The sequence below is a fragment of the Dactylosporangium sp. NPDC051484 genome (assembly GCF_040689395.1).
In the GTDB taxonomy this organism is placed as follows: Bacteria; Actinomycetota; Actinomycetes; order Mycobacteriales; family Micromonosporaceae; genus Dactylosporangium.
In genome coordinates, this window is sequence record NZ_JBFAZX010000001.1 from 479758 (window position 1) to 535424 (window position 55667).

The following is a 55667-nucleotide window of genomic DNA, read 5'->3' on the forward strand; positions in this document are numbered from 1 at the left end:
TGCGCGGCCGCCGCAAGGTCCGCGAGGGCCTCGTGGTCAGCGACAAGATGAACAAGACCGTCGTCGTGGCGGTCGAGGACCAGGTCAAGCACCCGCTGTACGGCAAGGTCATGCGCCGCACCAACAAGCTGAAGGCGCACGACGAGCAGAACGCGTGTGGCATCGGCGACCGGGTGCTGCTTATGGAGACCCGTCCCCTGTCGGCGACCAAGCGCTGGCGGGTCGTGGAGATCCTCGAAAAGGCCAAGTAAGGCCGTCGTTCCGCCAAGCTCGGCGCCGGGTCGCCGACGATCCGTGCGATCCGGCGCCGAGAACTGGCAGACATTAGGAGACAAGCGTGATTCAGCAGGAGTCGCGGCTGCGCGTCGCCGACAACACGGGTGCCCGGGAGATCTTGTGCATCCGTGTGCTCGGTGGCTCCGGCCGCCGCTATGCAGGCATCGGTGACATCATCGTGGCCACGGTGAAGGACGCCATCCCGGGCGCCGGCGTGAAGAAGGGCGACGTGGTCAAGGCCGTCGTCGTCCGGACCAACAAGGAGCGGCGCCGGCCGGACGGGTCGTACATCCGCTTCGACGAGAACGCCGCCGTGATCATCAAGGACGGCGGTGACCCTCGCGGTACCCGCATCTTCGGCCCGGTCGGGCGTGAGCTCCGGGACAAGCGTTTCATGAAGATCATCTCGCTCGCGCCGGAGGTGTTGTAGCCATGAAGGTGAAGAAGGGCGACACCGTCCTCGTCATCGCCGGCAAGGACAAGGGGCAGCGCGGCAAGGTGCTGACCGCCCTCCCGCGCGAGGACAAGGTCATCGTCGAGGGCGTCAACCGGGTCAAGAAGCACACCCGCATTCGCACCACCCAGCGGGGCTCGAAGACCGGCGGCATCGTGACGCAGGAAGCCCCGATCCACATCTCCAACGTGATGGTGATCGACTCGGACGGCCAGGCCACTCGGGTCGGTTCCCGCGAGGACGAGAACGGCGTGAAGGCCCGCGTGTCCCGCCGCAGCGGTAAGGAACTGTGATGACGACCGTCCAGAAGGTGAACCCGCGCCTCAAGCAGCGCTACCGTGATGAGATCGCCGGTGCGATGCAGGAGCGGTTCAAGTACGCCAACGTCATGCAGATCCCGGGTGTGGTGAAGGTCGTCGTCAACATGGGCGTCGGCGAGGCGGCCCGTGACTCGAAGCTCATCGACGGCGCGGTCCGCGACCTGGCCACGATCACCGGTCAGAAGCCGCAGGTCCGCCGGGCGACCAAGTCGATCGCACAGTTCAAGCTGCGCGAGGGCATGCCGATCGGTGCCAAGGTCACGCTGCGCAACGACCGCATGTGGGAGTTCCTGGACCGGTTGCTGTCCATCGCGCTGCCGCGTATCCGCGACTTCCGCGGCCTCGACGGGCGCAAGCTCGACGGCAACGGCAACTACACGTTCGGTCTCACCGAGCAGTCGGTGTTCCACGAGATCGACCAGGACCGCATCGACCGGCCGCGAGGGATGGACATCACCGTGGTCACCACCGCCCGCACGGACGAGGAAGGTCGTGCGCTGCTCAAGCTGCTCGGCTTCCCCTTCCGTGAGAACTAGGGAGAACTGACCAATGGCGAAGAAGGCTCTCGTCCTCAAGGCCGCCGCGAAGCCCAAGTTCGCGGTCCGCGCGTACACCCGCTGCCAGCGCTGCGGCCGGCCCAAGGCCGTCTACCGCAAGTTCGGTCTGTGCCGTGTGTGCATCCGCGAGATGGCGCACCGTGGCGAACTGCCCGGCGTTTCCAAGGCTTCCTGGTAATCCTCCTTCGCCGTAGGCCCACCGGATCGGTGCGGAACCGCGGCGAGAAAGGCTGACAAACCCATGACCATGACCGACCCGATCGCAGACATGCTGACCCGTCTGCGCAACGCCAACCAGGCGTACCACGACCGGGTGTCGATGCCATATTCGAAGATCAAGGCGAACATCGCCGAGGTGCTCAAGTCCGAGGGCTACGTGTCCACGTGGCAGGTTCAGGAGCCGGAGGACGGCAAGGTCGGCAAGACCCTCATCGTCGACCTCAAGTACGGCCAGAACCGCGAGCGCAGCCTCGCCGGCATCCGCCGCGTGTCGAAGCCCGGCCTCCGCGTTTACGCGAAGTCGGTGGACATGCCGCGCGTGCTTGGTGGTCTCGGTGTGGCCATCATCTCGACGTCCCAGGGTCTGCTGACCGACAAGCAGGCCCGCAAGCGAGGGGTGGGCGGGGAAGTCCTCGCCTACGTCTGGTAAGGGAAGGCATCACATGTCTCGAATCGGACGTAAGCCGATCACGGTGCCCGCGGGCGTCGAAATCAAGATCGACGGCCCGGTTATCACCGTTAAGGGCCCCAAGGGTGAGCTTTCTCACACCCTTGCCGAGCCGATCTCGCTGGAGCGGGCTGAGGACGGCACGTACAACGTCGTCCGCCCGAACGACGAGCGGAAGGCCAAGGAGCTGCACGGCCTGTCGCGCACGCTGATCGCCAACATGGTGCTCGGGGTGACGGAGGGCTACCGCAAGAGCCTGGAGATCGCAGGCACCGGTTACCGCGTCGCGGCCAAGGGCAGCGACCTCGAGTTCGCACTCGGGTTCTCTCACCCTGTTGTGGTGACGCCGCCGCCCGGCATCACCTTCACGGTCGAGAAGCCGACGGTGTTCCACATCGCCGGCATCGACAAGCAGCAGGTCGGCGAGGTCGCCGCCAACATCCGCAAGATTCGCCCGCCGGAGCCGTACAAGGGCAAGGGCGTGCGGTACCAGGGCGAGGTCATCCGCCGCAAGGCCGGAAAGGCTGGTAAGAAATGAGCGCCACGCTGCTCAAGCGCCGCAACTCCGGCGGCGTTGCCGCCGCGCGCCGCACGGGGCGTGCTCGCCGGCACTTCCGTATTCGCAAGCACGTCGGTGGCACCGCCGAGCGTCCCCGCCTGGTGGTCACCCGCTCGCTGCGCAACATCAGCGCGCAGATCGTCGACGACCTCAAGGGCCACACGCTGGCCTCGGCCTCGACGCTCGACGCGACCATCCGTGGTACCGATGGCGACAAGAAGGCGCAGGCCCGCAAGGTGGGCGCCCTCCTCGCCGATCGGGCCAAGGCCGCGGGTGTGGGCAAGGTCGTCTTCGATCGTGGTGGCAACAGGTACGCCGGCCGCATCGCGGCCCTGGCGGACGCCGCCCGCGAAGCCGGACTCGAGTTCTGAGAAGGAGAAACGTTCATGCCTGGTCCTCAGCGCAGGGGCGGCGGGTCCGGTAACACCCAAGAAGGTGGTGGCGGCCGTCGCGAGAACCGTCGCGAGGGTGGCGGCCGCGGCAACGCGCCCGCCGAGAAGACCCCGCACCTCGAGCGGGTCGTTTCGATCAACCGCGTCGCCAAGGTCGTGAAGGGTGGTCGTCGCTTCAGCTTCACCGCCCTGGTCATCGTCGGTGACGGCGACGGCACCGTCGGCGTCGGCTACGGGAAGGCCAAGGAGGTGCCCGCGGCGATCGCCAAGGGCGTCGAGGAGGCCAAGAAGCACTTCTTCAAGGTTCCGCGGCTCGCGGCCTCGATCCCGCACCCGGTGATCGGCGAGGACGCGGCCGGCGTGGTGCTGCTCAAGCCGGCCTCCGCCGGTACGGGCGTCATCGCCGGCGGTCCGGTCCGCGCGGTCCTGGAGTGCGCGGGCATCCACGACGTGCTCTCCAAGAGCCTCGGCTCCTCCAACGCGATCAACATCGTCCACGCGACGGTGGCGGCGCTGAAGAAGCTCGAGTCGCCGGAGGCGGTGGCTGCGCGCCGCGGCCTGCCGGTCGAGGATGTCGCGCCGGCCGCGATGCTGGCCGCTCGTGCCGGGGTGGGTGCTTAGCCATGGCTCGTCTGAAGGTCACCCAGATCCGGTCCGAGATCGGCTCGAAGCAGAACCAGCGGGACACGCTGCGTTCCCTCGGGCTGAAGCGGATTCGCGATGTGGTCGTCAAGGAGGACCGCCCGGAGATCCGCGGCATGATCCACACCGTGACGCACCTGGTCACCGTGGAAGAGGTGGAGTAATCCGATGACGATCAAGCTGCACCACCTGCGGCCCGCCCCGGGCGCCAAGACCGAGAAGACCCGCGTGGGTCGCGGTGAGGGCTCCAAGGGCAAGACCGCTGGTCGTGGTACCAAGGGCTCCAAGGCCCGCAAGAACATCTCGGCGGCGTTCGAGGGTGGGCAGATGCCCCTCCACATGCGCCTGCCGAAGCTCAAGGGCTTCCGCAACCGCAACCGCATCGAGTTCCAGGTGGTGAACCTGGCGCGCCTCGCGGAACTCTTCCCGCAGGGCGGCGAGGTCGGCGTGGCCGACCTGGTCGAGGCTGGCGCCGTCCGCAAGGGCGAGCTCGTCAAGGTCCTCGGCGACGGGGAGCTCGGCGGCGTGAAGCTGCAGGTCAGCGCGCACAAGTTCAGCGCGTCGGCCAAGGAGAAGATCGAGGCGGCCGGCGGCTCTGTGACGCCGCTTGGCGGCGAAACGGCATAGAGCGCTATCGTGGCGTCCACCGAACCGGTGGGCGCCACGCGGCGCCTCAAAAGCCGGGCGTGATGTGCCCCGGACATCCTGTTAGAGTCCGTTGCGCAGAACACGTTCGACTCATACGTTCGACAGTGTCATCAGCACCACCAGGACCCCACCTCGTCGGCCGAACGACCGGCCGCCTTGCGCAGGAGGATGAAGTTGCTCTCCGCCTTTGCCAGTGCGTTCCGTACGCCTGACCTGCGCAAGAAAATTCTTTTCACGTTGCTCGTGATCGGCATCTACCGGCTGGGCGCCACACTACCCAGCCCCGGCGTGTCGTACGGCAACGTGCAGAAGTGCCTCAACATCGTCGAGAACAGCAAGGACAACCAGGTCTTCACCCTGTTGAACCTGTTCTCCGGCGGGGCACTGCTCCAGCTGTCGGTGTTCGCGCTGGGCATCATGCCCTACATCACCGCGAGCATCATCCTGCAGCTGCTGACGGTGGTGATCCCGCGCCTGGAGCAGCTCCGCAAGGAGGGGCAGTCCGGCCAGGCGAAGATCACGCAGTACACGCGCTACCTGACCCTCGGCCTCGGCATCCTGCAGGCCTCGGCGTTCGTCGCCCTGGCGCGGTCCGGCCAGCTCTTCGGCGGCGCGTGCGACCAGTCGCAGTTCCCGATCATCCCGGACACCCACAAGGTCCCGATGTGGCTGACGCTCACCGTGCTGGTCATCACGATGACCGCCGGCACCGGCGTCGTCATGTGGCTCGGCGAGCTTGTCACCGACCGCGGCGTGGGCAACGGCATGTCGGTCCTGATCTTCACCTCGATCGCGGCCCGGCTGCCGCTTGAGGGCATCCAGATCTGGCAGGACAACAAGACCACGTTCTTCGTGATCGTCGGCCTCGCCGTCGTGGTCATCGCCTTCGTCGTGTTCCTCGAGCAGGCCCAGCGGCGCATCCCGGTCCAATACGCGAAGCGCATGATCGGCCGGCGTATGTACGGTGGCACCTCGACCTACATCCCGCTGAAGGTCAACCAGGCGGGTGTCATCCCGGTCATCTTCGCCTCGTCGCTGCTCTACCTGCCGACGCTGGTCACCCAGTTCGCCGGCTCCGACACGACGAACAAGACCGTCCTGTGGATCAACCGCAACATCGTGCCGCAGAACAGCGCCTGGCACATCGCGATCTACTTCCTGCTGATCATCTTCTTCACGTACTTCTACGTGTCCATCACGTTCAACCCGACCGAGGTTGCGGACAACATGCGGAAGTACGGCGGCTTCGTGCCCGGCATCCGTCCGGGCAAGCCGACGGCCGAGTATCTGAACTTCATCCTCAGCCGCATCACCCTCCCCGGCGCGCTGTATCTGGGCATCATCTCGATCCTGCCCAACCTGCTCATCGGGATTGTGGGTAATGGGCAGGCTCTGCAGAACTTCCCGTTCGGTGGCACCGCAGTACTCATTATTGTTGGTGTGGGCCTCGAGACGGTGAAGCAGATCGAGAGCCAGCTGATGCAGCGCAACTACGAAGGGTTCCTCCGGTAGTGAGGCTGGTGCTGGTAGGTCCCCCCGGGGCGGGCAAGGGGACCCAGGCTGAGTACATCGCCGCGCACCTTGCCGTGCCCAAAATCTCCACGGGCGACATCTTCCGGGCGAACGTCGGGCAGGGCACTCCGCTCGGCATCGAGGCCAAGCGGTACATGGACGCCGGGCAGCTGGTGCCGGACGAGGTCACCATCAACATGGTGTCCGACCGGCTCGCCGAGGGCGACGCGCTCGACGGCTTCCTGCTTGACGGCTTCCCTCGCACGGTGCCGCAGGCCAACGCGCTGGACAAGCTGTTGGCCGACCTCGGCACCGGCCTGGACATCGTTCTCGAGCTGGTCGTCGAGAACGAAGAGGTCATCCGCCGGCTCTCGGGCCGGCGGACCTGCCGTGGCTGCGGCAAGATCTGGCATGTCGAGTTCGACGCGCCCACGCACGAGGGTGTCTGCGACCGGTGCGGTGGCGAGCTGTTCCAGCGTGACGACGACAAGGCCGAGACGATCGCCGAGCGTCTGAAGGTGTATGCCCGCGACACGTCGCCGCTGGTCGACTACTACGGCGCGCAGGGCAAGCTGGTTGGCATCGACGCCACGGGTCCCGTCGAGGACGTCACCGTGCGCGCGATCGACGCTCTCCGTTCGTACGGCGGCTGAAAGCGCGGCAGGTAAGTTTCATGGCCCACCAGGTCGAGATCGAACTCAAGACCCCGGAACAGATCGGCCTCATGCGCCGCGCTGGGCTCGTCGTCGCCGACGCGCTGGAGCGGATGCGGGCCGCGGTCGCGCCCGGGGTCTCGACCGCGCAGCTGGACCGTATCGCCGAGGAGACGATCCGGGCCGCGGGCGCCGTGCCGTCGTTCAAGGGCTACCACGGCTACCCGGCCTCGATCTGCTCGTCGGTCAACGACCAGGTCGTACACGCGATCCCCAGCCCCCGCCAGGTGCTGCGCGAGGGGGACGTGATCTCCATCGACTGCGGCGCCGACCTCGACGGCTGGCACGGCGACGCGGCGATCACCGTCCCGGTCGGCGAGGTCCATGCGGACCTGCGCCGGCTCATACGGGTCGCCGAGGACGCGATGTGGGCCGGGATCGCCGCGGGGGCCCGCGGGGCGCGCTCGGGCCGGGGGCGGCTGACCGACATCTCGTTCGCCATCCAGTCCTCGATCCGCAAGGCGGGCCGGTATGGCATCGTCGAGGGCTACGGCGGCCACGGCATCGGCACCGCCATGCACCAGGACCCGTTCGTGCAGAACTCCGGCCGGCCGGGCAAGGGCCCGATGCTGCGGCCCGGCATGGCGCTCGCGATCGAGCCGATGATCACCCGCGGCAAGCCGAAGGTCGCCGAGCTCGACGACGGCTGGACCGTGGTGACCGTCGACGGATCGGTCGCCGCGCACGTGGAGCACACGATGGCCTTCTGCGACGACGGCGTCTGGGTGCTCACGGCCCGTGACGGTGGCCGGGCTCGCCTGGGGGATCTCATCACCGCCCGCGAACCCGTACCGGCGACCGAGTAAGGGAAAGACCGGGGTGGAGCTCCCTGCGGGCACGGTGGGATGCTGTGTGCGGAGAGCGAAGGGGGAACGGTGGCGGAGCGGCGAAAAGACCTGCGTGCGGCCGACGTGGACCGGCAGTTCGTAGCGGAGCGCCTGAAGGCGGCGCTCGACGAGGGCCGGTTGTCGCTCGGCGAATACGATGATCGCCTCAAGGAGACGTACGCGGCGCGCACCTACGGCGATCTGGACCTCATCCTCAAGGACCTGCCCGGCTTCCACCCGGTCGCCGGCTCCCAGCTCGACCCGGTCGTGCCGGCTGGAGACGACCCGGACGAGCGGCCCGGCCGCCCCGAAGGCCGCCACCCGAGGTGGCTGATCGGCGTCTGGAGCGCCTGGCTCGTCGCCGTCTCGGTCAACGTGGTGATCTGGGCCCTTGTCAGCATCAGCGACCGCGAGCTCGCGACCTTCTGGCCGATGTGGGTCGCCGGCCCCTGGGGCGCCGTTCTGCTCGCTGCCACCTTCTTGGTGAAGGTGCTGGGCAACAACCCGGACAATCAAAAGCGCTACCGTGACAGTTAGACACCCCCGATTTGGTGCGCTGCCTTCCCACGCGTAGACTTGTCCATTGGCGCAAAGCGTCCACTCCGGCATGCCTCCACGCGCTTCTAGTGGCATGATCGGAGCCGCGGCTGGCTCGAGGACTTCGGCACTGCTCAACGGCACCGCCGATGGCCTCGTGAAACGGATGCGAGCGTCGACCACACGACCCGATGTCAGGTAGCGGAGGACATGCCGAAGAAAGACGGGGCCATCGAGATCGAGGGCCGAGTGATCGAGCCTCTCCCGAATGCGATGTTCCGGGTTGAGCTCGCCAATGGCCACAAGGTCTTGGCGCACATCAGCGGCAAGATGCGGCAGCACTACATCCGCATCCTGCCCGAGGACCGTGTTGTCGTGGAGCTCTCGCCCTACGACCTCACTCGCGGGCGCATCGTCTACCGCTACAAGTGATCGGTGTCGGTACCCAGGTAACGGTCGGGTTCTGTCGTGCCCGTTCGCAGTAGCGCGCACGCAGCGAGAGTTAGGCGAACCGTGAAGGTCAAGCCGAGCGTCAAACGGATCTGCAACAACTGCCGGATCATCCGGCGGCATGGCCGGGTCATGGTCATCTGCAGCACTGACCCGCGCCACAAGCAGCGCCAGGGCTGAGTCCCGGGCGCTGCTGGATCCCGCAGCAGCACATTTGCACTTGCCCGCTCCAGCCCCGGGCGACCGCTGTCACGGCGGCGTTCGTGGGCTGAACCCCCGGTCGGAGGCCGGGGCCCGTCTGTGGGCAGACGGGAGCGGAGCGGGCACAGACCTCCGCACACACGAGGAGCACGCCCACTTATGGCACGTCTCGTTGGTGTCGATCTCCCGCGCGAGAAGCGCGCCGAGATCGCACTCACCTACATCTACGGCATCGGGCGTACCCGCGCCGTCGAGACCCTGGCCGCCACTGGCATCGACCCGAACAAGCGGGCCCGGGACCTGACCGATGAAGAGGTCGTGCAGCTGCGCGACTACATCGAGGCCAACTACAAGGTTGAGGGCGACCTGCGCCGCGAGGTCGCCGCGGACATCCGCCGCAAGGTTGAGATCGGCTGCTACGAGGGCATCCGGCACCGTAAGGGCCTGCCCGTGCGCGGTCAGCGCACCCGGACCAACGCGCGCACCCGCAAGGGGCCGAAGCGCACGGTCGCCGGCAAGAAGAAGCCGGGCAAGAAGTAACAGCCGGTTCGAGATCAGAAACGTATCTAGGAGCGCATAGAGAATGCCGCCGAAGGCTCGCGCCGGCGCGACCGCTGTCAAGAAGGTCCGGCGCAAGGAACGCAAGAACGTCGCCCACGGGCAGGCGCACATCAAGAGCACGTTCAACAACACCATCGTGTCGATCACCGACCCGACAGGTGCTGTCATCTCCTGGGCGTCCGCCGGCCAGGTGGGCTTCAAGGGCTCGCGCAAGTCGACCCCGTTCGCCGCGCAGCTGGCCGCCGAGGCCGCCGCGCGCCGCGCGATGGAGCACGGCATGCGCAAGGTCGACGTCTTCGTGAAGGGCCCCGGCTCCGGCCGGGAGACCGCGATCCGCTCGCTGACGGCCGTTGGCCTGGAGGTCGGGCAGATCTCTGACGTCACGCCGCAGCCGCACAACGGTTGCCGTCCGCCGAAGCGCCGCCGGGTCTAAGGGAAGAGACGAAGAGAACATGGCTCGTTATACAGGTGCCGACTGCCGTCGTTGCCGTCGCGAGAAGATGAAGCTGTTCCTGAAGGGCAGCAAGTGCGACGGGCCGAAGTGCCCGTTCGAGTCGCGCCCCTTCCCGCCCGGCCAGCACGGCCGTGGGCGTCCGAAGGAGACCGAGTACCTCCTGCAGCTGCGCGAGAAGCAGAAGGCCCGCCGCATCTACGGCGTGCTGGAGCGGCAGTTCGCCGGCTACTACGAGGAGGCTGTGGCCAAGCCGGGCAAGACCGGTGAGGAGCTGCTGAGGATCCTCGAGTCGCGGCTGGACAACGTCGTGTACCGCGCTGGCCTCGCGTCGTCGCGCGACATGGCCCGCCAGCTGGTCAAGCACGGCCACATCGTGGTCAACGGCCGCAAGGTCGACATCCCGTCGTACCGCGTGCGCGAGCACGACATCGTGCAGGTGCGCGAGAAGTCGCGGGAGCTCACCCCGTTCCAGATCGCGCAGGGCCTCGCGGGCAGCAAGACCGTCCCCGCGTGGCTGGAGTTCATCCCGAGCGAGTTCAAGGTCCTGGTGCACAGCCTGCCCGCGCGGCAGGTCATCGACACCCAGGTCCAGGAGCAGCTCATCGTCGAGCTCTACAGCAAGTAGCACCATCGTCGGCGCCCGGTCTGGGTCGATCTTCGCGAAGCGTCGTCGAGCCAGACTGGGCGTAGGGGCCTGACGGCCCCGCCGAAGCGGAGCGCGTCAAATAGCGGGCGCGCAACGAACTGGAGGAACAGAACGTGCTCATCTCCCAGCGGCCCAGCCTCGCCGAAGAGTCGATCAGCGAGGTCCGGTCCAAGTTCACCATCGAACCGCTCGAGCCGGGCTTCGGGTACACGCTCGGCAACTCGCTGCGGCGCACCCTGCTGAGCTCCATCCCGGGCGCGGCGGTGACCAGCATCAAGATCGACGGCGTGCTGCACGAGTTCACCACGATCCCCGGCGTCAAGGAGGACGTGGTCGAGCTCGTCATGAACATCAAGGAGCTGTGCGTCAGCTCCGAGCACGACGAGCCGGTCTCGATGTACCTGCGCAAGCAGGGCCCGGGCGACGTCACGGCGGGCGACATCCAGCCGCCGACCGGCGTCTCCGTGCACAACCCCGACCTCAAGCTGGCGACCCTCAACGGCAAGGGCCGGCTCGACATGGAGCTCACCGTCGAGCGCGGCCGCGGCTACGTGACCGCCAACCAGAACAAGCAGCAGGGTCAGGAGATCGGGCGTATCCCGGTCGACTCGATCTACTCGCCGGTGCTCAAGGTGACCTACCGCGTCGAGGCGACCCGCGTCGAGCAGCGGACCGACTTCGACCGGCTCATCATCGACGTCGAGACCAAGGCGTCGCTGACCCCGCGCACCGCGCTGGCCTCGGCCGGCTCGACGCTGGTGGAGCTGTTCGGCCTGGCGCGGGAGCTGGACGCCGACGCTGAGGGCATCGACATCGGCCCGTCGCCGCAGGACGCGCAGCTGGCCGCCGATCTGGCGCTGCCGATCGAGGAGCTGGACCTGACCGTCCGCTCCTACAACTGCCTCAAGCGTGAGGGCATCAACTCCGTCGGTGAGCTGATCAGCCGCACGGAAGCCGACCTCCTCGATATAAGGAATTTCGGTCAGAAGTCGATCGACGAGGTCAAGATGAAGCTCGCCGGGATGGGCCTGGGTCTCAAGGACTCCGCGCCGACGTTCGACCCGGCCCACGTCGTGGACTCCTTCGCCGAGGTGGACTACGACGCCGACGACTACCGCGAGACCGAGCAGCTTTAAAAACGTCGGCAGCTGCATCATCAGCCGCTGTATTAGAGGAGTCCCAACAATGCCCACGCCCACCAGAGGTCCCCGCCTCGGCGGCAGCCCCGCGCATGAGCGGCTGATGCTGGCGAACCTTGCCACGTCGCTGTTCAAGCACGGTCGCATCACGACCACCGAGACGAAGGCCAAGCGGCTGCGCCCGCTCGCCGAGCAGCTCATCACCAAGGCCAAGCGCGGCGACCTGCACGCGCGCCGTCAAGCGCTCTCCGTGGTGCGGGACAAGGACGTGGTGTTCGCGCTGTTCGACCAGATCGCGCCGCGGTTCAGCAACCGTCAGGGTGGCTACACCCGGATCGTGAAGACGGGCCCGCGCAAGGGCGACGCCGCCCCGATGGCGATCATCGAGCTGGTCGAGGAGCTCGAGGTGGCCGCGCCGAAGGCGCCGCGCGCGGCCGATCGTAAGGCCGCGAAGGCGGACTCGATCGCGGTGCTCGCCGGCGACGAAGCGGAGGCGACCCCGGTCGCCGCCGCCGAGGCCGCGGGCGAGGACGCCGCCGAGGCCAAGGCCGCCGACCAGGCGGACGCGGCGAAGGACGAAGAGACCAAGGCCTGATCACCGGTCGAGGTCCGTCGGCCCGGCACCCTTTCATGGGTGCCGGGCTTTCCTTTGGGAGTTTGTACCGCATGAGCGTGCGCATCCGGCTGGACGTCTCCTACGACGGCACCGACTTCTCGGGCTGGGCCCTGCAGCCGGGCCGCCGGACGGTGGCCGGCGAGCTGCTGGCGGTCCTGGAGCGCCTCTTCGGCACGGTCGAGGGCCTGACCGTCGCCGGCCGCACGGACGCTGGCGTGCATGCCACCGGCCAGGTCTGCCACGCCGACGTGCCGCAGGAGCGCTGGGCGACCCTTGAGCCGGCACTCATCCGCAAGCTGGCCGGCCTCCTCCCGCTCGACGTCCGCGTCTTGGCGGCCCGCGCCGTCCCCGCCGAGTTCGACGCGCGCTTCTCGGCCCTGTCGCGCCGCTACGAGTACCGCGTCACGGACGCCCCGCACGGCGCCGCCCCGCTGCGCCGCCGCGACACCCTGGCCTGGCCCCGTCCGCTCGACCTGGAACGGCTCAACGCCGCCGCCGAAGGACTCGTCGGCGAGCACGACTTCGCAGCCTTCTGCCGCCGCAAGGAGCACGCGAGCACGATCCGCGCCGTGACCCGCATGGACTGGCGCCGTGACCCGGACGGCATGCTGGTGGCCACCGTCGAGGCGGACGCGTTCTGCTGGTCGATGGTCCGCAGCCTGGTGGGCGCCCAACTGGTCGCGGGCGACGGCCGCCGCGCGCCGGACTGGCCGGCGACCCTGCTGACGCGCAGCGTCCGCGCGGACGAGGTGATGGTGGCCCCCGCCCACGGCCTGACCCTGGTCGAGGTGACCTACCCGTCCTCGGCCGAGTCGTTCCGCGAGCGCGCCGACCAGACCCGCCGCCGCCGCGACCTCTAGGTGCGCGTGCCGGCCGGCCCGGGGTGTGTCAGTTCGGCGGCTGGGAAGCCGGTAGCGACGCCGCCGGGGTGGCCTCTGGCTGGATGACCGCGCGGTTCTCGATGATGCCGTTGTCCAGGTACGTCTCGACGATGTCGAACGTGATCTGTTTCGGGTACTGGTCGTCCTGGGCGAAGTTCTTGCCGTCGACGCGGGCGATCACGCAGTACGTGATGAAGTGCCCCTTGAAGTTCCAGCCCAGCTGCGTCGGCGCGCGGACGAGGGCGTCCGTGCCGGTGCCCACACCCACGCTCATACCGGCGAAGCGGCCCTTCTGGGCGTCGACGATGGGCCTGATGTCGTCGAAGGTCTGGGCGGCCACCTTCTCGGTGCTCAGATTGAAGATCCCGGCCGTGATCAGATACTCCCCGGTCGGCGACTTCATCGTCGCGCGCACGACCTCGCTGCAGCCCCCGTTGGCCAGAAGCTTCGCCAGCTCTTCGGTCGCGGCCACCTTGCAGTCGTTGGACGCCTTCGTCGCCAGGATGACATACGGCTGTTCGTCCGGCGCGGCCACGATGTTGTTGCTCGGGAACACCTCGGCCTCGGTCAGCGGCTTCGGGTCGACGTCGCGGCTGCTGATGTCACGCTTCTTCGGCCCGGTCGTCGCGCTGGACTTCGCCGAGTCCGGCCCGTTCTTCTCGTCCTTGAGGATGAACCAGGTGCCCATCGCGCAGGCGCCCAGCACCACGAGGACGGCCACGACACTGAGCAGTGCCACCCAGCGGTGCGGCCGCGGGCCGGTGCCGGCCGGGTCGACCGCCGCACGCGCCGGCGGCCCGCCGGAGCGCCCGTGGCCGCCGTCGCGATCATCACGGTCGAATCGGTCGGGGTGCCCGGATCCACCGCCTGGCGGCTCGCGCAGCGCGCGGCGGGTGCCGCCGGAGCTGTAATCGCCGGAGTGCTCCCCGCTGCCGCGCCGCCCGTCGCCGCGCCCGCGGGCGGCGGACGGATCGTCATACGGGTTGTAGGCGGGGACCGCGTCGTCGAGCGCGCGGCGCTGGCGCGGCGGCTCGTCCAGGGCCGGTGGGCGGCGCGGGGCCGCCTCGCGCCGGCGTGCGCCGCTGTCCTCGCCGGGGCGGAACATGGTCGTCTCGCCCGCATACGGCGCGGCGCGCCCGGTCTCGTCGCCGTGGACCCGCCCGGGGGCACCCTCGTCATTGGCGCCGAGGTGCTGACGGCGTGCGCCGCTGTCCTCGCCGGGGCGGAACATCGTGGTCTCGCCCGCATACGCGCTGCCGCGGCCCGTGGGGCCGGGCTCGCCGCCGAACTCGTCGCGCCGGGTGCCGGCCTTGTCGCGGTCGGCGCCGAAGGCCGGGGAGTCGAAGCCGTTGCCGGTGCGGGGTTCGTCGGGCGCGGCACGGCGCCGCCCGCCGAGGTCACCCGTGCGGCCGCCGGCGTCGCCGGTCCCGGATGCGAGATCGCCGGTGCGGGGTCCGGATTCGCCGCTGTCGTCGCGGCGACGGCGGCCCGCGGGCTCGTCCGCGCCGCGTCCGCCCGTGGCGTCGCCGGTGAAGGCGGCGGGCTGGTCGTCCTCCGCCGCGCGCCTGGATCGCCGGCCGTCGCCGCTCGTCGGGGGCGAGTCCGGGCGCATGTTCGGGAAGATCGGCACGAGCGGCGGGGGCTCGGTCGGCGCCTCCGCCGAGGTGAGCTCGGCGAGCGACTTGATGATCGGCGTCAGCTGCGGACCGTGATCGTAGGACTCCGACGGGCCACGCGCCGCCTCCTCGCGCGCGCGGCGGCGGCCGCGGGACTCGGCGGCCGGCGGCTCACCGATGGCTTGGCCGGGCGGGGGGCTCGCCGGAGGCGTGGCGCGCCCATACGCGCCGGGAGGCTCGGCGGCCGGTGGCACGGCGGTGGTTTGGCCGGGCGGGGGGCTGGCCGGGAGTGTGGCGCGCCCAAACGTGCCGGCGGGCGAATCGTCGGCGGCGCGTCGGCGGCCGGCCGGGGCGGCCTCCGGTGCGGACCAGCCGTCGAGGTTGGGCCGGGCCGGCGGCGGGGCGGGCGGCAGGGCCGAGGGGCCGAAGACACCGCTGGGGGAGTCGTCGTGGGAGCTCCAGCCGCCGCGCGGGGGCGCCCCGGGTGCGCGGGACTCGCCGCTGCCCTCGTAGCCGCCCGGGCGCTCGGGCGCCCGAGGCCGCTCGATCGCCGTGGTCCGATCGGCCGCACCGGGGCGCTCCAGTGGCCCGGGACGATCGAAGGAGCCGGACCGTTCCAACGGCCCAGGGTGCTCGAAGGATTCCGAGCGTTCCGGCGGGCCGGGGCGGTCGAACGAGCCGGGCGGAGGGCCGGGGCGATCGAAGGGCGCCGGCTCGGGCGGAGGAGCCGCGAACGGATCGGGTTCGCCCCGTCCGCCGCCCCGCAGGCCCGCGAGCCAGTTGTCGGCTTCGTCCGCCTCATCCTGGCGGAACGAGTCGGAACGCCGCTTTCGGCGCGGCTCGTCCCGAGAAGTCATGTCGCACAGGGTAGCCGACTGCGCCAGTCGGTGGCGTGCCGGCGAGGTCTCGCACACTCCGAAGGCGTGGCCGCGCGAACGCCCGGTCACCGAGGCGAGGACAATGCGTTGCGAGCCGCGCAGAGGGAGGACATCTTGGCGGGCGAGCACTATTTCTCGGCCGATCCGGCGGTCGTGCACGAGCGGCACGAGGTCGTGTTCGAGGCCGTTGACCAGGAGTTTCGGCTGACCTCGGCGTCCGGGGTGTTTTCGTGGAGCCGGCTCGACCCGGGCACCGCGGTGCTGCTGTCGCAGGCGCCACCGCCCGACCCCGCCACGGTGGGGGCGCTGCTGGACCTGGGCTGCGGATACGGGCCGATCGCCGCCGTGCTGGCCGCCGCCGCGCCGGGGGCCACCGTGTATGCGATCGATGTGAATCAGCGCGCCCTCGACCTGGTCCGCGAGAACGCGGCGGCGCTCGGGGCGGCCGACCGGATCGTCGCGGCCCTCCCCGACGAGGTGCCGGAGACTGTCGGGTTCACGCAGATCTGGTCCAACCCGCCGATCCGCATCGGCAAGCCGGAACTGCACGCTCTGCTACTGCGCTGGCTGCCTCGGCTGCTGCCCGGCGGCACGGCGTGGCTGGTCGTGGCCAAGAACCTGGGTGGCGACTCGCTGCAGCGCTGGCTCGGCGAGCAGGGTTTCGCGGCCGAGCGGTATGCCAGCCACAAGGGGTTCCGGGTGCTGCGCGTGGAAAAATCGCTTCCATGATCAGCCGCTGCCGCTGAAGCTCTTCAACGTGGGATATGTGGACGTCGCAGGGGTCGGGCACACGCTGCCGGACGGCCGTGAGCTCTTCTGCGAGGTGTCGTTCCGGGTCGGCGAGGGCGCGAAGGTGGCGCTCGTCGGGCCGAACGGCGCCGGCAAGACGACCCTGCTGAAGATGGTCGCCGGCGACCTGCCGGTGCGTACGGGCTCGGTCGCGCGCTCGGGCGGGCTCGGCGTGATGCGCCAGTTCATCGGCATGATCGGCGACGACCGCACGCTGTACGACCTGGCGCTGCAACTCGCGCCACCGCGACTGGGCGAGGTGGGCCAGCGGATGGCCACCGCCGAGCGCGCCATGCACGAGGCCACCGGGGCCGCCGCGGAGAAGGCTCAGCTGCGCTACGCCAACGCCCTCGCGGCGTGGGGCGAGGCCGGCGGGTACGACGCCGAGGTGCTCTTCGACACCGCCAGCGTCGCCGCGCTGGGGCTGACCTGGGACGACACCCGGGACCGGCCGGTGCGCACGCTCTCCGGCGGCCAGCAGAAACGCTTCGCGCTCGAGTTGTTGCTGCGCGGTGAGGACGAGGTGCTCCTGCTCGACGAGCCCGACAACTTCCTCGACGTGCCCGGCAAGCGTTGGCTGGAGGAGCGGCTGCGCGAGTCGCCCAAGAGCGTCCTGTACGTCTCCCACGACCGGGAACTGCTGGCCCAGTCGGCCGATCGCGTGGTGGCGGTCGAGGGCGGCTCCGCGTGGGTGCATCCCGGCGGCTTCGCCTCCTGGCACGAGGCCCGCAGCGCGCGGCACGAGCGGCTGGACGAGCTGCGCCGGCGCTGGGACGAGGAGCACGAGAAGATCAAAAACCTGGTCCTGATGTACCGCACGAAGGCCGCCTTCAACGACGGGCTCGCCTCCCGCCTGCAGGCGGCGCAGACCCGGCTACGCAAGTTCGAGGAGGCCGGCCCGCCACCGGCGCCCCCGAAGGAGCAGGACATCCGGATGCGCCTGTCCGGCGGCCGCACGGCCAAGCGCGCGATCATGTGCGAGCAGCTCGAGCTCGACGGCCTGACCTATCCGTTCGATCTGGAGGTCTGGTACGGCGACCGCGTCGCGGTCCTGGGCGGCAACGGCACCGGCAAGTCACACTTTCTGCGGCTGCTGGCCCGCGGCGGCACCGACCCCGACGGCCCGCAGATCGGTGCGCAGCTCGCACCGGTCGCCCACGGCGGGCAGGTGCGCCTCGGCGCGCGGGTCCGGCCGGGGCACTTCTCCCAGACGCACGACCGCCCCGAGCTCATGGACCGCACCCTCGCCGAGATCCTCTGGCGCGGCGACGACTGGCGCGACGGGCTGCCCCGCCCGCAGGCGATGCCGGCGCTGTCGCGATACGAGCTGGCGGGCCAGGCCGACCAGCGCTTCGGCACCCTGTCCGGCGGCCAGCAGGCCCGGTTCCTGGTCCTGCTGCTGGAGCTGTCCGGCGCGACGCTGCTGCTGCTCGACGAGCCGACCGACAACCTTGACCTGGCCAGTGCCGAGGCCCTGGAGGAAGGGCTGCGGCGCTTCGACGGGACCGTGGTCGCGGTGACGCACGACCGGTGGTTCAGCCGCTCGTTCGACCGATACGTGCTGTTCCGCGCCGACGGCGAGGTGGTCGAGGTGCCCGAGCCGGTGTGGGAGGGGCGCGGCTGACGAACCGGTTGCGCGGTGTCGCGCGAAACGGCGCTGAGCGGCGGGCCGCCGCCGTTTGGTGGATGATGCAATCCATGGATGAGAAGACATTGATCCACCAGATCTCGGCCCTGGTCGACGAGGAGCACAAGCTGCGCACCCAGCTACAGGCTGGCAAGATCGCCGAGCAGGAGGAGCACGACCGGCTGCGCGGGATCGAGGAGCAGCTAGACCAGCTCTGGGACCTGCTGCGCCGCCGGCGCGCGGCGAAGCTGCAGGGCCTCTCGCCGGACGAGGTCGAGGCACACTCGATCGACGAGGTCGAGCACTACCTGCAGTAGGGCGCCTCAGTCGACCCGCAGGCGGTAGCCCCGCTTCACGACCGTCTGCACGAACGCCGAGCCGCCCAGCGCCGCCCGCAGCCGGGCCACCGCCATCTCCACGGCGTGCTCGTCCGCACCTCTGGGCAGCTCCCGTAGCAGGGCCGCGCGCGACAGCACGCGGCCGGGCGAGGCCGCCAGGGCGCGCAGGACGGCCATCGGGCCGGGGGCCAGTGGCTTGAGCGTGCCGTCGATGATCGCGGCGTGGCCGCGCAGGGTGACGGCCGCGCCCGCGACGTGCAGGGTGGGGGAGCGCTTCGGCAGCTCGTCGACGAGGATGCGCACGAGCGCGCCGAGCCGGGCCCGCGCGGGCGCCGCGACCGGCACGCCGAGGCGCTGCAGCGGGGCCGCGGTGACCGGGCCGACGCAAGCGGCCAGGACGTCGGTGCGCAGCGCCTCGAGCACGTCCGGGGCCTCCGACGCGGCGACCCGCAGCAGCGAGCCGACCGCGGGCGCGGAGGTGAACGTCACCGAGTCGACGAGGCGCGAGCAGATCAGATCCACGAGGCGGCGCAGGGGCGCGGGGTCGACCGGCGGCGCCCAGCGGTACACGGGAATCTCCACGACGATCGCGCCGGCGTCGCGCAGCGCGGACGTGAGCTCGGGGTGCGGCTCGCCGTGCATCTGCACGGCGATCCGGCGGCCCGCGATCCCGCCGGGCAGAGCGCTGGACAGCAGGTGATCCAGGACCTCGTCGCAGCCCTCGGCGTCCGGGGACCAGGACTCGATCATGCCGGCCGCCCGGACCGCGCCCTTGGCCTTGGAACCCCTCGCGATCAGGTAGGCCTGGTCGAGCCGCGCCCGCAGCGCCTCGCCGAGGCCCCAGCCCTCGGCGGCCTCGATCCAGCCGCGCAGGCCGATGCCGGTGGTGGCGATGACGATGTCCGGCGCCATGTCGACGCAGGACACCGTGGCCGCCTTGAGCTCGGTGTCGTCGGCGACCGGGACGATGCGCAGGGCCGGGGCGAGCACGACGCGTGCGCCCCGCCGCTCCAGTAGGGCACCCAGCTCGTCGCGGCGGCGGTCGGCGGTCACCGCCACCGTGAAGCCCGCCAGGGGAAGATCCTCGCCCGACGCCGGGCGTGCCTCCAGGGTGCTGCCCGCGCTCACGTCGGCTCTCCGCCCGTGACGGCCGCCAACTGCGCCACGGCGACCTCGATCATGCCGTCGCTGACGCGGACCGGGTAGACCGGCACGCGCACGCCCGGCTCGTCCAGGCACTCCCCGGTGGCCAGGTCGTACACCTGCTTGTGCATCGGCGACGCGACGACCGGGGCGTCCCCGCGGCTGCCCACGATGCCGCGCGAGAGCACCGCGGCGCCGCTGAGCGGGTCGAGGTTGCCGATCGCGTGCAGGCTGCCGTCGAAGGTCCGAAAGAGCGCCACCTGCACCCCGTCGATCAGTGCGGCCACGCCGCGTTCCGGCTCCAGACGCAGGTACGGGCAGACGGCGATCCACTTCATGAGTGCGCTCCTAGGACTCCAGGCACGGGCTGTCCACGTTCGGATACGAAGGAGATCGTCGGGTCCGGTGTGCCGGGCGCGTTCACGAACGACACGAACCGCGCCAGCCGCTCCGGGTCCTTGACCGTCGCCCGCCACTCGTCGATGTACGACGAAACGTGGTGGGCCATCATGACGTCGAGCTCGGCGGCGATGCCGAGGGAGTCCTCGACGATCACCGCGCGCAGGTAGTCCAGGCCGCCCTCCATGCCCTCGATCCATGCCGCGGTGCGCTGGAGCCGGTCGGCGGTGCGGATGTAGAACATCAGGAACCGGTCGACGACGCGGATGAGTTCCTCGGTGGAGAGGTCCGCGGCCAGCAGGTCGGCGTGGCGCGGGCGAAAGCCGCCGTTGCCGCCGACGTAGAGGTTCCAGCCGTTCTCGGTGGCGATGATGCCGAAGTCCTTGCTGCGGGCCTCGGCGCATTCGCGGGCGCAGCCGGACACCGCGGACTTGATCTTGTGGGGTGCGCGGAGGCCGCGGTAGCGCAGCTCGAGCTCGATCGCGAGCCCGACCGAGTCCTGCATGCCGTACCGGCACCAGGTCGACCCGACGCAGGACTTCACGGTGCGCAGCGCCTTGCCGTAGGCGTGACCGGACTCGAACCCGGCCGCGACCAGGCGGTTCCAGATCGCCGGCAGTTGCTCCACGCGCGCGCCCAGCAGATCGATGCGCTGCCCGCCGGTGATCTTCGTGTAGAGGTCGAAGTCCCGGGCGACCTCGCCGATCACGATCAGCTTCTCCGGCGTGATCTCGCCGCCGGGGACGCGCGGAACCACCGAGTAGGTGCCGTTGCGCTGGATGTTGGCCAGGAAGTGGTCGTTGGTGTCCTGCAGTGAGGCCTGCTCGCCGTCCAGGACGTAGTCGTTGTGCAGCGACGCCAGGATCGAGGCCACCGTCGGCTTGCAGACGTCGCAGCCCCGGCCCTGCCCGTGCTCGTCAATGAGCTGTGAGAACGTGCGGATCTCGCGGATGCGGACGATGTCGAACAGCTCGGCGCGGGAGTACTCGAAGTGCTCGCACAGCGCCTTGCTCGCGGCCACGCCCTGTTGCTTGAGGATCTGCTTGAGCAGCGGCACGCACGAGCCGCAACTGGTGCCGGCCCGGGTGCACTCCTTGAGCGCGCCGACGTCGGCGCAGCCGTCCGCGATCGCGGCGACCACCTGGCCCTGGGTGACCGCGTTGCAGCTGCAGACCTGCGCCTCGTCCGGCAGCGCGACGTCGCCGGGCGCGTCGCCGGCCAGCAGGGTCAGCGGGTGGCCGGGCAGCGGGCCGCCGACGCTCGCCCGCAGCGTCGGGTAGGCGCTCGCGTCGCCGACCAGGATGCCGCCGAGCAGGGTCTGGGCGTCGTCGGAGAGCACCAGCTTGGCGTAGCGGCCGTTGGCCGGGTCGAGGTACACGATGTCGAGCAGGTCGTCGCGCGGCGTTGTCGTTTCGGGCGCTATGCCGAAGCTCGCCACGTCGATGCCGAGGAGCTTGAGCTTCGTGGACGTGTCCGCGCCGGGGAACTCGGCGGCCCCGCCGACGAGCCGGTCGGCCACCACCTCCGCCATCGCGTAGCCCGGCGCGACGAGGCCGTAGCAGCGCCCGCCGATCTCGGCGCACTCGCCGATCGCGTAGATCGCCGGGTCCTCGGTCCGGCAGCCGGTGTCGACGACCACCCCGCCGCGCGCCCCCGTCGCGAGCCCCATCGAGCGGGCCAGTTCGTCGCGCGGCCGGATGCCCGCGGCCACCACCACGAGGTCGGCCGGGACGTGCGCGCCGTCGGACAGGGTCAGGCCGAGCCGCCCGCCCGGGGCCGTCCGGCGGATCGCGGTGGTGCCGGCGCCGAGGTGCACGCGCACGCCGAGGTCCTCCACGTAGCGGCGCAGAACGGCGCCGCCGGCCTCGTCCACCTGAACGGGCATCAGCCGCGGCGCGAACTCGATCACGTGTGTGCGCAGGCCCAGCAGGCGCAGCGCGTTGGCCGCCTCCAGGCCGAGCAGGCCGCCGCCGATGACCGCGCCGACCTCCCTGCCCTTGGCGTGGTCGCGGATCGCTTCAAGATCGTCGAGGGTGCGGTAGACGAAGACCCCGTTCTGCTCGACGCCGCTGATCGGGGGCACGAACGCCGACGAGCCGGTGGCCAGGACCAGCACGTCGTACTCGTACTCCCCGGCGGCCGTGCGGACCCGGCGCGCCTCGCGGTCGACCGACACGGCCGGCTCGCCGAGCCGCAGGTCGATCCCGTCGGGCACGGCGTAGGTCAGTTCCTCGGCGCAGACGCCGTCGAAGTACGCGGACAGGCGCACCCGGTCGTAGGCGGAGCGGCCCTCCTCGGCCAGCACGGTGACGTGCCAGCGCCGCCCGGTGTCGCGGGAATGCAGGGCCTCCACGAAGCGGTGCCCTACCATGCCGTGACCGACGACGACGACCCTCATCGCAGACCCTGAGTCACTCATGCGTGCCCCTCGGTAAAGCCGCAGTGACAGCGTCGTTTCGGCGTTGTCGCGGACCCGCGACGGCGTCGTGCGGGGCCGGGCAGCGCGTGGCGACCGCTTCGGACATGGCCAAAAGGCTGCCGGGGGGCGGTTTCGCTCCAAAGTCCCGAATGTTTCACGCCTGCTAAGAGCGGCTCACACGCATCTTGAGCAGGCCGTTACCGACCCGTGGTCGAATGTTCGTCGACTGCGGTCGATGTCGTCCCGGATTCTGGGCGCCGGGTGGGCCAGATCCTCGCACGGTAGGGTGGCGACGGTTCACGGCGGGGTGAACAAACCATCGACCCCTATGTAGCAGCAAGGAGGACGCAGATGCGCACGACCGGCAGGGCCGCGATCGCGGCCGTTGCGGTGCTCGGCCTCGGGCTCACCGGATGCGGCGGTGACAAGGCCGATCCCGGGGCCACCACCTCGGCCGGAGCCTCCGGCAACGCCTCCGCGGCCGCCTCCGTCCCGGCGGGCGCCTCCACCGGCGCGGGCGCCTCCGTCCCTGCGGGCGGTGGCAGTAGCGCCGGCACCGCCGGTGGTGGCGGGCAGGGCACCGCGGCGTCGTGCCTCGTCGGCACCTGGAAGGCGGACGGGCTCAGCGGCAAGCTCAGTGGCTCGGTGAACGGCACCTTCGCGGGTGGCGGCGGCGCCCTGCTGACGATCGACGCCGGCGGCAAGACGCAGGTCGACTTCGGCCCGATGCAGCCGGTGACCTTCACCTTCGCCGTGTCCGGCAACGACGTGAAGGGCAGCTTCGGCTACGGCGGCAAGGTCAACGGCTCGATCAAGACCCCGTCGTCGGCGACCGGCACGCTGGAGCCCACCGGCACGGTCGACTTCAGCGCCCTCACGGTGACCGTGGACCTCACCGCCCCCGCCTCGGTGCGCGTCGCCGACAAGATGCCGATCACCGAGTTCACCGGGAGTGGCACCGCGGACACCGGCGGTGCCGTCGACGCGCAGCCGGTGCTCAAGAAGAGCCGGTATGACTGCGGCGGCAACACGCTCAAGCTCTCCCCGCCGCAGGGCGGCGCCGACACCGGCACCTGGACGTTCAAGAAGGCCTGATCAGGCGTTTCTCCCGGCGGCGGATCTCACAAACGCCGGTCCGCCGCCGTGTGCGAAACGTTTCGGTGCCGTCAACTTCGACGCGACGAGCGGAAACCGGGCATCCATAGAATTCACGGTCATGACCCTTGCCGTGGAACGACCGCAGTCTCAGCCCGAGCCGCGCCGCGGCCGGTGGATCGACGACTGGCGCCCGGAGGATCCCGAGTTCTGGGCGCGGACCGGGGCGAAGGTTGCCCGGCGCAACCTCATCGTCTCGATCCTCTCCGAGCACATCGGCTTCTCGATCTGGAGCCTGTGGTCGGTCTTCGTGCTCTTCCTGGGTCCCAAGTACGGGCTCGACCCCGCGCAGAAGTTTCTGCTCACCAGCGCCCCCACGCTCGTCGGCGCTGTGCTGCGCCTGCCGTACACCTTCGCGGTGGCCACCTTCGGCGGGCGCAACTGGACGATCTTCAGCGCCCTCATGCTGCTGGTGCCGACCGTCTTCGCCGGGATCATTCTCTCCCCTGGCGTCTCGTTAACCACGCTGCTCATCGCGGCCTCGGTGGCCGGCGTCGGCGGCGGCAACTTCGCCTCGTCGATGGCGAACATCAACGCCTTCTACCCGCAGCGGCTCAAGGGCTGGGCGCTGGGCGTCAACGCGGGCGGCGGGAACATCGGCGTGGCCGCCGTGCAACTCGTCGGCCTGCTGGTGCTCGCGACGGCCGGCGCCGCGCACCCCCGCCTCATCGTGCTGATCTACCTGCCACTGATCGTGATCGCCGCGTTGCTCGCCGCGATCTACATGGACAACCTGACACACGCCTCCAACGACAAGCGGGCCATGCGGGACGTCGTCAAGGACCGCCACGCCTGGATCATGTCCCTGCTGTACATCGGGACCTTCGGCTCCTTCATCGGCTTCGGCTTCGCCTTCGGTCAGGTCCTGCAGGTGCAGTTCAAGGCGGACTTCTCCACCCCTGTGAAGGCGGCCTACCTGACCTTCCTCGGCCCGCTGCTCGGCTCGCTGATCCGCCCGATCGGTGGCTTGCTGGCCGACCGCTTCGGCGGCGCCCTGATCACCTTCTGGAACTTCGTGGCCATGGCCGCCGGCGCCGGCACCGTGCTGCTGGCCTCCCGCCAGCACTCGCTGCCGCTGTTCGTGACCGGGTTCGTGTTTCTCTTCCTCTTCAGCGGTCTCGGCAACGGATCGACGTACAAGATGATCCCGGCGATCTTCAAGGCCAAGTACCCCGACGGCGAGCGGGAGGCCAGGCGCCTGGCGACCGCGCTGATCGGCGTCGCCGGGGCGATCGGCGCGCTCGGCGGTGTGCTCGTCAACCTCGCGTTCCGGCAGTCGTTCCTGCAGTACAAGACGGGTGACGGCGCCTACGTTGCCTTCATCGCCTTCTACGCCCTGTGTTTCCTGGTCACCTGGTTCGTCTATCTGCGCAAGTCGCCCGGGCGGCTCGCGGGGGTCTGAGCCGGCACCCGATTTTGTGGTCGATGGGGACGCCGAGTATCGTGGACTGCTGTTGTGCGATGACAAGGCGTTCCCATCGTTCGGGTACGCTGGATGGTCGTGCGCCGAGGCCGACCGGTTCGACGCCGCCATCGAGAGCGCACCCCAGACCGACGACGTGGAAGACAAGGTAGACCTGTGGGTACGTACAGCCCGAAGCCGGGTGAGATCGAGCGCGTGTGGCACGTCATCGACGCCACCGATGTGGTGCTCGGCCGCCTGGCCACGCACGCTGCGACGCTGCTGCGCGGCAAGCACAAGCCGACGTTCGCCCCGCACGTGGACACCGGCGACTTCGTCATCGTGATCAACGCCGGCAAGGTGGCGCTGACCGGCAACAAGCGGCAGTCGAAGGTCGCCTACCGCCACTCGGGCTACCCGGGTGGTCTCAAGGCGGTCGGCTACGACGAGCTGCTGACGAAGCACCCCGAGCGGGCGATCGAGCTGGCCGTCAAGGGCATGCTCCCGCACAACCGCCTGGGCGCGCGCCAGATCCGTAAGCTGAAGGTCTACGCGGGTGCCGAGCACCCGCACGCGGCCCAGCTGCCCCAGCCGTTCGAGATCAAGCAGATCGCGCAGTGAGCGCCGACGAAGGACAGAGCGTGACCGACGAGACCATCGCCGCCCCGACGCCGGCCGCTGTCGCGACCGTCGAGGCGCCCACCGCCACCGCTACCGCCACCGCGCCGACCCGGTCGCGCCGCGCCGGCCAGCCGATTCAGACCGTGGGCCGCCGCAAGGAGGCCATCGTTCGGGTCCGCCTGGTCCCCGGCACCGGCAAGTTCCTGCTCAACGGGCGCGAGCTGGAGAACTACTTCCCGAGCAAGGTGCACCAGCAGTCGGTCCGCGAGCCGCTGGTCATCGCCGAGAAGGCCGAGGCGTTCGACGTCTTCGCCAACCTGCGTGGCGGCGGCACCACCGGCCAGGCCGGTGCGCTGCGTCTCGCGATCGCGCGGGCCCTCGTCGAGAACGACGCGGACGACCGCGCCGCGCTCAAGAAGGCCGGCTTCCTGACCCGGGACGCGCGGGCCACCGAGCGGAAGAAGTACGGCCTGAAGAAGGCCCGCAAGGCCCCGCAGTACTCGAAGCGCTAACGAAACCCGTCGGCCGGGTGCCACCCTGGAGGTGTGCGCCCGGCCGTTTCGTGTTGTGCGAGCGGTCATGCCGAGCGGGGGAGACGCGCCGGTGGGGTTCGACCAGGGAGGTATCGCGATGGGGCGACTCTTCGGCACCGACGGAGTGCGTGGGCGGGCCAACGCCGACCTCACTCCCGAGATCGCGATGGCGGTCGCCATCGCCGCCGCCCAGGCGTTGTTCGAGCATGATCACTCCCACGCCCCGGTCGCCGTCGTCGGCCGCGACCCGCGGGCGAGCGGCGAGATGCTGGAGGCGGCCGTCGTGGCCGGCCTCACCAGCGCCGGCGCCAACGTGGTGCGGGTGGGCGTGCTACCGACGCCGGCCGTCGCCTATCTCACCGGCGTGCTCGACGCCGACATCGGGGTGATGCTCTCGGCGTCGCACAACCCGATGCCCGACAACGGGATCAAGCTCTTCGCCGCTGGCGGGCACAAGCTGCCCGACGAGGTCGAGGACGAGATCGAGCGCCTCATGGACAACAGCGGCACCCACCGCCGCCCGACCGGGGCCGGGGTCGGCCGGGTCACCGACTACGCCGAGGGCGAGGACCGCTACGTGCGGCACCTGCTCACGTCGCTGACCAGCCCGCTCGCCGAGCTCAAGGTCGTCGTGGACTGCGCCAACGGGGCCGCCTCGTCGGCCGCGCCGGAGGCCTACCGCCGCGCCGGCGCCTCCGTCATCGCGATCAACGCGGACCCCGACGGCCTCAACATCAACGACGACTGCGGCTCCAACCACATCGCCCAGCTGCGTGCGGCCGTCGTGGAGCACGGCGCCGACCTGGGCATCGCCCACGACGGTGACGCCGACCGCTGCATCGCCGTCGCCGCGGACGGCACCGAGGTCGACGGCGACCAGATCATGGCGATCCTGGCGCTGGCGATGCGGGACGCGGGCGCGCTGACGCAGGACACGCTCGTCGCGACCGTCATGAGCAACCTGGGCCTGAAGCTCGCCATGGCCGAGGCCGGCATCCGGCTGCTGGAGACCCGGGTCGGCGACCGGTATGTGCTAGAGGAACTGCGCGCCAAGGGCCTCGCGCTCGGCGGGGAGCAGAGCGGGCACATCGTGATGCCGGAGTTCGCGACCACGGGCGACGGCGTGCTCACCGCGCTGTGCCTCATGGGCCGCATGGAGCAGACCGGCAAGAGCCTCAAGGAGCTGGCCGCGGTCGTGCGGCGGCTGCCGCAGGTGATGATCAATGTGCCCGTGCTCGACCGGACCGCCGCCGCCCGCTCGCCGCAGGTGCTCGACGCGACCAAGCAGGTCGAGGCCGAGCTGGGCGGCGCAGGCCGGGTGCTGCTGCGCCCGTCGGGCACCGAGCAGCTGGTCCGGGTGATGGTGGAGGCCGGGACGCAGGAGGTCGCCCGGGATGCCGCCGAGCGGATCGCGCACATCGTGCGGACCGTGTCTTCCGTTCAGTAGGTCTTCTCCTGGGTAGGTAACGTGCGGGCATGACCAATGCCCGCACCGTCATCGTCACCGGCGCCTCCCGCGGCATCGGCAAGGCGAGCGCCGTGGCCTTCGCCGCCGAGGGCTGCAACGTTGTGCTGACCTCTCGCAAGATCGACTCGCTGAACGAGGTCGCGGCAGGAATCTCCGCCCGGTTCCCGGCCGTCGGCGTGCTCACCCACGCCGCGCACGCGGCCGAGCCCGACCAGGCCGCCGAGGTCGTCGACGCCGCCGTGCGGCGCTTCGGGGCGATCGACGTCTTGGTCAACAACGCCGGCACCAACCCGTACTTCGGGCCGTTGATGGACATCGACCCGGTCCGCGCGGAGAAGACCGTCCGGCTCAACCAGTTCGGCGTGCTCCTGTGGAGCCAGCTGGTGTGGAAGGCGTCTATGTCCGCGTGCGGCGGGGCCATCGTCAACGTCGCCTCGCTCGGCGGCATGCTCACCGAGCCGGGCCTCGGCTACTACAACGCCACCAAGGCCGCCGTCATCCACCTCACCCGGCAGATGGGCGTCGAGCTGGCGCCGTCGGTGCGGGTCAACGCGGTCGCGCCGGGCATCGTGCGCACGCAGCTCGCGCGCGGGCTGTGGGAGGACAACGAGGAGTACCTCAACGACCAGCTGCCGCTTGGGCGCATCGGCGAGCCGGAGGACATCGCCGATGTCATCACCTTCCTGGCCGGTCCGGCGTCGCGCTGGATGACCGGGCAGACCATCGTCGTGGACGGCGGGGCGCAGATCCGCGCCTCCCTCTCCTGACGATCGCCCGTTTACGTGCATAGCCCGTGCGCGTATGCGACAGTTTCACGCAAAGGTGATGCGCATATTTCTGCTACGGTACCGGCATGTGCGGAATCGTGGGGTACGCCGGCGCCCGGCCGGCCTTGAACATCGTGCTGGACGGGCTGCGGCGGCTGGAGTATCGCGGCTACGACTCCGCCGGCGTCGCGATCGTCAACGGCGGGCTGCTCACCGCCAAGCGTGCCGGCAAGCTCGCCAACCTCGAGAAGGCCGTATCCGAGCTGCTGGCCGAGGAGAGCGGGCACGCCATCGGCGTCGGCACCACCGGCATCGGCCACACCCGCTGGGCCACCCACGGCGGCCCGACCGACCGCAACGCACACCCGCACCGCTCCTACGACGGCCGGGTCGCGGTGATCCACAACGGCATCATCGAGAACTTCGCCAAGCTGCGCGCCGAGCTCGAGTCGGCCGGCATCGAGTTCGCCAGCGACACCGACACCGAGTGCGCGGCCCACCTGCTCGCCCAGGCGCTCACCGACGCCGCGGGCGACACCCCCGCCGAGCGCCTCGCCGACGCGATGCGCGCGGTGTGCCGCCGGCTGGAGGGCGCGTTCACACTCCTCGCCGTCGACGTGGAGGCCCCCGGCGTGGTGGTCGGCGCCCGGCGCAATTCCCCGCTCGTGGTCGGCCGCGGCGCCGGCGAGAACTACCTGGCCAGCGACGTGTCCGCGTTCATCGAGCACACCCGCGAGGCGGTCGAGCTCGGTCAGGACCAGGTCGTGCTGATCAGCGGCGACGAGATCGTCATCACCGACTTCCTCGGCAACCACGCCGAGGGCAAGACGTTTCACATCGACTGGGACGCCTCAGCCGCCGAGAAGGGCGGCTACGACTACTTCATGCTCAAGGAGATCGCCGAGCAGCCCCATGCCGTCGCCGAGACGCTGCTGGGCCGGCTCAACGAGCAAGGCGACCTCCTGCTCGACGAGGTCCGCCTCAGTGACCAGGACCTCCGCGACGTCGACAAGGTCTTCATCGTGGCCTGCGGCACCGCGTACCACTCGGGGATGGTGGCCAAGTACGCCATCGAGCACTGGACCCGCATCCCGTGCGAGGTCGAGCTGGCCAGCGAGTTCCGCTACCGCGACCCGGTGCTGGACCGATCCACGCTCGTCGTGGCGATCTCGCAGTCCGGCGAGACGATGGACACCCTGATGGCGCTGCGCCACGCGAAGGAGCAGAAGGCCCGGGTCCTCGCGATCTGCAACACCAACGGATCCACCATCCCGCGCGAGTCCGACGCGGTGCTCTACACGCATGCCGGCCCGGAGATCGCGGTCGCCTCGACCAAGGCGTTCCTCACCCAGCTCGTCGCCTGCTACCTCGTCGGGCTGCACCTCGCGCAGGTGCGCGGGGTGAAGTACGCCGACGAGGTGGGCGCGGTCGTCGCCCAGTTGCAGGAGATGCCGGCCAAGGTCGAGCAGGTGCTGGCGATGATGGCCCCGATCCGGGAGCTGGCCCGCGAGCTGGCCGACGCCAAGAGCGTGCTGTTCATCGGCCGGCACGTCAGCTACCCGGTGGCCCTGGAAGGCGCCCTGAAGCTCAAGGAGCTCGCCTACATGCACGCCGAGGGCTTCGCCGCGGGCGAGCTCAAACACGGGCCGATCGCGCTGATCGACCACGGCACCCCGGTGGTGTGCGTGGTGCCCTCGCCGCGCGGCCGCGGGGTGCTGCACGACAAGGTCGTCTCCAACATCCAGGAGGTCCGGGCCCGCGGCGCGCGCACGATCGTGATCGCCGAGGAGGGTGACGAGGCCGTGGCACCCTACGCCGATCACCTCTTCTACGTCCCGGTCACCCCGACCCTGCTGGCGCCGCTGGTCACCACGGTCCCGCTGCAGGTCCTGGCCTGCGAGATCGCCTCGGCCCGCGGCCACGACGTGGATCAGCCGCGAAACCTGGCCAAGTCCGTCACCGTCGAGTAGGGCACATGTGACAGGGTTGTCCCTGTGATCGTGTCTGTCGGCATCGACGTCGTGCTGGTCGAGCGGTTCGGCCAGGCGCTGGAACGCACGCCGCTGCTCACCGAGCGGCTGTTCACCTCCGCCGAGCGGGTCACCTCCTCGGGAAACCCCCGCTCGGCGGAGTCGCTCGCGGCCCGCTTCGCGGCGAAGGAGGCGGTGGCGAAAGCCCTCGGCGCGCCCGGCGGACTGCACTGGCACGACTGCGAGATCGTCACCGATCCGGACGGCCGGCCGTGGCTGACCGTCTCCGGCACCGTCGCCCAGGCCGCCGCCGAGCGCGGGATCTCCCGCTGGCACCTGTCGCTGTCCCACGACGGTGGCATCGCCTCGGCCATGGTGGTGGCGGAACAGACGCCGGCCAACCTCGGGAGCGCCCAATGAGAGCCGCGTGGCGGGTCGCGCAGGTACGCGCGGCCGAAGAATCCCTGATGAGGACCCTGCCCGGCGGCGCGCTCATGCAGCGCGCCGCCGCCGGCCTGGCGCGGCGCTGCGCCGACACCCTGCCCCGGGTGTACGGCAGCCGCGTGCTGCTGCTCGTCGGCCCCGGCAACAACGGCGGCGACGCGCTCTACGCCGGCGCCCGGCTCGCTCGCCGTGGCGCACACGTGGCGGCCATGCTGCTCGACCCGGAGCGAGCCCACCGCGGGGGGCTGGACGCGTTGCGCGAGGCCGGGGGCGTGACCGTCGATCGGCCAAGGGGCCGCGTCGACCTCGTGGTCGACGGCATCCTCGGCATCGGCGGGCGCGGCGGGCTGCGCGAGCCGGCCGCCGCCACGGTCGCCGAGATCTCCGACGTCCTGCACGACACGCCCGTCATCGCCGTCGACGTGCCGTCCGGCGTCGACGCCGACACGGGCGCGGTGACCGGCATGGCGATCCACGCCGACATCACCGTCACCTTCGGCGTGCTCAAGCCGGGGCTGATGGTCGGCGCCGGTGCGGTACACAGCGGGATCGTGGAGCTCGTCGACATCGGCCTCGGCGGGTATCTCGACGGTGATCCCGCCCTCTTCGTGCCCGACGCCACCGACATCGCCGCCTGCTGGCCGCGCCCGGGAGCGAACGACAACAAGTACTCCCGCGGCGTCGTCGGCCTCGCCACCGGCTCCGCGAAGTACCCGGGCGCCGCCGTGCTCTCCGTCGGCGGTGCCCTAGCCGGCCCCGCGGGCCTCGTCCGCTACGCCGGCGCCGCGGCCGACGCGGTGCGCCTGCACCACCCGCCCGTGATCGCCAGCGAGCGGGTCGCCGACGCGGGCCGGGTGCAGGCGTGGGTGTGCGGCAGCGGCCTCGGCACCGACGAGCGCGCCTACGGCGAGCTGCGCGCTGTGCTGGGCGCGCCGGTGCCGGTGGTGCTCGACGCCGACGCGCTGACCCTGCTCGCCGACGCTCGGATGAGCGACTGGCTGCGGGAACGCGACGCGCCCACCGTGGTGACGCCGCACGACGGGGAGTTCCAGCGCCTCGCCGGCGGCGCTCCGGGCGACGACCGGGTCGCCGCCGCGACCGGCCTGGCCGCCCGGATCGGCGCGGTCGTACTGCTCAAGGGCGACCGCACGATCATCGCCACGCCCGACGGCCGGGTCTTCGTCAACCCGACCGGCACCGCGGCACTGGCCACGGGCGGCACCGGCGACATCCTCTCCGGACTGCTCGGCTCGCTGCTCGCCGGGGGCGTGCAGGCCGAGCACGCGGCCCTCGCCGCGGCGTACGCGCACGGCCTGGCCGGCCGCCTCGCCGCCGAGGGCGGACCGGTGACCTCCGCCGACGTGGCCTCCCAACTACGCGAATCGGTCGCGATCTTAACTCGCGGGTAACGAACGTTTAGTCTTTGCGCATGGGATCCGAGGTGGTCAAGAGCGGCAACCGCAAGCGAACGGCCGGCATCATCGGCGCGGTCGTTGGTCTCGCGGCGGCCGGCGTGGCCGCCGGGGTGGCCGCCGAGCGGTACGTTGTCCGCCGCTCTAAGAATGCCGACGATCCCTACGCCGACGAGGAGTTCGGCGTCTGGGACAGCGACGAGCAGCTCACCGTCACCTCCGACGACGGCATCGATCTCTACGTCGAGGTCGTCGACGGCCCGCCTGGAGACGAAGGTCCCACCCTGGTCTTCGTGCACGGCTTCTGCCTGGACATGGGCACGTTTCACTTTCAGCGCAGACACCTGCAGGGCAAGCACCGGATGGTCTTCTACGACCAGCCCGGCCACGGCCGCTCGGGCCGGCTCACCAAGGGGGAGTACACCCTGGACTCCCTCGGCGCCGGCCTGCGCGCCGTGCTGCAGGCCACCACGCCGACCGGCCCGGTGGTGCTCGTCGGCCATTCCATGGGCGGCATGACCATCATGGCGCTCGCCGAGCAGGTGCCCGAGCTGTTCGAGTCCCGCGTGGCCGCGGCCGTGCTCATCTCCACCTCGGCCGGCAAGCTCGACCAGGTCAACTTCGGCTTCCCCGACATCGTGGCCCGGTTCCGCCGCCCGCTGCTGCCGGTCGTCGGCTTCGCCGGCCCGATCAGCTCGGCCGTCATCGACCGGGCCCGCCGCGCCTCGACCGACCTGGCCTGGCTGCTGACCAGGCGCTACGGGTTCGGCACGGCACGCCCCAGCCCGGCCCTGGTCTCGTACGTCGAGAAGATGAACTCGACCACGTCGACCGAGGTGATCGCGCGATACCTGCGCACCCTCTACACTCACGCCCGGCTGCTCGTCCTGGGCCCGCTGCGCACAGTGCCGGTCCTGCTGGTCTGTGGCGACAAGGACCTGCTGACGCCGCTGACGCACACGTACGAGATAACGTCGGTGCTGCCCGAGGCGGAGCTGGTGGTGGTCGCCGACGGTGGCCACGTCGTCATGCTCGAGCACGCCGACGAGGTCAACGACGCGATGGACACGTTCTTGACGAAGGTGCTGGAGTGACGAGAATCCTGTCGACCGTCGAGCAGACGAGGGACTTCGGGAAGGCCCTGGCGGCGGTACTGCGGGCGGGCGACCTGGTCGTCCTGACCGGCCCGCTCGGCGCGGGCAAGACCGCGCTGGCCCAGGGGGTGGGCGCGGGCCTGCGAGTGCGCGGCGACGTCACCTCCCCGACGTTCGTGATCGCGCGGGTGCACCGCCCCGACGTGTCGCGCGGCGGGACGCTGCCGCTCGTCCACGTCGACGCCTATCGCCTGGGCAACGTCAAGGACCCGATCGGCGAGGTCGACGCCCTGGACCTCGACGCGACGCTGGAGGACTCGGTCACGCTCGTGGAGTGGGGCGAGGGCCTGGTCGAGCAGCTGAGCGACGAGCACCTGGAGGTCCACCTGGACCGCCGCGACGACGACTCGCGGGTGGTGGCCCTGATCCCACGCGGCGGCGACTGGCCCTCCCGCGCGGCCGCCCTGACCGCCTGACTGGAGAGGGATGCATCGACTCATCGCGTCAGTCCTGCCCCCGCAGGCATGACCGTCAGGCGGGCTGGAGGACCTCCCAGACGTCGACCCAGGTGCCCTCGTCGTTCGTGACACGGGCGAGCAGGTGGCGGCCCGCGTGGCAGAACGCGGTGCTCATCCGATGCCCCGGGGCCAGGTCGGCGCGGAACACCTCCGCCTCCGTCGCCAGGTCGCGCACCGACAGCGTGCCGTCCAGCGCCACCGCGCGCAGGCGGCCATCGGGGCTGTCCATCTGCGCGGCGAAGGCGTCCGCGCGGCTCGTCTCGGTGTACCCGGTGAAGCGCTTCAGAAGATCCTCGCCCACGATGCGGTCGAGGCGGGCTCCCGTGGCCAGGTCCCAGACGGTCGCCACGTCGCGGCGGTAGCGCCCGACGCTCGCCGCGCCCTCGCCGGTGCTGACGAGGCGCCAGTCGGATTCATTGAGCAGTACCGCATCCGGCTTGTGCGTGTCCGAGAAGCTGGCCGTGACGCGGCCCGAGAGCACGTCCCACACGGCGAAGTGTCCGTCGGCGTCCCAGGTGACGAGCGCGAGCTGGCGGCCCGGGCCGAGGGCGACCTGCGCGTGCTGGGGGCGGCCGGCGCCGCGGCCGGGGCGCAGCTCGGTGACCAGGGCGCCGCTGTCGATGGCACGGACCTTGACGTATTCGCCGGTGCGCGCGCACTCGACCAGCGTCCGGCGGTCGGGCGTGAGCAGCCAGTCGCCGGCCGCGCGCAGGTGGTGGCGCTTGGCCAGCTGGAAGCGCTCGGGGCCGGCCGGTTCCAGGCGCACGTGCGCGGCGACGGCGCCGGAGACGACCATGCCGTCGACGGCGACGCACCGCTCGAGCAGGATGCCCTCGGCGCGGTCGGCGGTCAGGTCGTACACCCTGTCGTCGGCGGTGCGGACCTGGGCCAGCGGGGTGCCCTGGCGGTACCCCTCGCCCTCCTTGACCAGCCACCGCACCAGCCGGCCGCGGCCGCCCGGGATCGTCCACGACAGCGGCTCGACCCGCCACGACGGCGGGTCGGCGGGCACGGCCCGGGGCTGGTGGCCGCGGACCCAGGCGGCGGCGCCGCGCATGATGGCGAGCTCGGGGTCGGTGGGGCGGGTGACCGGACGGCCGAGGCCGCTGTGCAGCGCCGGGCCGACGCCGGGCAGCCGGGCCGCGCCGCCGACCAGGAGCACGACGGCCACGTCGGCCGGCACGAGCCCGGCCCGCGCGACGACCGCCCGGCAGCTGGCGATCAGCCAGCGCGTCGCCGGCTCCGTGAGCTGGTCGAGCATCCGGCGATCCATCCGGTACGCGGGGGCGCCCGCCTCCACCTCGTCCGCAGCCTCGGTCGCGTCGGCCAGCCGGTGCTTGAGCCGGCGGACGATGTCCAGGGCGTGCAGGTTGGCGCGGACGCTCGTGTCGCCGCCGGCCGCGAACGCCGGCTCCACCCACTCGGCGAGCGTGGCCCGCAGGTCCGCGGCGAGCATCACGTCGATGTCGCGGCCGCTGCCGGAGCTTTCCTGACTCAGCGGTACCGGCTGGCCGTGCCGCACCTGCGCCAGCGTGGCGGACCATGTCGCGCCCAGGTCGCACACGAGCACGTGGCCGCCCTCGGCGACCTCGACCAGCGCCATCGGGTCGAGCGCCGCGGCCGTCGCGTCGCAGACGAGCTCCGCGTCGGGGAAGCCGGCCATGGCCGCGGCGGCGACGAGGGTCTCGCGGCGGGGGTCATGGATGCGGTACCCCGCGGGCGCGCTCAGCACCAGCCGGCCGATCGGCCCGTAGCCGCGGCGCGCCTCGTCGGCGATCGCCTTCAGCGCGCTGCCGACCAGCTCCACGCCGTTGACGAGCTGGTCGCCGAGCCAGATCGCAGCGTTGGCGTCGACCGCGCGGCGCACGCCGTCGACGTACTGTCGCGGATGCTGGTCACGGGCTCGCTCCGCAGCCGCCCCGACGAGCAGGCGCGGGTGGCCCGCGCCGGTGGCGAGGGTGGCGCCGCCCGGCCAGCGTGCGGCGCCGGTGACCGGCTCGCGGACGGGGTGCAGTTGATCGGGCAGGACGACGGCGGCGGACAGGGCCCACGACCCGATGTCCACGATCAGGATCGGTTCGGCCACTGCGGTACTCCCGGCGTCGATAGCGGCCGATGCTAAGAGCCGCTCGTTGCGGTCGCGTTAACTGATCGTGCCTGTGACGTCGCAAGGTCGAGGGTCACGCCGAAGAAGTGTCGGACCCCTCCTCTAGAGTTGGGGCCGTGCTGGTGATGGTGGTGGACACGGCGACGGCGGCGGTGACCGCAGCGCTCGCGCGGGTCGGCGACGACGGGGTGACCCTGCTCGCTGGGCGGGTGACCGTCGACGCCCGCGGCGCCGGGGAGCTGCTGGCGCCGCAGATCGCCGCCGTGCTGGCCGAGGGCGGTGTGACGGCTGGCGACCTGGCGGCGGTCGTCGCGGGCCTCGGGCCCGGGCCGTTCACCGGGCTGCGTGCCGGGCTGGTCACGGCCACGGCGATGGGCCACGCGCTCTCCGCGCCCGTTTACGGGGTGTGCACCCTTGACGCGATCGGCGTGCGGCTGCCCGGCCGGGCTCTGGTGGCGACCGACGCGCGCCGCAAGGAGATCTACTGGGCGGTCTACCAGGACGGTCACCGGCTTGCCGGGCCGGACGTGGACCGGCCCGCGGCCGTCGCGCTTGACGGGATCGAGCGGGCCGCGGGAGACGGTGCCGAGAAGTATGCCGACGTGCTCGCCCTCCCCGTCGAGGGGCCGAGCTACCCGTCCGCGCTCGCGCTGGCCGAGCTGGCCGCCGAGCGAGTGCGGGCCAAGGCGCCGGGCGAGACGTTGACCCCGCTCTACCTGCGCCGCCCCGACGCGGTCCTGCCCGGCGAGCGGAAACCGGCCCTGCAGTGAGCGCGGTGAAGCTGGCCGAGCTGCGGTGGTTCCACATCGAGGAGCTGCTGCCGATCGAGGACGAGCTGTTCGGCGAGGAGCGCTGGTCGGCCGGCATGTTCTGGAACGAGCTGGCCAATGGGCATCACTACCTGGTCGCCCTGGACACGGCCGCGCCTCCCGCCGTTTCGACCCCAGCCGCCTCGACCCCAGCCGCATCCGCCCTCGCCGGCGCGGACCGGCCCCCAGCCGCCGCGCACGGTGAGCTGGGGGTCTCAGCCAGCGAGCCGGACGGTTCGGACCGCGACGCGGTCGGCGCGCACCGCGTCTCGGGCTTCTCGGCGGACGACTTGAGTGCCTCGGGTGCCTTGAGCGCGTCGGGCGGCTGCGACGGCGACACGGGCGGCGCGCGGCGTGCTCCGGGTGGCTCTGGTGTCTCCGGTGGACCCGGCGGCGATGTGGGGTCGGGGCGGATCGTTGGATATGCCGGGCTCGCCGTCGCGCCGCCGGACGAGGCATGGATACAGAACATCGGCGTGCGCAAGGACGCGCAGCGGCGCGGGATCGGTCGGCTGCTGCTGGAGGCACTGCTCGACGAGGCCGCGCGGCGCGGGGTCCGGCAGGTGCTGCTCGAGGTCGCCGTCGACAACGCGCCGGCGCAGAAACTCTATGCGCAGCACGGGTTCGAGGCCGTCGGCATCCGCCGCGGCTACTACCAGCCCAGCAACACGGATGCACTGGTGATGATGCGTGAGCACGAAGACTGAGCCGCTGGTCCTCGGGATCGAGACCTCGTGCGACGAGACCGGCGTCGGGATCGTCCGCGGGCACACCCTGCTCGCGGACGAGATCGCGTCGAGCGTGGACGAGCACGCCCGGTTCGGGGGCGTGGTGCCCGAGGTGGCCAGCCGGGCGCACTTCGAGGCGATGGTCCCGACGATGCAGCGGGCGCTGGACAAGGCGGGCGTGACACTGTCCGATGTGGACGCCATCGCGGTCACGGCCGGGCCGGGGCTGGCGGGCGCGCTGCTGGTGGGGGTGGCCGCCGCGAAGGCGTATGCGCTGGCCGCGGGCAAGCCGATCTACGGCGTCAACCACCTCGCCGCCCACGTCGCCGTCGACACGCTTGAGCACGGGGCTCTGCCGGAGCCGGCGATCGCGCTGCTGGTCTCGGGCGGGCACTCCTCGCTGCTGCGGGTCGACGACCTGGCGGGCGGGGTGACGCCGCTGGGCGCGACCATCGACGACGCGGCCGGCGAGGCGTTCGACAAGGTGGCGCGGGTGCTGGGGTTGCCGTTCCCGGGCGGGCCGCCGATCGACCGGGCGGCGCGCGAGGGGCAGGTGTCGATCCCGTTCCCGCGCGGGCTCACGGCGCCGCGCGACCTCGCCGAGCACCGTTTCGACTTCTCGTTCTCGGGGCTGAAGACGGCCGTCGCGCGATGGATCGAGGCGCGTCAGCGGGCCGGTGAGGCGGTGCCGGTCAACGACGTGGCGGCGAGCTTCCAGGAGGCCGTGTGTGACGTGCTCACCGCGAAGGCCGTGGACGCGTGCCGGGAGCACGGCGTGGAGACGCTCGTGATCGGCGGCGGCGTGGCGGCCAACTCGCGGATTCGGTCGATGGCCCAGGAGCGCTGCGACAAATACGGCATCACGCTGCGAGTGCCACGCCCGAAGCTGTGCACCGACAACGGCGCCATGGTGGCGGCGCTCGGGTCGCATCTGGTGGCCGCAGGCGCGGCGCCCGGGTCGCTGGGGCTGCCCTCCGACTCGGCCATGCCGATCACGCTCGTCACGGCGTAGGACCGGGCCGACGCAAAGCTCCGGCGCCGCGCGGGCCCGGGGGCCGCGACGACCCATACCCGGGAAGGGCTGGCCCGCGGAACGCCTTACGCTGGGTGTCCACCATGGTCATCGAGGGGATTGCTGTGGGAGTAGAGTCCAGCGCCGTGATCGTGCGCATGTGGGAGGTCAGGGCGCACCCGGAGGCGTTCGATGAACTGCTGTCCTGGGTCTGTGACGCGATGCTGCCCAAGGTCGAGGTGCACCCGATGCACATGAGCAGCGAGGTGTATGCCTCGACGGACCAGCGGCTCGTCGTCGTGTCCAAGTGGCGGGGCGGCACGCCCGAGGGGTTCGCCGAGCCGCCGTCGCAGCTGGTTGCGCGAAAGCCGCAGTTCTGGGACTTCACGCAGGTCGACCGCTGAAAAATGTAAGGCGCTCGACCGGGGGCTGCGGTTACCGTCGGGGATTGTGCGCAGATTGCCCCTTGCCGAGCCCGGGGAGCCCGACAACCGGTCGGCCGCCCGATATCTGCTCTGGATCGCGCGGCACCAGATTTCGCTGATCGCCGGGGGCGTGTGCTTCGGCATCGTGTGGATGGTCAGCCAGGCGCTCGTGCCGGCGGCGATCGGGGCCGGGGTCGACGCGCTCGCGCGGCACGACCGGCAGGGGCTGCTCTGGGCGGCGGCGGCGGTGCTCGGGCTCGCTGCCACGACCGCGTTCAGCGGGATCATGCGGCACCGGTTCGCGGTCTCGAACTTCCTCGGCGCCGGCTTCCGCACCATGCAGGTGACGGTGCGGCACGCGACGCGGCTCGGGACCACGCTGTCGCGGCGAGTGGCGACGGGCGAGGTGGTCAGCATCGGCACCACCGACTTCGACCACATCGGGTATTCGATCGACATCACCGCGCGCGGCAGCGGCGCCATCGTGTCGATCGTGGTCGTCTCCGCGTTGCTGCTGCGGGTGTCGGTGCCGCTCGGCCTGGTAGTGGTGCTCGGCGTGCCGGTCCTGGTCGCCGTGGTCGGGCTGCTGTTGCGTCCGCTGCACCACCGGCGGCGGCACCAGCGCGACCTCGCCGGGGCGCTCACCGGGCGGGCCGCGGACATCGTGGCGGGGCTGCGGGTGCTGCGCGGGGTCGGGGGCGAGGCGGTGTTCTCCGCGCGGTACCGCGCCGAGTCGCAGCGTGTGCGCTTCGCCGGCGTGCGGGTCGCCCGGGTCGAGTCGATGCTGGAGGCGGCGCAGGTCCTGCTGCCCGGGTGCTTCGTCGCGCTGGTGACGTGGCTCGGCGCGCGGTTCGCGGTGGCGGGCCGGATCACGCCGGGCGAGCTGGTCGCGTTCTACGCGTATGCCGCGTTTCTGATCGCGCCGCTGCGGACGCTGACCGAGTTCGCCGACAAGGTGACGCGCGGCCTGGTGAGCGCGCGGCGGGTGGTCGACCTGTTGCGGATCGAGCCGGATCTTCAGGATCCCCCGGATACGGTACGGCCGGAGCCGGGCGATCTCGACGACCCCGACTCGGGACTGGTCGTGCGCGAGAACCGGTTCACGGCGGTGGCGGCCGTGCGCCCGCAGGACGCGGCGGCCATCGCCGACCGGATCGCGCTGCTCACCCCGGGGTCCTCGGCCCGCCTGCACGGGGTACCGCTGCGGGAAATGGCACTGCAGGACGTGCGGCGACGGATCGTGCTCGCCGACAACGACGGGCGGCTGTTCCGCGGCCCGCTGCGGGACGAGGTCGGCGACGGCGCGACGCTGGACGCGGCGGCGGCGCGGGACATCGTCGACGCGCTGCCCGACGGCCTCGACACCGAGATCGCCGAGCGCGGGCGGGACTTCTCCGGCGGCCAGCAGCAGCGGCTGCGGCTGGCCCGGGCGCTCGCGCTCGACCCGCCGGTGCTGGTGCTCGTCGAGCCGACGAGCGCGGTCGACGCGCACACCGAGGCGCGCATCGCCGAGCGGCTGCCGGCGGCCCGCGCCGGGCGCACGACCGTGGTCTGCACGACCAGTCCGCTGCTGCTCGACCGGGCCGACACCGTCGCGTTCGTCGGCGCCGACGGGCGGGTCGCCGCGACCGGGCCGCACCGCGAGCTGCTGGACACCTGCCCGGAATACGCCGCCGCCGTGACTCGCGGGGAGGACTGATGCTGCCGATCGCCGGACCGGTGCAGGTGCGCGCCTACCTGCGTGGCCTGTTCGCCGCCTATCCCGGGCGGCTCGCGCTGGTGCTCGCGCTGCACCTGGCCGCCGCGGTGGCCGGGCTGGCCGCGCCGCCGCTGCTCGGCGCGCTGGTGGAGCGGGTCGCCGCCGGCACCACGACCTGGACCGTCGACCGGATCGCGCTGGCCATCGCCGGCTTCGTGATCGCGCAGTCGGTGCTGGTGCGCTACGCCCGGCTGGCCGCCGCGCAACTCGCGGAGCTGGTGCTCGCCCGGCTGCGCGAGGAGTTCGTCGACGGAGTGCTCGCGATCCCGCTGTCCACCGTGGAGCGTGCCGGCACCGGAGACCTACTCAGCCGGGCCTCGCGGGACGTCTCGCAGACCTCGGAGTCGGTGCAGAGCGCGCTGCCGGCGATCGTGGTCGGGCTGCTGCAGATGCTGCTCACCTTCGGCGCCATCGCGCTGATCGGGCCGATCCTGCTGCTGCCGGGCCTGGTCGCGGTCCCGGTGCTGTACTTCAGCTCCCGCTGGTACTTCCGCCGCGCGACGGCGGGCTACCTGCGCGAGGGGGCGGCGTACGCGCGGCTCACCGACGGGCTGACCGAGACCGTCGAGGGCGCCCGGACCGTCGACACGCTGCGGCTGCGGCGGCGCCGGATCGAGCGGACGCAGGAGCACCTCGCCGGGACCTATGCGGCGGCGAGGTACACCCTGTCGCTGCGCACGGTCTGGTTCCCGCTCACCGAGTTCGGCTACGCACTGCCGGCCGCGGTGACGCTGGTCGCCGGCGGCTGGTTCGTGACAGAGGGCTGGTCGACGGTCGGGCAGGTGACCGCCGCGGTGCTGTACTTCGTGGCGATCATCGACCCGCTGGACCGCGTCCTGTCGTACTTCGACCAGATGCAGCTCGGCCTCGCCTCCTTCGCGCGCCTGGTCGGCGTGCGCACCGCGGCGGCCGAGCCGGTGCCGGCGGGCGGCCCGCGGCCGGTCGACGAGCAGCTCGTGGCGAAGGGCGTGCGGTACTCCTATGTGGATGGCCGCGACGTCCTGCACGGCGTCGACCTCGCGATCCGGCCCGGCGAGCGGCTCGCCATGGTCGGCCCGTCGGGGGCGGGCAAGTCGACGCTCGGCCGGCTGCTGGCCGGGGTCCACGCGCCCCGGGCCGGCTCGGTGGAGCTGGGCGCGGTACCGCTGAGCGAACTCCCGCTGGACGAGCTGCGCGGCCACGTCGCGCTGGTGACGCAGGAGCACCATGTCTTCCTGGGCAGCCTGCGGGACAACCTGACCCTGGCCCGCGCCGGGGCCACCGACGAGGAGCTGTGCGCGGCCCTGGCCACCGTCGACGCGCTGGACTGGGCGCTGGCGCTGCCCAAGGGCCTGGACACCACCGACCTCGCGCTGTCCCCGGCGCAGGCCCAGCAGCTGGCGCTGGCCCGGCTGGTCCTCGCCGATCCGCACACGCTGGTGCTCGACGAGGCGACGTCCCTGATCGACCCGCGGGCGGCCCGCCACCTGGAGCGCTCGCTGGCCGGCGCGCTGGAGGGCCGGACCGTGGTCGCGATCGCGCATCGGCTCTTCTCCGCGCACGACGCCGACCGGGTCGCGGTCGTGGAGGACGGCCGGATCACCGAGCTGGGCAGCCACGACGAGCTGGTGGAGGCCGGCGGCGCCTACGCGGCGCTGTGGCGCTCGTGGCACGGGAGCAGATAGTCCCTAGTGGAACAGCGTGTAGACCGTCCCGATCAGCGCCACCGCCAGGATCGCGAGTACGAACGTCAGCAGCAGTTGCCGGTCGCCGTGCGACACCGGCGGCGCGGCGGGGGCCAGCGCCGGCAGGTCGACGATCGCGGCGCGCAGCTCGTCGAGCGTCTTGGCCGCGTAGACGATGCCGACCCGGTCGGAGAACTCGTCCAGGGTGAGCCGCCCCGCCTCGGTGTGCCGCTGCAGGGCCGCGATCACGCGCTGCCGGTCCTCGTCGGATGCCCGCACGGCGACCATGCCTCAGCGTGTCGCGATCGGCGCCAGGGTGGCCCCGGTGACCTGCACGAGGTCGGCGGGGGCCAGCTCGATCTGCAGTCCGCGCCGCCCGCCTGAGACATACATGGTGGGCAGCTGCGACGCGGAGTCGTCGATGACGATCGGCAGCCGGGAACGCTGGCCGACCGGGGAGATGCCGCCGGTCACGTAGCCGGTGGCGCGCTCGGCGGCGGACGGTTCGGCCATCGCGGCGCGCTTGCCACCGACCGCGGCGGCCAGCGCCTTGAGGTCCAGCGAGGACGACACCGGCACCACACCGACGGTGAGCTGCCCGTCGACCGCGGTCACGAGGGTCTTGAACAGCCGCGCGGGATCGACGCCCAGCGCCTCGGCGGCGGCCTCGCCGTAGGAGGCCGCGCGGGGGTCGACCTCGTAGATGTGCGGGGTGAACGCGATCTTCGCGCGCGTCAGCAGTGCGGTCGCCGGGGTGCCCTTGCTCGCCACTGGCTCACAATAGCGACATGCAGATCGGCGCGGTCCAGTTGTATCTCGGCCACGGCCACCTGTTCCTCGGCGCGACGAACGGCGTGGACCTGTCGGTGTTCGACGGTGATGGGGCGGTCACCGCGACGGAGCACCATGTGCGTATCGCGGCCCGGCCGCAGGTCGGACTGGTGCGGGTGCGGCTGTGGCAGGGCGCCGGGCCGCGGGTCGGCCGGCTGGTCTTCGACGGGCTGCTGAAGCTGCCGGACGCGAGGTTCTGCGTCGAGGAGGGCACCGGGCTTTCGCGGTACGTCACCAAGGTGAACAGCCACAGCCCGCGCGTGCTGGTCGCGGTCGACGACCCAGGGCACGCCTCCCGCGTCGACGTCGTGCTCGAGCCCGAGTTCGTGCCCCGCAGCGCACAGGTGTGGACCGCCGGCGAGCCGCCGTTCCCGAAGCTGACGGTGTCGCCGACCGCGCCGCGGCACCGGGCCGACGCGTTCGCCGACGCCATCGCCGGGCACGACTTCCCGCGCAAGCGCCTGGCGGCGGCGCTGCTGGTCGTCGCCGAGGAGCGCCGGCAGCGCAACTCCGAGCAGAGCGTCGCCTTCTACGTCAACGACATCGTCGAGTGGCTGCGCTGGCTCAACGACCGCCTGACATACGAGATGTGCCGCGACACCGGCCGCCACCTGCTTGGCCACCTCGGCGCGCGCCCGCCCGACCTGCTCGCCGACGACGTGCTCAACGACCTGCAGCGGCGCCTGGGCCATCCGCTGGTGTGAGCAGCAGCGCGGCGGGCTCCCCGGCGATCCTGGTCAGCGCGAGCGTCGCGGCACGGGAGCCCTCGAGCCGCAGCTGCCGGCGCAGGTCGTCGACGTTGTGGGCCGACCCGCGCTTGAGGATCTGCACGGACCCGACGTCGAGCGAGCGCAGCGCGGCCCGCAGCTTCTTCAGGGCGATCGGCAGCCGGTCGAGGATCTCGTAGCGGCGGCCGAACGGGGTGGGTGTCGCCGACGCCGAGGTGATGTAGGCGATCGTCGGGTCCAGCAGCACGCCGTCGAGCTGCGCCGCGAGCTCGGCCACGAGGTGGGCGCGGACCACGGCGCCGTCGGGGTCGTAGAGGTGGGCGCCGGTCGGGCCCACCGGGGCGCGCTCGTCGCCGGAGCCGGTGAGCTCGAAGGCGTCCGCGCCGCGCAGCACGGTGGCCCGGCGCGGGGCCGCGGCCAGCGGACCGCACCACGCGGCCGCCTCGACCACGTCGCCGTCCACCGAGACCCACTCGCCCTCGGCGCCGGCGGGCAGCAGGGCGTGGTCGATGCCGGGGGCGAGCTTGAGCACCGTGTGCGGCACCCGGCCGGGCAGTCCCGTGACGAAGTCCCAGGGCGGGGAGTACGCGCGCGGGTCGAACACCCGCCGTCCGCCCGACGTGCGGCGCGCCGGGTCACAGAACACGGCGTCGACGGCGTCGAGGGGGACCTCGGTGGCGTCGCGGGTCTGCACGAGTACCGAATCCGTCAGGCCCAGGGCGCGGACGTTGGCCTCCGCGACGGCGGCCGTGGCGGCGGATGCGTCCACGGCCAGCACCCGCAACCCGGCCCGGGCGAACGCGATGGTGTCGGCGCCCACACCACAGCCCAGGTCCGCGACGTGGCGCACGCCCGCGGCGGCCAGCCGGGCGGCCCGGCGGCGCGCGACCGCGGCCCGGGTCGCCTGCTCGAGCCCGGCGCGGGTGAAGAGCATCACGGCGGCGTCCGCGCCGAACTTCATGGCCGCGCGGCGGCGCAGCGCGGCCTGGGTCAGCGCGGCGGCGGCCAGGGCCGGCGCGAATCCGCGGGCGCGTAGCGCCGAGGCCGCAGCGAGTGGGTCGCCGTCGGGCAGCGCGGCCGCCGCCTCGAGTGCGGCCCGCCCGGCCTCGGTTTCCAGGGCCTGTATGTCGTCGAGCTCCACCCGGCGATTATCCCGGGGTGATTTCGCGGCGTGTCTGGCACTCTAGTTGACGGAGTGCTAGCCGCCGACATAATCTCCGATTAGCACTCTCCAGTCGAGGGTGCCAGTAAACCCGGCCGGAGCCGGCACCCGCGACGACGGCTTCACCGGGCACCGATAGCAAGCTCGATACCCCAGGAGGGTATGCCCGTGACTACCGCGACGCAGGTTGCGATCAAGCCGCTCGAGGACCGCATCCTGGTCCAGGCCAACGAGGCTGAGACGACCACCGCCTCGGGCATCGTCATTCCGGACACCGCGAAGGAGAAGCCCCAGGAGGGCACCGTCATCGCGGTCGGCCCGGGTCGCATCGACGACAAGGGCAACCGGGTGCCGATCGACGTCAAGGTCGGCGACACCGTCATCTACTCGAAGTACGGCGGCACCGAGGTCAAGTACGCCGGCGCGGAGTACCTGGTGCTCTCGGCCCGCGACGTGCTCGCCGTCATCGAGAAGTGACCTCGTTTCAACTAGAAGCATCTCACTAGAAGCAGTGGCCACCGCCCCGGACCCGTGCGCAGGCGCGAGGCAGCCGGGGCGGTGTCGCTTTGAAGGGAATCCACAAGCATGGCGAAGATCCTGAGCTTCTCCGACGAGGCGCGCCACCTGCTGGAGCACGGCGTCAACCGCCTGGCCGACACGGTCAAGGTCACGCTCGGCCCCCGGGGGCGCAACGTCGTCCTGGACAAGAAGTTCGGTGCCCCCACCATCACCAACGACGGCGTGACGATCGCCAAGGAGATCGAGCTCGCCAACCCGTATGAGAACCTCGGCGCCCAACTGGTCAAGGAGGTCGCCACCAAGACCAACGACGTGGCGGGCGACGGCACGACCACCGCTACGGTCCTGGCCCAGGCGCTCGTCCGCGAAGGCCTGCGCAACGTGACGGCCGGCGCCAACCCGGCCGGCCTCAAGCGCGGCATCGACGCGGCCGCGGCCGCGGTCGTGGCCGCGCTCAAGGACAAGGCCACGCCGGTCGCGAGCCACACCGAGATCGCGCAGGTCGCGACCATCTCCGCGCAGGACGCCACCATCGGCGACCTGATCGCCTCGGCGATGGACCGGGTCGGCCGCGACGGCGTCATCACGGTCGAGGAGGGCTCGACCCTCACGACCGAGCTCGAGGTCACCGAGGGCATGCAGTTCGACAAGGGCTTCATCTCCCCGCACTTCGTGACCGACACGGAGGCGCAGGAGGCGGTGCTCGAGGACGCGTACGTCCTGCTCACCACCCAGAAGATCTCCGCGATCGAGGAGCTGCTGCCCCTCCTGGAGAAGATCGTCCAGAACAACAAGCCGCTGCTGATCATCGCCGAGGACGTCGAGGGCCAGGCGCTGTCGACCCTCGTCGTGAACGCGATCCGCAAGACGTTCAAGATCGTCGCGGTCAAGGCCCCCGGCTTCGGCGACCGTCGTAAGGCGATGCTGCAGGACATCTCGATCCTGACCGGCGCCGAGCTGGTCGCCCCCGAGCTCGGCTACAAGCTCGAGGGCGTCGGCCTGGAGCAGCTCGGCACCGCCCGCCGCGTGGTGGTCACCAAGGACCTGACCACGATCGTGGACGGCGGCGGTGAGCAGTCCGAGGTCGCCGCGCGCGTCGAGCAGCTGCGCAAGGAGATCGAGGCCTCCGACTCCGACTGGGACAAGGAGAAGCTCAACGAGCGGGTCGCCAAGCTCGCCGGCGGCGTCGCGGTCATCAAGGCCGGCGCGGCGACCGAGGTCGAGATGAAGGAGCGCAAGCACCGCATCGAGGACGCGATCTCCGCGACCAAGGCCGCGGTGCAGGAGGGCATCGTCCCGGGCGGCGGCGCCGCCCTGGCGCAGATCGTCCCGGTCCTCGACGGCGACCTCGGCCTCACCGGCGACGAGAAGGTCGGCGTCTCGATCGTGCGCAAGGCCCTGGTCGAGCCGCTGCGGTGGATCGCCCAGAACGCCGGCTTCGACGGATACGTCGTGGTCGGCAAGGTCACGGCGCTCGACTTCGGCCACGGCCTGAACGCCGCCACGGGCGAGTACGTCGACCTGGTGAAGTCGGGCATCGTCGACCCGGTGAAGGTGACGCACAGCGCGGTCGCCAACGCCGCGTCGATCGCCGCCCTGCTGCTGACGACGGAGAGCCTGATCGTCGAGAAGCCGGCCGCCCCGGAGCCCGCCGCCGCCGGCGGTCACGGCCACGGGCACGGCCACTCGCACGGCCCGGGCTTCTGACCCGGCGAAACACCACACCGACGGCCCCGGGCGCTCGCGCCCGGGGCCGTTCGCCGATCGGGTGGCGACGCAAAAGATTAGGGACGCATTACAGGGCTTGGAGTCGCCGGGACGATCGCCGCATGCTTGGGGCGTGCAGACTCGTAGATTCGGGGCGCTCGCCGGGCTGGCCGCCGCGGCCGTCGCACTCGGCGTCGCCGAAGCCGTCGCGATTCTCACCGGGGCGACCACGTCGCCCCTGATCAGCGTCGGCGGCGTGGTCATCGACAACGTGCCGGCCGGGGTCAAGGACCTCGCCGTCTCGATCTTCTACACCTACGACAAGCTCGCCCTCACGATCGGCACGATCATCGTGCTGGCCCTCTTCGCCGCGGTGATCGGGATACTGGCGACCAGGCGCCGGATCATCGGGTACACCGGGATCGCCGTCTTCGGGGTCGTCGGCATCGCCGCGGCGCTCACCCGGCACAACGCCCCGTGGTACGCGTTCGCCCCCACCCTGGCCGGCGCGCTCGCCGGCGCCGCCGTGCTGCGCTGGCTGCTCGGCCACGAGGCGGGGTCCGCCGCGACCGTCGAGGAGCGCCGGTGGTTCCTGCGCGCCGCCGGCTACACGCTCGCCGCGGCGGCCGTCGCGGGCTTCGCGAGCCGCTGGTGGTCGACGCGGCGCGGCGTGGAGGCGGACCGGGCCGCGATCGACCTGCCCAGCGTCCCGCCCGACATGGTGGCGCCCCTGCCGCCGCAGGCCGACGCCGGCCTGCCCGATCTCGCCCCGTTCGTCACCCCGAACAAGGACTTCTACCTGATCGACACCGCGCTGGTGGTGCCCCGGCTGACCAGCGAGGACTGGAAGCTGCGCATCCACGGCCGGGTGGAGAGGGAAGTCACGATCGGCTATCGGGAGCTGCTCAAGCGGCCCATGATCGAGCGGTACATCACGCTCGCGTGCGTGTCCAACCAGGTCGGCGGCGGGCTCATCGGCAACGCCAAGTGGCAGGGCGTGCGGGTCGCCGACCTGCTCGACGAGGCGCGCCCCAAGCCGGGCGCCGACCAGGTCGTGAGCCGCTCGATCGACGGGTTCACCGCGGGCACCCCCACGGCGGTCCTGCGCGACGGCCGCGACGCCATGCTCGCCATCGCCATGAACGGCGAGCCGCTGCCGATCGAGCACGGTTTTCCGGTCCGCATGGTGGTGCCCGGACTGTACGGATACGTCTCGGCGACAAAATGGCTCGTGGAACTCGAGCTGACGTCGTTCGCCGATTTCGACGCCTATTGGATCAAGCGCGGATGGTCGGCGCAGGGGCCGATCAAGACCGAATCGAGAATCGACACCCCGCGCGACGGCGCCAATCCCCGCGCCGGCGAGGTCACGATCGCCGGCGTGGCCTGGGCGCAGCATCGCGGCATCGCCAAGGTCGAGGTCCGGGTCGACGACGGGCCGTGGCAGACGGCGACGCTGCTGCCCGTACCGTCGATCGACACGTGGCGGCAGTGGACCCTCACATGGCGGGCCACGCCCGGCCGGCACCGGCTGACGGCGCGCGCGACCGACAACGGCGGCCAGACGCAGACGGATGCCGTGGTGCCGCCGGATCCCGACGGAGCCACGGGGTGGCACTCGATCGACGTCGAGGTGAAGTGACGCGCCCGCTAGCGGGCCGCGGTGCGTGACCGGGGACTGCCGGCCGTGGTCTGCGGGCGCCGCTGCGACGGCACGCCGGGCGCCGGGTGCGTGGGGCCCGGGCGCCCGCCGGGTGCGGTGCGCAGCGGCTGCTGCGCACCGGTCGCCGGCATCGGAGGCGTCGGGCGCAGGCCCAGCTTCGCCTCCAGCCGGGGCACGTCCACCCGGGCGCGGCGACGGTCCGCGGCGTCCTCCCAGCCGAGGGCCAGTAGCCGCAGGCGCTCGCCCTCGGTGAAGCCGCCCCACACGCCGTACGGCTCGCGGCTGCTCAGCGCCTGCGCGGCGCACTCCGCGCGCACCGGGCACGCCCGGCACACGTTCTTGGCGGCGGTCTCCCGGCGGCCGCGCGATGCCCCACGCTCACCGTCGGGGTGGAAGAACTGTGCGCTGTCCCGGCCGCGGCACAGGCCGAGCCGCTGCCAGTCCCACACGTCCGCGATCGGACCGGGCAGGCGAGTCACATTCGTCATTCGCTCCTCCTTCCAGGCGTGCGGCCTGGAATTCGCGCGGAGGGCAAACCCTGTACAACGCGCGAGACCGCCGCGGGTGACGGCACGTCATCGATCAATTTCCCGTGAGCCAATCGCGGTGAAACCACGTCTAGATCTCGCCATTTCGTGTTTCTCTCTTTGAGAGAGAGGAGTACGACGGTGCGTACGATTTTGGTGTGTGTGCGAACACAGGTCGCGGCGCAGACGGTCGCCGCAGCCGCGGCCAGGCTGGGAGTGGCACACGCGGTGCGGACCGCCGTCACGATGGTCGAGGCCCTGGCGCGACTCAGCGAGCAGCCGGCCGACCTGGTGCTGGCGGACCCGACGCTCTCCCGGCCCGACAGCGCGGAGTTCTCCCGCCGCGTGCTGGCCGTGGCGCCGGCCGCGACGGTGGTCTTCTTCGGCACGGAGGAGCCCCGGGCCGCCGCCGCGGCGATCGCCGCCGGCGCCCGGGCGGTCATCCGCGTCGATACGGCCGACCCGGTGACGACGCTGGCCAAGGCGGTCCTGCTGGTGCTGAGCCAGGTCGGTCGCGGCAACGGCGAGCCGGTGCTCCAGGTGCGCGTCGGCGTGCCGAGCCAGGCTGCGGGCGGCATGGTGCACTCGGGCCGGGGGCTGCCCGCCACCGCGCGCACCGCCGTCGGCGTGCCGAACGGCCGGGTCGCCGGGACCGGGGTGCCCCAGCAGCGCGTCGACGTGTCAGGCGAGACGCCACGGCGCCGCGTCGAGCTGACCGAGCGCGAGCTGCAGGTGCTGCGGGGGATGTCGGACGGGAAGAGTAACGCCGAGATCGGCCGCGAGCTGTTCGTCTCCGAGGACACCGTCAAGACGCACGCTCGCCGGCTGTTCCGGAAGCTGGGTGCACGGGACCGGGCACACGCCGTCGCGGCGGCGTTTCGGGCCGGGCTCGTAAGCTAGCGGCGGTGCGGGCGATCCAGCGCATGCCGCAGCGCCTACCCGTCGCCCGAGAAACCTAAACGAGAGCCTGTTCAGCCGTCGTTGTCGTCGGTCGCGCTCGCGAGCGCATCGTGGACACCGTCAGCGTAACCCCGCGCATACTCCCACGTGACGTAATGGTCCGGGTCGGGGTCGAAGGCGGGCTCGTGCACGCGCGGGCGCCCGGAGGTCAGCAGGTGTTTCAGGTTGCCCCGCAGCAGGTCCCAGTCGAAATAGTGCGGCTCGTGGCAGTCCTCACACTCGATGACGAGCCCACGGACGCCTATCGCCGTGAGCAGCGCCTGGTAGATCTCAAGATCGGCAAGGTCCTCGAGAACGTCTTGGCGCTCGGCGGCGGTCAGCGGGTCGTCGGTCGCGCTGTCGTCGAGCTCGGCCGACGGATCGGCCGGGTCGCCGGCAAACGGGTCGATGGGCTCTTCGTGCACGACTCAACGGTAGCCCCATTCGGCCCCGGTGTGGGCCCGGGCACGGCTCTGCCATGGCGGGCAGTTGCGCCGCCGGGGCGGAAGTACGATGAGACGCACCCGCTGGACGACCGAGAGCTGGGATGCGCTTCATGGACTTCTCGCGACCTGACGTGCTGCCGTTGGGCCTGACCTTCGACGACGTGCTGCTACTTCCGGGCGAATCGGACGTCGTGCCCAGTGGTGTCGACACCTCGAGTCGAGTCACCCGGAACATCACCCTCCGGATACCGCTCGTCTCCAGCGCCATGGACACCGTGACCGAGGCACGGATGGCGATCGCCATGGCGCGGCAGGGCGGCATCGGCACCCTGCACCGCAACCTTTCGATCGAGGACCAGGCGCAGCAGGTCGACCTGGTGAAGCGGTCCGAGGCCGGCATGATCACCAACCCGGTGACCTGTTCGCCCGACACCACCCTCCGCGAGGTCGACGCGCTGTGCGGCCGCTACCGCATCTCCGGCGTCCCGGTCACCGACGCCGAGGGCCAGCTCGTGGGCATCGTCACCAATCGCGACATGCGCTTCTTGTCCGACCCCAACACCCGGGTGCGCGACATCATGACCGTCGCCCCGCTGATCACCGCGCGCGTCGGGGTGAGCAAGGACGAGGCGCTCGCGTTGCTGCGCAAGCACAAGATCGAGAAGCTGCCGATCGTCGACGACTCGGGCAAGCTGCGCGGCCTCATCACCGTGAAGGACTTCTCCAAGAGCGAGAAGTTCCCGCACGCGACCAAGGACGAGGCGGGCCGCCTGCGGGTCGCCGCCGCGGTGGGTGTCGGTGATGACTCCTACAAGCGGGCCCGCACACTCATCGACGCCGGCCTGGACATCGTGATGGTCGACACCGCGCATGGGCACAACCGGCAGGTCGTCGACATGGTCGCCCGCCTGAAGAAGGAGACGTCGGTCGACGTCGTCGGCGGTAACGTGGCCACCTACGAGGGCGCCAAGGCGCTTGCCGAGGCCGGTGCGGACGCGGTCAAGGTCGGCGTGGGGCCCGGCTCGATCTGCACCACCCGGGTGGTCGCCGGCGTCGGGGTGCCGCAGATCACCGCGATCATGGAGACCGCCCGTGCCTGCCGCCCGCTCGGCGTGCCGATCATCGCCGACGGCGGCATGCAGTATTCCGGCGACATCGCCAAGGGCATCGTGGCCGGCGCCGACACGGTGATGCTGGGCAGCCTGCTCGCCGGCTGCGAGGAGAGCCCGGGCGACCTGATCTTCATCAACGGCAAGCAGTTCAAGGCGTATCGCGGCATGGGCTCCCTCGGCGCCATGCAGTCCCGCGGCCAGGCGCGCTCCTACTCCAAGGACCGCTACTTCCAGGACGACGTGCTCTCCGACGACAAGCTGGTCCCCGAGGGCATCGAGGGCCAGGTGCCCTACCGTGGCCCGCTCGCCGCAGTCGCCCACCAGCTCATCGGAGGCCTTCGCTCCGGCATGGGGTTCGTCGGCGCGCCGACCGTCCCCGAGATGCACGAGCGCGGCCGGCTCATTCGGATCACCGCGGCCGGGCTCAAGGAGAGCCACCCGCACGACATCCAGATGACCGTCGAGGCACCGAACTACCACTCGCGGTAGCGGTGGTCCACACCCCGAATCCAACAGGAGCTGACAATGCGTGACGTGGTCGAGATCGGGCTCAGCAAGATCGCCCGGCGTGGCTACCACCTGGACGACATCGCGATCGTCCCGACGCGCCGCACCCGCGACGTCGACGACGTTTCCACGAACTGGCAGCTCGACGCGTACCCGTTCAAGATTCCCTGCGTGGCGCACCCCTCCGACGCCACCATGAGCCCGGCCACGGCCGTCGCGCTGGGCAAGCTCGGCGGTCTCGGCGTGCTCAACGTCGAGGGGCTCTGGACGCGGTACACCGACCCCACCAAGATCCTGGAGGAGCTGGCCGGGCTGGACGACGACGCGCGCGCCACGGCCCGTCTCCAGGAGGTCTACGCCGAGCCGATCAAGCCCGAGCTGATCGGCGAGCGGGTCAAGGAGATCCGCGACGGCGGCGTCACGGTGGCCGTGCGGGTGTCGCCGCAGCACACGCTCGCCCTGGCCCCGGTGATCCTCGACGCCGGCGTGGACCTTCTCGTCATCCAGGGCACGCTGGTCTCCGCCGAGCACGTCTCGACCACCGACGAGCCGCTCAACCTCAAGGAGTTCATCGCCGACCTCGACCTGCCGGTCATCGTCGGCGGCTGCACCAACTACCAGACCGCGCTGCACCTGATGCGCACCGGCGCCGCTGGCGTCATCGTGGGAATCGGCGCCGACGAGTGGTCGACCACCGACCGCGTGCTGGGCATCCGGGTCCCGATGGCGACGGCGATCGCCGACGCCGCCGACGCGCGCCGCGACTACCTGGACGAGACCGGCGGGCGATACGTGCACATCATCGCCGACGGCAACATCCAGACCTCCGGCGACATCGCCAAGGCGCTGGGCTGCGGCGCCGACGCCGTCATGGTCGGCGAGCCGCTGTCGCGCAGCGAGACGGCCCCGGCCGGCGGTGCGTGGTGGCACTCGGCGGCGAGCCACCCGAAGCTGCCGCGCGGCTCGTTCGGCTCGGCCGAGCCCTCGCTGGGCACCCTGGAGCGGGTGCTCTACGGCCCCTCAGAGGACCCCGACGGTGTGCTCAACCTCTTCGGCGGCCTGCGCCGGGCGATGGCCAAGTGCGGGTATCGCGACCTGAAGGAGTTCCAGAAGGTCGGCCTCGTTCTCGACAAGTAAGGCAAGTAATACGAGCAGGACGGGTCAGGGGTCCGCGCGACCGTCGCGGGCCCGGGCCTGTCCTGCTTGTGTGATGAGCGCACGCTGATCAGTGCGTAGCGACGCCGATGGGAGGGCCGGGTTTCCGGCCCTCCCATCGTTCACGGTTGGCTCAGCGGGGGAGCGCCTGCTGCAGCTCGGCGCGCAGCGCGGGGGTCAGCATCTCGCCGGCCTGCTTGGCCAGGCGGGCCATCTCGTAGCCGACCACGCCGATGTCGGCCTCGCGGCCGGCCAGCGTGGCCAGGATCGACCCGTCCCGGATCGACATGACCAGGAAGAAGCCCTGGCCCATCTCGACCACGGTCTGCTTGACCTCGTCACCGTCGAAGATCCGTGCGGCGCCGCTGGTGACGCTCACCAGGCCGGACGTGACCGCGGCCAGCTGATCGGCGCTGTCGCGGGGCAGGTGGTCGGAGACGGCCACCAGCAGGCCGTCGGAGGAGACCACCACAGCATGTGCGATGCCGGGCACCCGCTCGGTGAACGCGTTGATCAGCCAGCTCAGGTCCCGTGCTTGTTGGCTCAGGGTCACGCCGTGCTCCCTCGATGTTCGTTGATCGGCACCGTGGGCACCTCGTCCTCGTTCGCGGCCCGGTGCACACCACTGTAGAACCGGGTGAGCATGCTCCCAACGCTAGCCGGATCCGGTTCCATATGGGGGCCCGCGACCGGCTGCACCGGCTCGGGCGCCGGCACCTGGCCGGTGGGGTCCCCCGGCAGCTGGGCTAGCGGGACGCGGATGGGCAGCCCGGCGTTGCTGGTGCCGGCCGTGACCGGCTGGCGCTGCACCGGGATCGCCCGCGACGTGGCGGCCGCGTCGCCACCCCCGCCGCGGGACCACCAGCGGGTGCCCTTCGCCGGGGGCGCGACGTTGCCGCGCGCCGCGGCGCCCAGGATGTCCTCGGCGCGGCTCGGGCCACGCCGGATGCTGGCCGGGCCTCCGTTCGCGGCGTGGTTCGCCGGCGGCGTCGACGCGGCCGCCCCCGACACCGGCACACCGGCCGCGGCCGGCACCCCGGACGAGGGCGTCGCCGACAGCGGCGCACCGGTCGGCCCAGCCACCGGCGTACTGGCCGCGGCCGGCACCCCGGACGGCGGCGTCGCCGACAGCGGCACAGGCGAAACCGGCGTCGCCGGGACGGGGGCCGCGGAGACCGGCGCGGCGGAGACCGGCGCCGCCGACGCGGGGGCCGCCGAGACGGGGGTCGCCGGGACGGGGGCCGAGGAAACCGGCGCGGCCGGGACCGGTGCGGTCTGGCCCACCGTTACCGGCATCTGCGACTCGATGGCCCCGTCGGCCTGACCCGCGTTCTGGGCCGTGTTCTGGCTCGTGTTCTGTTCCGCGCTCTGTTCCGCGCTCTGTTCCGGGTCCGCCGCCTCACGAGCCGCGGCCGCCGCGGCGGAGGACGCCACGGGCCAGGTCGTGTCCGTCGCCGGAGCGTGCGGCAGTTGCGGCGCCGCGACCGCGGGCACCCCGGAGACCGGCCGTGCCCCCTCCGCGCCCTCCTGGCCGGCCGTGGATGTCGGCCGGCTGGGCAGGGCCGGCAGCACGGCGGTCGGCGCGTCGTCGAGCTCGGGCCCGGTCAGCACCGGCACCGCGCCGCCGTCGACCGGCAGCCGGGCCGCGCCGGCGATCCAGTTGGCGGCGTTGCCGTAGAGCCCCGCACCCTCGGGGGGCGCGGCCAGCAGGCGGGCCGGCAGCGTCACGTATGCCGTCACACCGCCCTCGGTGGCGGTGAGCCGGACCGAGACCCCGTGACGGTCGGCGAGGTGACCGACCACGACGAGGCCCATCCGCTCGGAGGCGGCGACGTCGATCGCGATCGGGCTGGAGACGCGCTCGTTGGCCTCGATGACGCCGGACTCGGTCATGCCGATGCCCTTGTCCTCGATGACGATCGTCGCCTCGCGGACCTGCTGGGCCGGCCAGCCCGTCACCGCCACCACCGTGTCGGGCGGGGAGAACGTCGTCGCGTTCTCCAGCAGCTCGGCGAAGAGGTGGACGATGTCGGAGACGGCGTGGCCGACGACGTAGATGTCGCTGGGCACGTCGTGGCGGATCCGGGCGTACTGCTCGATCTCGGCCATCGCCGCGAGCATCACGGCGGAAAGGGAGACCGGCTGCGCCCACCGGCGGGTCGCCTCGCTGCCGGCGAGGACCAGCAGGTTTTCGTCGTTGCGGCGCATGCGCGTGGCCAGGT

The 55667-nt window shown here is 71.5% G+C and carries 60 protein-coding genes and 3 pseudogenes (2 of these 63 only partly in view); 51 read left to right on the plus strand and 12 right to left on the minus strand.

What is annotated here, in order from left to right:
* The 23 genes from rpsQ to truA all read left to right on the plus strand — a co-directional run.
* Positions 1–251, plus strand: the 3' portion of a protein-coding gene (gene rpsQ / locus AB0367_RS02375) for a 30S ribosomal protein S17 (RefSeq protein ID WP_366224347.1). 34 nt of this gene lie to the left of the window's left edge; the window shows 251 of its 285 coding nt (coding positions 35–285); the start codon falls outside the window, past its left edge; the stop codon is at positions 249–251.
* Positions 252–337: 86 nt separating this feature from the next.
* Entirely contained in the window at positions 338–706 is a 369-nt protein-coding gene (gene rplN, locus AB0367_RS02380) for a 50S ribosomal protein L14 (protein ID WP_350543401.1), read from the plus strand.
* Positions 707–708: 2 nt separating this feature from the next.
* Positions 709–1023, plus strand: a complete 315-nt coding sequence (gene rplX, locus AB0367_RS02385; RefSeq protein ID WP_366224348.1) for a 50S ribosomal protein L24 — start codon at positions 709–711, stop codon at positions 1021–1023.
* Entirely contained in the window at positions 1023–1586 is a 564-nt protein-coding gene (gene rplE, locus AB0367_RS02390) for a 50S ribosomal protein L5 (RefSeq protein ID WP_366224349.1), read from the plus strand. Before rplX ends, rplE begins: the two co-directional genes overlap by 1 nt.
* A 13-nt stretch (positions 1587–1599) precedes the next feature.
* Positions 1600–1785, plus strand: a complete 186-nt coding sequence (locus AB0367_RS02395; RefSeq protein WP_190249376.1) for a type Z 30S ribosomal protein S14 — start codon at positions 1600–1602, stop codon at positions 1783–1785.
* Between the two features lie 63 nt (positions 1786–1848).
* Positions 1849–2256 carry a 30S ribosomal protein S8 gene (rpsH, locus tag AB0367_RS02400; RefSeq protein WP_366224350.1) on the plus strand — a complete coding sequence of 136 codons (408 nt, stop codon included), beginning with the start codon at positions 1849–1851 and terminating at the stop codon, positions 2254–2256.
* A 13-nt stretch (positions 2257–2269) separates the two neighbouring features.
* Entirely contained in the window at positions 2270–2812 is a 543-nt protein-coding gene (gene rplF / locus AB0367_RS02405) for a 50S ribosomal protein L6 (RefSeq protein WP_366224351.1), read from the plus strand.
* Positions 2809–3204, plus strand: coding sequence for a 50S ribosomal protein L18 (gene rplR / locus AB0367_RS02410; protein WP_366224352.1), 396 nt, complete (start codon positions 2809–2811; stop codon positions 3202–3204). Before rplF ends, rplR begins: the two co-directional genes overlap by 4 nt.
* A 15-nt stretch (positions 3205–3219) precedes the next feature.
* The gene (gene rpsE / locus AB0367_RS02415) at positions 3220–3846 is read left to right on the plus strand and encodes a 30S ribosomal protein S5 (protein WP_350543414.1); all 627 of its coding nucleotides are present in this window, start codon (positions 3220–3222) and stop codon (positions 3844–3846) included.
* Between the two features lie 2 nt (positions 3847–3848).
* Positions 3849–4031, plus strand: a complete 183-nt coding sequence (gene rpmD, locus AB0367_RS02420; protein ID WP_190249371.1) for a 50S ribosomal protein L30 — start codon at positions 3849–3851, stop codon at positions 4029–4031.
* Positions 4032–4035: 4 nt separating this feature from the next.
* Complete coding sequence (gene rplO, locus AB0367_RS02425) at positions 4036–4494, plus strand: 50S ribosomal protein L15 (protein WP_366224353.1); 459 nt, start codon at positions 4036–4038, stop codon at positions 4492–4494.
* A 195-nt stretch (positions 4495–4689) separates the two neighbouring features.
* Positions 4690–6027 (plus strand): preprotein translocase subunit SecY, encoded by a 1338-nt coding sequence (gene secY, locus AB0367_RS02430; RefSeq protein WP_366224354.1) that lies wholly within the window; start codon positions 4690–4692, stop codon positions 6025–6027.
* Positions 6027–6680, plus strand: coding sequence for an adenylate kinase (locus AB0367_RS02435; RefSeq protein WP_366224355.1), 654 nt, complete (start codon positions 6027–6029; stop codon positions 6678–6680). The genes secY and AB0367_RS02435 overlap by 1 nt, the downstream gene beginning before the upstream one ends.
* A 20-nt stretch (positions 6681–6700) precedes the next feature.
* Positions 6701–7546 (plus strand): type I methionyl aminopeptidase, encoded by an 846-nt coding sequence (map, locus tag AB0367_RS02440; protein ID WP_366224356.1) that lies wholly within the window; start codon positions 6701–6703, stop codon positions 7544–7546.
* A 69-nt stretch (positions 7547–7615) separates the two neighbouring features.
* The gene (locus AB0367_RS02445) at positions 7616–8104 is read left to right on the plus strand and encodes a DUF1707 domain-containing protein (protein ID WP_366224357.1); all 489 of its coding nucleotides are present in this window, start codon (positions 7616–7618) and stop codon (positions 8102–8104) included.
* Between the two features lie 210 nt (positions 8105–8314).
* Positions 8315–8536 carry a translation initiation factor IF-1 gene (gene infA, locus AB0367_RS02450; protein ID WP_007073013.1) on the plus strand — a complete coding sequence of 74 codons (222 nt, stop codon included), beginning with the start codon at positions 8315–8317 and terminating at the stop codon, positions 8534–8536.
* A gap of 81 nt (positions 8537–8617) precedes the next feature.
* Positions 8618–8734, plus strand: coding sequence for a 50S ribosomal protein L36 (gene rpmJ, locus AB0367_RS02455; RefSeq protein ID WP_014687778.1), 117 nt, complete (start codon positions 8618–8620; stop codon positions 8732–8734).
* A gap of 180 nt (positions 8735–8914) precedes the next feature.
* On the plus strand, positions 8915–9295 hold the full coding sequence (gene rpsM, locus AB0367_RS02460; RefSeq protein WP_344616003.1) for a 30S ribosomal protein S13: 381 nt from the start codon (positions 8915–8917) through the stop codon (positions 9293–9295).
* A 43-nt stretch (positions 9296–9338) separates the two neighbouring features.
* A complete protein-coding gene (gene rpsK / locus AB0367_RS02465) occupies positions 9339–9749 on the plus strand; it encodes a 30S ribosomal protein S11 (protein WP_350543440.1) in 411 nt (136 codons plus the stop codon).
* 19 nt (positions 9750–9768) lie between these two features.
* Entirely contained in the window at positions 9769–10395 is a 627-nt protein-coding gene (gene rpsD / locus AB0367_RS02470) for a 30S ribosomal protein S4 (RefSeq protein WP_366224358.1), read from the plus strand.
* Between the two features lie 134 nt (positions 10396–10529).
* The gene (locus AB0367_RS02475) at positions 10530–11552 is read left to right on the plus strand and encodes a DNA-directed RNA polymerase subunit alpha (RefSeq protein ID WP_366224359.1); all 1023 of its coding nucleotides are present in this window, start codon (positions 10530–10532) and stop codon (positions 11550–11552) included.
* A 49-nt stretch (positions 11553–11601) separates the two neighbouring features.
* Positions 11602–12150 carry a 50S ribosomal protein L17 gene (gene rplQ, locus AB0367_RS02480; RefSeq protein WP_366224360.1) on the plus strand — a complete coding sequence of 183 codons (549 nt, stop codon included), beginning with the start codon at positions 11602–11604 and terminating at the stop codon, positions 12148–12150.
* Positions 12151–12221: 71 nt separating this feature from the next.
* Positions 12222–13031, plus strand: coding sequence for a tRNA pseudouridine(38-40) synthase TruA (truA, locus tag AB0367_RS02485; RefSeq protein ID WP_366224361.1), 810 nt, complete (start codon positions 12222–12224; stop codon positions 13029–13031).
* A gap of 28 nt (positions 13032–13059) precedes the next feature.
* Here truA and AB0367_RS02490 read toward each other — a convergent pair whose 3' ends face one another.
* Entirely contained in the window at positions 13060–15525 is a 2466-nt protein-coding gene (locus AB0367_RS02490) for a hypothetical protein (protein ID WP_366224362.1), read from the minus strand.
* A gap of 135 nt (positions 15526–15660) precedes the next feature.
* Here AB0367_RS02490 and AB0367_RS02495 point away from each other — a divergent pair, with 135 nt between their 5' ends.
* From AB0367_RS02495 to AB0367_RS02505, 3 genes are all read left to right on the plus strand, one after another.
* On the plus strand, positions 15661–16275 hold the full coding sequence (locus AB0367_RS02495; RefSeq protein WP_366224363.1) for a methyltransferase: 615 nt from the start codon (positions 15661–15663) through the stop codon (positions 16273–16275).
* Between the two features lie 28 nt (positions 16276–16303).
* Complete coding sequence (locus AB0367_RS02500; protein WP_366224364.1) at positions 16304–17959, plus strand: ATP-binding cassette domain-containing protein; 1656 nt, start codon at positions 16304–16306, stop codon at positions 17957–17959.
* 74 nt (positions 17960–18033) lie between these two features.
* Complete coding sequence (locus AB0367_RS02505) at positions 18034–18279, plus strand: DUF2630 family protein (RefSeq protein WP_366224365.1); 246 nt, start codon at positions 18034–18036, stop codon at positions 18277–18279.
* A 6-nt stretch (positions 18280–18285) separates the two neighbouring features.
* Here AB0367_RS02505 and AB0367_RS02510 read toward each other — a convergent pair whose 3' ends face one another.
* Genes AB0367_RS02510 through nirB form a run of 3 tightly spaced genes read right to left on the minus strand, consistent with a single transcriptional unit; the run spans position 18286 to position 22240 of the window.
* Complete coding sequence (locus AB0367_RS02510) at positions 18286–19428, minus strand: uroporphyrinogen-III synthase (protein WP_366224366.1); 1143 nt, start codon at positions 19426–19428, stop codon at positions 18286–18288.
* Positions 19425–19781 carry a nitrite reductase small subunit NirD gene (gene nirD, locus AB0367_RS02515; RefSeq protein WP_366224367.1) on the minus strand — a complete coding sequence of 119 codons (357 nt, stop codon included), beginning with the start codon at positions 19779–19781 and terminating at the stop codon, positions 19425–19427. Before nirD ends, AB0367_RS02510 begins: the two co-directional genes overlap by 4 nt.
* Positions 19778–22240, minus strand: a complete 2463-nt coding sequence (gene nirB, locus AB0367_RS02520; RefSeq protein ID WP_366224368.1) for a nitrite reductase large subunit NirB — start codon at positions 22238–22240, stop codon at positions 19778–19780. Before nirB ends, nirD begins: the two co-directional genes overlap by 4 nt.
* A gap of 372 nt (positions 22241–22612) precedes the next feature.
* On the opposite strand from nirB, the gene AB0367_RS02525 reads away from it, so the two are divergent.
* The 11 genes from AB0367_RS02525 (at position 22613) to tsaE (ending at position 33603) form a co-directional block, all read left to right on the plus strand.
* Positions 22613–23356, plus strand: coding sequence for a hypothetical protein (locus AB0367_RS02525; protein ID WP_366224369.1), 744 nt, complete (start codon positions 22613–22615; stop codon positions 23354–23356).
* Positions 23357–23477: 121 nt separating this feature from the next.
* Complete coding sequence (locus tag AB0367_RS02530; RefSeq protein ID WP_366224370.1) at positions 23478–24818, plus strand: nitrate/nitrite transporter; 1341 nt, start codon at positions 23478–23480, stop codon at positions 24816–24818.
* A gap of 177 nt (positions 24819–24995) precedes the next feature.
* Positions 24996–25439 (plus strand): 50S ribosomal protein L13, encoded by a 444-nt coding sequence (gene rplM, locus AB0367_RS02535; protein ID WP_350543468.1) that lies wholly within the window; start codon positions 24996–24998, stop codon positions 25437–25439.
* Between the two features lie 20 nt (positions 25440–25459).
* A complete protein-coding gene (rpsI, locus tag AB0367_RS02540; RefSeq protein ID WP_366224371.1) occupies positions 25460–25951 on the plus strand; it encodes a 30S ribosomal protein S9 in 492 nt (163 codons plus the stop codon).
* A gap of 118 nt (positions 25952–26069) precedes the next feature.
* A complete protein-coding gene (gene glmM, locus AB0367_RS02545) occupies positions 26070–27419 on the plus strand; it encodes a phosphoglucosamine mutase (RefSeq protein WP_366224372.1) in 1350 nt (449 codons plus the stop codon).
* A gap of 29 nt (positions 27420–27448) precedes the next feature.
* Entirely contained in the window at positions 27449–28207 is a 759-nt protein-coding gene (locus AB0367_RS02550; RefSeq protein ID WP_366224373.1) for an SDR family oxidoreductase, read from the plus strand.
* 86 nt (positions 28208–28293) lie between these two features.
* The gene (gene glmS, locus AB0367_RS02555) at positions 28294–30177 is read left to right on the plus strand and encodes a glutamine--fructose-6-phosphate transaminase (isomerizing) (protein WP_366224374.1); all 1884 of its coding nucleotides are present in this window, start codon (positions 28294–28296) and stop codon (positions 30175–30177) included.
* Positions 30178–30201: 24 nt separating this feature from the next.
* A complete protein-coding gene (locus AB0367_RS02560; RefSeq protein WP_366224375.1) occupies positions 30202–30597 on the plus strand; it encodes a holo-ACP synthase in 396 nt (131 codons plus the stop codon).
* Complete coding sequence (locus AB0367_RS02565; protein WP_366224376.1) at positions 30594–32030, plus strand: NAD(P)H-hydrate dehydratase; 1437 nt, start codon at positions 30594–30596, stop codon at positions 32028–32030. Before AB0367_RS02560 ends, AB0367_RS02565 begins: the two co-directional genes overlap by 4 nt.
* Positions 32031–32050: 20 nt before the next feature.
* A complete protein-coding gene (locus AB0367_RS02570) occupies positions 32051–33127 on the plus strand; it encodes an alpha/beta hydrolase (RefSeq protein ID WP_366224377.1) in 1077 nt (358 codons plus the stop codon).
* Entirely contained in the window at positions 33124–33603 is a 480-nt protein-coding gene (tsaE, locus tag AB0367_RS02575) for a tRNA (adenosine(37)-N6)-threonylcarbamoyltransferase complex ATPase subunit type 1 TsaE (RefSeq protein WP_366224378.1), read from the plus strand. The genes AB0367_RS02570 and tsaE overlap by 4 nt, the downstream gene beginning before the upstream one ends.
* A gap of 55 nt (positions 33604–33658) precedes the next feature.
* Here tsaE and AB0367_RS02580 read toward each other — a convergent pair whose 3' ends face one another.
* Positions 33659–35731 carry an Hsp70 family protein gene (locus tag AB0367_RS02580; protein ID WP_366224379.1) on the minus strand — a complete coding sequence of 691 codons (2073 nt, stop codon included), beginning with the start codon at positions 35729–35731 and terminating at the stop codon, positions 33659–33661.
* 137 nt (positions 35732–35868) lie between these two features.
* Here AB0367_RS02580 and tsaB point away from each other — a divergent pair, with 137 nt between their 5' ends.
* The 7 genes and pseudogenes from tsaB (at position 35869) to AB0367_RS02615 (ending at position 42149) form a co-directional block, all read left to right on the plus strand.
* Complete coding sequence (tsaB, locus tag AB0367_RS02585) at positions 35869–36522, plus strand: tRNA (adenosine(37)-N6)-threonylcarbamoyltransferase complex dimerization subunit type 1 TsaB (protein WP_366224380.1); 654 nt, start codon at positions 35869–35871, stop codon at positions 36520–36522.
* 5 nt (positions 36523–36527) lie between these two features.
* Positions 36528–36668, plus strand: a pseudogene (locus tag AB0367_RS02590) (ribosomal-protein-alanine N-acetyltransferase); the annotation flags it as partial.
* Between the two features lie 300 nt (positions 36669–36968).
* Positions 36969–37268 (plus strand): annotated as a pseudogene (gene rimI / locus AB0367_RS02595) (ribosomal protein S18-alanine N-acetyltransferase); the annotation flags it as partial.
* Entirely contained in the window at positions 37252–38301 is a 1050-nt protein-coding gene (gene tsaD / locus AB0367_RS02600; RefSeq protein WP_366224381.1) for a tRNA (adenosine(37)-N6)-threonylcarbamoyltransferase complex transferase subunit TsaD, read from the plus strand. The pseudogene rimI and the gene tsaD, both read left to right, overlap by 17 nt.
* 146 nt (positions 38302–38447) lie before the next feature.
* A complete protein-coding gene (locus AB0367_RS02605; protein ID WP_366224382.1) occupies positions 38448–38705 on the plus strand; it encodes a hypothetical protein in 258 nt (85 codons plus the stop codon).
* A gap of 46 nt (positions 38706–38751) precedes the next feature.
* A complete protein-coding gene (locus AB0367_RS02610) occupies positions 38752–40425 on the plus strand; it encodes an ABC transporter ATP-binding protein (protein WP_366224383.1) in 1674 nt (557 codons plus the stop codon).
* Positions 40425–42149, plus strand: coding sequence for an ABC transporter ATP-binding protein (locus AB0367_RS02615; protein ID WP_366224384.1), 1725 nt, complete (start codon positions 40425–40427; stop codon positions 42147–42149). The genes AB0367_RS02610 and AB0367_RS02615 overlap by 1 nt, the downstream gene beginning before the upstream one ends.
* Before the next feature lie 3 nt (positions 42150–42152).
* On the opposite strand, the gene AB0367_RS02620 is transcribed toward AB0367_RS02615, so the two are convergent.
* Together AB0367_RS02620 and ybaK are read right to left on the minus strand one after the other, a co-directional pair.
* Complete coding sequence (locus AB0367_RS02620) at positions 42153–42437, minus strand: DUF1707 domain-containing protein (protein WP_366224385.1); 285 nt, start codon at positions 42435–42437, stop codon at positions 42153–42155.
* A gap of 3 nt (positions 42438–42440) precedes the next feature.
* Positions 42441–42920, minus strand: coding sequence for a Cys-tRNA(Pro) deacylase (gene ybaK / locus AB0367_RS02625; protein ID WP_366224386.1), 480 nt, complete (start codon positions 42918–42920; stop codon positions 42441–42443).
* Positions 42921–42937: 17 nt separating this feature from the next.
* Here ybaK and AB0367_RS02630 point away from each other — a divergent pair, with 17 nt between their 5' ends.
* Positions 42938–43684, plus strand: a complete 747-nt coding sequence (locus AB0367_RS02630; protein WP_366224387.1) for a hypothetical protein — start codon at positions 42938–42940, stop codon at positions 43682–43684.
* On the opposite strand, the gene AB0367_RS02635 is transcribed toward AB0367_RS02630, so the two are convergent.
* Complete coding sequence (locus AB0367_RS02635) at positions 43644–44849, minus strand: methyltransferase domain-containing protein (RefSeq protein WP_366224388.1); 1206 nt, start codon at positions 44847–44849, stop codon at positions 43644–43646. The two genes, AB0367_RS02630 and AB0367_RS02635, sit on opposite strands and share 41 nt — an antisense overlap.
* Before the next feature lie 183 nt (positions 44850–45032).
* Here AB0367_RS02635 and groES point away from each other — a divergent pair, with 183 nt between their 5' ends.
* From groES to AB0367_RS02650, 3 genes are all read left to right on the plus strand, one after another.
* Complete coding sequence (gene groES / locus AB0367_RS02640; RefSeq protein ID WP_344616035.1) at positions 45033–45347, plus strand: co-chaperone GroES; 315 nt, start codon at positions 45033–45035, stop codon at positions 45345–45347.
* Between the two features lie 108 nt (positions 45348–45455).
* The gene (gene groL / locus AB0367_RS02645) at positions 45456–47096 is read left to right on the plus strand and encodes a chaperonin GroEL (protein WP_366224389.1); all 1641 of its coding nucleotides are present in this window, start codon (positions 45456–45458) and stop codon (positions 47094–47096) included.
* A 133-nt stretch (positions 47097–47229) separates the two neighbouring features.
* Positions 47230–48738, plus strand: coding sequence for a molybdopterin-dependent oxidoreductase (locus tag AB0367_RS02650; RefSeq protein ID WP_366224390.1), 1509 nt, complete (start codon positions 47230–47232; stop codon positions 48736–48738).
* Positions 48739–48908: 170 nt separating this feature from the next.
* Here AB0367_RS02650 and AB0367_RS02655 read toward each other — a convergent pair.
* Positions 48909–49247 (minus strand): annotated as a pseudogene (locus AB0367_RS02655) (WhiB family transcriptional regulator); the annotation flags it as partial.
* Positions 49248–49427: 180 nt separating this feature from the next.
* Here AB0367_RS02655 and AB0367_RS02660 point away from each other — a divergent pair.
* Positions 49428–50186 carry a LuxR C-terminal-related transcriptional regulator gene (locus AB0367_RS02660; RefSeq protein WP_366224391.1) on the plus strand — a complete coding sequence of 253 codons (759 nt, stop codon included), beginning with the start codon at positions 49428–49430 and terminating at the stop codon, positions 50184–50186.
* Positions 50187–50257: 71 nt separating this feature from the next.
* On the opposite strand, the gene AB0367_RS02665 is transcribed toward AB0367_RS02660, so the two are convergent.
* Positions 50258–50650 carry a DUF5319 domain-containing protein gene (locus AB0367_RS02665; protein ID WP_350543513.1) on the minus strand — a complete coding sequence of 131 codons (393 nt, stop codon included), beginning with the start codon at positions 50648–50650 and terminating at the stop codon, positions 50258–50260.
* 131 nt (positions 50651–50781) lie between these two features.
* Between AB0367_RS02665 and guaB the strand changes: the two genes are divergently transcribed.
* Both guaB and AB0367_RS02675 read left to right on the plus strand, forming a co-directional pair.
* The gene (gene guaB, locus AB0367_RS02670) at positions 50782–52272 is read left to right on the plus strand and encodes an IMP dehydrogenase (protein WP_366224392.1); all 1491 of its coding nucleotides are present in this window, start codon (positions 50782–50784) and stop codon (positions 52270–52272) included.
* 36 nt (positions 52273–52308) lie between these two features.
* Positions 52309–53427: a GuaB3 family IMP dehydrogenase-related protein gene (locus tag AB0367_RS02675; protein WP_366224393.1), complete on the plus strand. Its 1119-nt coding sequence runs from the start codon at positions 52309–52311 to the stop codon at positions 53425–53427.
* 151 nt (positions 53428–53578) lie between these two features.
* On the opposite strand, the gene AB0367_RS02680 is transcribed toward AB0367_RS02675, so the two are convergent.
* Together AB0367_RS02680 and AB0367_RS02685 are read right to left on the minus strand one after the other, a co-directional pair.
* Complete coding sequence (locus tag AB0367_RS02680) at positions 53579–53992, minus strand: roadblock/LC7 domain-containing protein (protein WP_344616054.1); 414 nt, start codon at positions 53990–53992, stop codon at positions 53579–53581.
* 2 nt (positions 53993–53994) lie between these two features.
* Positions 53995–55667 carry the 3' portion of a nitrate- and nitrite sensing domain-containing protein gene (locus tag AB0367_RS02685; protein WP_366224394.1) on the minus strand. Its footprint extends 1369 nt past the window's final position, so the window shows 1673 of its 3042 coding nt (coding positions 1370–3042); its start codon lies off the right edge, out of view; it ends in the stop codon at positions 53995–53997.

What these genes read in the sequence shown, in the direction of transcription:
- guaB (WP_366224392.1), top strand. Translation starts at nt 50,782, where the DNA reads ATGGACTTCTCGCGACCTGACGTGCTGCCGTTGGGCCTGACCTTCGAC.
- AB0367_RS02630 (WP_366224387.1), top strand. Translation starts at nt 42,938, where the DNA reads ATGCAGATCGGCGCGGTCCAGTTGTATCTCGGCCACGGCCACCTGTTC.
- AB0367_RS02530 (WP_366224370.1), top strand. Translation starts at nt 23,478, where the DNA reads ATGACCCTTGCCGTGGAACGACCGCAGTCTCAGCCCGAGCCGCGCCGC.
- AB0367_RS02550 (WP_366224373.1), top strand. Translation starts at nt 27,449, where the DNA reads ATGACCAATGCCCGCACCGTCATCGTCACCGGCGCCTCCCGCGGCATC.
- AB0367_RS02675 (WP_366224393.1), top strand. Translation starts at nt 52,309, where the DNA reads ATGCGTGACGTGGTCGAGATCGGGCTCAGCAAGATCGCCCGGCGTGGC.
- groL (WP_366224389.1), top strand. Translation starts at nt 45,456, where the DNA reads ATGGCGAAGATCCTGAGCTTCTCCGACGAGGCGCGCCACCTGCTGGAG.
- AB0367_RS02570 (WP_366224377.1), top strand. Translation starts at nt 32,051, where the DNA reads ATGGGATCCGAGGTGGTCAAGAGCGGCAACCGCAAGCGAACGGCCGGC.
- glmS (WP_366224374.1), top strand. Translation starts at nt 28,294, where the DNA reads ATGTGCGGAATCGTGGGGTACGCCGGCGCCCGGCCGGCCTTGAACATC.
- rpmD (WP_190249371.1), top strand. Translation starts at nt 3,849, where the DNA reads ATGGCTCGTCTGAAGGTCACCCAGATCCGGTCCGAGATCGGCTCGAAG.
- rpsK (WP_350543440.1), top strand. Translation starts at nt 9,339, where the DNA reads ATGCCGCCGAAGGCTCGCGCCGGCGCGACCGCTGTCAAGAAGGTCCGG.
- glmM (WP_366224372.1), top strand. Translation starts at nt 26,070, where the DNA reads ATGGGGCGACTCTTCGGCACCGACGGAGTGCGTGGGCGGGCCAACGCC.
- AB0367_RS02395 (WP_190249376.1), top strand. Translation starts at nt 1,600, where the DNA reads ATGGCGAAGAAGGCTCTCGTCCTCAAGGCCGCCGCGAAGCCCAAGTTC.
- rpsD (WP_366224358.1), top strand. Translation starts at nt 9,769, where the DNA reads ATGGCTCGTTATACAGGTGCCGACTGCCGTCGTTGCCGTCGCGAGAAG.
- truA (WP_366224361.1), top strand. Translation starts at nt 12,222, where the DNA reads ATGAGCGTGCGCATCCGGCTGGACGTCTCCTACGACGGCACCGACTTC.
- AB0367_RS02505 (WP_366224365.1), top strand. Translation starts at nt 18,034, where the DNA reads ATGGATGAGAAGACATTGATCCACCAGATCTCGGCCCTGGTCGACGAG.
- rpsH (WP_366224350.1), top strand. Translation starts at nt 1,849, where the DNA reads ATGACCATGACCGACCCGATCGCAGACATGCTGACCCGTCTGCGCAAC.
- rpsM (WP_344616003.1), top strand. Translation starts at nt 8,915, where the DNA reads ATGGCACGTCTCGTTGGTGTCGATCTCCCGCGCGAGAAGCGCGCCGAG.
- rplQ (WP_366224360.1), top strand. Translation starts at nt 11,602, where the DNA reads ATGCCCACGCCCACCAGAGGTCCCCGCCTCGGCGGCAGCCCCGCGCAT.
- AB0367_RS02490 (WP_366224362.1), bottom strand. Translation starts at nt 15,525, where the DNA reads ATGACTTCTCGGGACGAGCCGCGCCGAAAGCGGCGTTCCGACTCGTTC.
- nirD (WP_366224367.1), bottom strand. Translation starts at nt 19,781, where the DNA reads ATGAAGTGGATCGCCGTCTGCCCGTACCTGCGTCTGGAGCCGGAACGC.
- rplE (WP_366224349.1), top strand. Translation starts at nt 1,023, where the DNA reads ATGACGACCGTCCAGAAGGTGAACCCGCGCCTCAAGCAGCGCTACCGT.
- nirB (WP_366224368.1), bottom strand. Translation starts at nt 22,240, where the DNA reads ATGAGGGTCGTCGTCGTCGGTCACGGCATGGTAGGGCACCGCTTCGTG.
- AB0367_RS02620 (WP_366224385.1), bottom strand. Translation starts at nt 42,437, where the DNA reads ATGGTCGCCGTGCGGGCATCCGACGAGGACCGGCAGCGCGTGATCGCG.
- AB0367_RS02525 (WP_366224369.1), top strand. Translation starts at nt 22,613, where the DNA reads ATGCGCACGACCGGCAGGGCCGCGATCGCGGCCGTTGCGGTGCTCGGC.
- rplF (WP_366224351.1), top strand. Translation starts at nt 2,270, where the DNA reads ATGTCTCGAATCGGACGTAAGCCGATCACGGTGCCCGCGGGCGTCGAA.
- rpsE (WP_350543414.1), top strand. Translation starts at nt 3,220, where the DNA reads ATGCCTGGTCCTCAGCGCAGGGGCGGCGGGTCCGGTAACACCCAAGAA.
- groES (WP_344616035.1), top strand. Translation starts at nt 45,033, where the DNA reads ATGCCCGTGACTACCGCGACGCAGGTTGCGATCAAGCCGCTCGAGGAC.
- rplO (WP_366224353.1), top strand. Translation starts at nt 4,036, where the DNA reads ATGACGATCAAGCTGCACCACCTGCGGCCCGCCCCGGGCGCCAAGACC.
- infA (WP_007073013.1), top strand. Translation starts at nt 8,315, where the DNA reads ATGCCGAAGAAAGACGGGGCCATCGAGATCGAGGGCCGAGTGATCGAG.
- rplX (WP_366224348.1), top strand. Translation starts at nt 709, where the DNA reads ATGAAGGTGAAGAAGGGCGACACCGTCCTCGTCATCGCCGGCAAGGAC.
- map (WP_366224356.1), top strand. Translation starts at nt 6,701, where the DNA reads ATGGCCCACCAGGTCGAGATCGAACTCAAGACCCCGGAACAGATCGGC.
- rplR (WP_366224352.1), top strand. Translation starts at nt 2,809, where the DNA reads ATGAGCGCCACGCTGCTCAAGCGCCGCAACTCCGGCGGCGTTGCCGCC.
- AB0367_RS02615 (WP_366224384.1), top strand. Translation starts at nt 40,425, where the DNA reads ATGCTGCCGATCGCCGGACCGGTGCAGGTGCGCGCCTACCTGCGTGGC.
- AB0367_RS02565 (WP_366224376.1), top strand. Translation starts at nt 30,594, where the DNA reads ATGAGAGCCGCGTGGCGGGTCGCGCAGGTACGCGCGGCCGAAGAATCC.